The 57,671-nt window shown below is 43.6% G+C and carries 39 protein-coding genes and 1 riboswitch (1 of these 40 running past the window's edge); of the genes, 33 read left to right on the top strand and 6 right to left on the bottom strand.

The window, feature by feature from the left end:
* The 4 genes from CA600_RS17945 to CA600_RS17930 form a co-directional block, all read right to left on the bottom strand.
* Window positions 1-66: the 5' portion of an ABC transporter ATP-binding protein gene (locus CA600_RS17945; RefSeq protein ID WP_094871844.1), read on the bottom strand. The gene continues 1,692 nt to the left of window position 1, outside the view; only the first 66 of its 1,758 coding nucleotides appear in the window; its start codon is at window positions 64-66; its stop codon lies beyond the left edge, outside the window.
* A 111-nt stretch (window positions 67-177) separates the two neighbouring features.
* Entirely contained in the window at window positions 178-1,230 is a 1,053-nt protein-coding gene (locus tag CA600_RS17940) for a HAMP domain-containing sensor histidine kinase (RefSeq protein WP_218832786.1), read from the bottom strand.
* A complete protein-coding gene (locus tag CA600_RS17935; RefSeq protein WP_094871842.1) occupies window positions 1,227-1,898 on the bottom strand; it encodes a response regulator transcription factor in 672 nt (223 codons plus the stop codon). The genes CA600_RS17940 and CA600_RS17935 overlap by 4 nt, the downstream gene beginning before the upstream one ends.
* A gap of 59 nt (window positions 1,899-1,957) precedes the next feature.
* The gene (locus CA600_RS17930) at window positions 1,958-2,926 is read right to left on the bottom strand and encodes a LacI family DNA-binding transcriptional regulator (protein WP_094871841.1); all 969 of its coding nucleotides are present in this window, start codon (window positions 2,924-2,926) and stop codon (window positions 1,958-1,960) included.
* Between the two features lie 112 nt (window positions 2,927-3,038).
* Between CA600_RS17930 and CA600_RS17925 the strand changes: the two genes are divergently transcribed.
* The 8 genes from CA600_RS17925 to CA600_RS17890 all read left to right on the top strand — a co-directional run bounded on the left by CA600_RS17925 (window position 3,039) and on the right by CA600_RS17890 (window position 18,733).
* Complete coding sequence (locus CA600_RS17925) at window positions 3,039-4,451, top strand: glycoside hydrolase family 1 protein (RefSeq protein ID WP_094871839.1); 1,413 nt, start codon at window positions 3,039-3,041, stop codon at window positions 4,449-4,451.
* 274 nt (window positions 4,452-4,725) lie between these two features.
* Window positions 4,726-6,591, top strand: coding sequence for a beta-glucoside-specific PTS transporter subunit IIABC (locus CA600_RS17920; RefSeq protein ID WP_094871837.1), 1,866 nt, complete (start codon window positions 4,726-4,728; stop codon window positions 6,589-6,591).
* A 67-nt stretch (window positions 6,592-6,658) separates the two neighbouring features.
* Complete coding sequence (licT, locus tag CA600_RS17915; protein WP_094871836.1) at window positions 6,659-7,498, top strand: BglG family transcription antiterminator LicT; 840 nt, start codon at window positions 6,659-6,661, stop codon at window positions 7,496-7,498.
* Window positions 7,499-7,708: 210 nt separating this feature from the next.
* Window positions 7,709-8,731, top strand: coding sequence for an ABC transporter substrate-binding protein (locus CA600_RS17910; RefSeq protein ID WP_094871834.1), 1,023 nt, complete (start codon window positions 7,709-7,711; stop codon window positions 8,729-8,731).
* Between the two features lie 8 nt (window positions 8,732-8,739).
* A complete protein-coding gene (locus CA600_RS17905) occupies window positions 8,740-10,797 on the top strand; it encodes an iron ABC transporter permease (RefSeq protein ID WP_094871856.1) in 2,058 nt (685 codons plus the stop codon).
* Between the two features lie 544 nt (window positions 10,798-11,341).
* Window positions 11,342-13,414, top strand: coding sequence for a peptidoglycan D,D-transpeptidase FtsI family protein (locus CA600_RS17900; RefSeq protein WP_094871833.1), 2,073 nt, complete (start codon window positions 11,342-11,344; stop codon window positions 13,412-13,414).
* Between the two features lie 179 nt (window positions 13,415-13,593).
* A complete protein-coding gene (locus tag CA600_RS17895; protein ID WP_094871831.1) occupies window positions 13,594-16,257 on the top strand; it encodes a copper amine oxidase N-terminal domain-containing protein in 2,664 nt (887 codons plus the stop codon).
* Window positions 16,258-16,489: 232 nt separating this feature from the next.
* Complete coding sequence (locus tag CA600_RS17890; RefSeq protein ID WP_094871830.1) at window positions 16,490-18,733, top strand: helix-turn-helix domain-containing protein; 2,244 nt, start codon at window positions 16,490-16,492, stop codon at window positions 18,731-18,733.
* Between the two features lie 68 nt (window positions 18,734-18,801).
* On the opposite strand, the gene CA600_RS17885 is transcribed toward CA600_RS17890, so the two are convergent.
* Window positions 18,802-19,686 (bottom strand): carbohydrate ABC transporter permease, encoded by an 885-nt coding sequence (locus CA600_RS17885; RefSeq protein WP_094871828.1) that lies wholly within the window; start codon window positions 19,684-19,686, stop codon window positions 18,802-18,804.
* A gap of 305 nt (window positions 19,687-19,991) precedes the next feature.
* Here CA600_RS17885 and CA600_RS17880 point away from each other — a divergent pair, with 305 nt between their 5' ends.
* The 25 genes from CA600_RS17880 to CA600_RS17765 all read left to right on the top strand — a co-directional run bounded on the left by CA600_RS17880 (window position 19,992) and on the right by CA600_RS17765 (window position 56,943).
* Window positions 19,992-20,927 carry an ABC transporter permease gene (locus CA600_RS17880; RefSeq protein ID WP_373455834.1) on the top strand — a complete coding sequence of 312 codons (936 nt, stop codon included), beginning with the start codon at window positions 19,992-19,994 and terminating at the stop codon, window positions 20,925-20,927.
* Window positions 20,928-21,015: 88 nt separating this feature from the next.
* Window positions 21,016-22,563 (top strand): extracellular solute-binding protein, encoded by a 1,548-nt coding sequence (locus CA600_RS17875; protein ID WP_094871826.1) that lies wholly within the window; start codon window positions 21,016-21,018, stop codon window positions 22,561-22,563.
* A gap of 99 nt (window positions 22,564-22,662) precedes the next feature.
* Window positions 22,663-23,820, top strand: a complete 1,158-nt coding sequence (locus CA600_RS17870) for a glycoside hydrolase family 88/105 protein (protein ID WP_094871825.1) — start codon at window positions 22,663-22,665, stop codon at window positions 23,818-23,820.
* Window positions 23,821-23,825: 5 nt separating this feature from the next.
* Window positions 23,826-25,196 carry a glycoside hydrolase family 28 protein gene (locus CA600_RS17865; RefSeq protein ID WP_094871823.1) on the top strand — a complete coding sequence of 457 codons (1,371 nt, stop codon included), beginning with the start codon at window positions 23,826-23,828 and terminating at the stop codon, window positions 25,194-25,196.
* Complete coding sequence (locus CA600_RS17860; protein WP_094871822.1) at window positions 25,196-26,089, top strand: dienelactone hydrolase family protein; 894 nt, start codon at window positions 25,196-25,198, stop codon at window positions 26,087-26,089. Before CA600_RS17865 ends, CA600_RS17860 begins: the two co-directional genes overlap by 1 nt.
* 17 nt (window positions 26,090-26,106) lie before the next feature.
* The gene (locus tag CA600_RS17855; protein WP_094871820.1) at window positions 26,107-27,078 is read left to right on the top strand and encodes a pectinesterase family protein; all 972 of its coding nucleotides are present in this window, start codon (window positions 26,107-26,109) and stop codon (window positions 27,076-27,078) included.
* A complete protein-coding gene (locus tag CA600_RS17850; RefSeq protein ID WP_094871819.1) occupies window positions 27,075-28,661 on the top strand; it encodes a glycoside hydrolase family 43 protein in 1,587 nt (528 codons plus the stop codon). Before CA600_RS17855 ends, CA600_RS17850 begins: the two co-directional genes overlap by 4 nt.
* A gap of 81 nt (window positions 28,662-28,742) precedes the next feature.
* Window positions 28,743-36,116 carry a pectinesterase family protein gene (locus tag CA600_RS17845; protein WP_094871817.1) on the top strand — a complete coding sequence of 2,458 codons (7,374 nt, stop codon included), beginning with the start codon at window positions 28,743-28,745 and terminating at the stop codon, window positions 36,114-36,116.
* A 223-nt stretch (window positions 36,117-36,339) separates the two neighbouring features.
* A complete protein-coding gene (locus CA600_RS17840; protein ID WP_094871853.1) occupies window positions 36,340-37,254 on the top strand; it encodes an EamA family transporter in 915 nt (304 codons plus the stop codon).
* Between the two features lie 174 nt (window positions 37,255-37,428).
* Entirely contained in the window at window positions 37,429-38,208 is a 780-nt protein-coding gene (locus CA600_RS17835) for an isocitrate lyase/PEP mutase family protein (protein ID WP_094871816.1), read from the top strand.
* 18 nt (window positions 38,209-38,226) lie between these two features.
* Window positions 38,227-39,279: a bifunctional transcriptional activator/DNA repair enzyme AdaA gene (locus tag CA600_RS17830; protein WP_094871814.1), complete on the top strand. Its 1,053-nt coding sequence runs from the start codon at window positions 38,227-38,229 to the stop codon at window positions 39,277-39,279.
* Between the two features lie 206 nt (window positions 39,280-39,485).
* A complete protein-coding gene (locus CA600_RS17825; RefSeq protein ID WP_094871812.1) occupies window positions 39,486-41,018 on the top strand; it encodes a response regulator transcription factor in 1,533 nt (510 codons plus the stop codon).
* Between the two features lie 24 nt (window positions 41,019-41,042).
* Window positions 41,043-42,848: a sensor histidine kinase gene (locus CA600_RS17820; protein ID WP_094871811.1), complete on the top strand. Its 1,806-nt coding sequence runs from the start codon at window positions 41,043-41,045 to the stop codon at window positions 42,846-42,848.
* A gap of 15 nt (window positions 42,849-42,863) precedes the next feature.
* Window positions 42,864-44,402, top strand: coding sequence for a response regulator transcription factor (locus tag CA600_RS17815; RefSeq protein WP_094871809.1), 1,539 nt, complete (start codon window positions 42,864-42,866; stop codon window positions 44,400-44,402).
* A 114-nt stretch (window positions 44,403-44,516) separates the two neighbouring features.
* Window positions 44,517-46,223, top strand: coding sequence for a sugar ABC transporter substrate-binding protein (locus CA600_RS17810; protein WP_094871808.1), 1,707 nt, complete (start codon window positions 44,517-44,519; stop codon window positions 46,221-46,223).
* A gap of 90 nt (window positions 46,224-46,313) precedes the next feature.
* A complete protein-coding gene (locus CA600_RS17805; RefSeq protein WP_094871806.1) occupies window positions 46,314-47,282 on the top strand; it encodes an ABC transporter permease in 969 nt (322 codons plus the stop codon).
* A gap of 59 nt (window positions 47,283-47,341) precedes the next feature.
* Window positions 47,342-48,241, top strand: a complete 900-nt coding sequence (locus CA600_RS17800; protein ID WP_094871852.1) for a carbohydrate ABC transporter permease — start codon at window positions 47,342-47,344, stop codon at window positions 48,239-48,241.
* Between the two features lie 53 nt (window positions 48,242-48,294).
* Window positions 48,295-49,827, top strand: a complete 1,533-nt coding sequence (locus CA600_RS17795; RefSeq protein WP_094871805.1) for a glycoside hydrolase family 43 protein — start codon at window positions 48,295-48,297, stop codon at window positions 49,825-49,827.
* A gap of 45 nt (window positions 49,828-49,872) precedes the next feature.
* Window positions 49,873-50,892 carry an endo-1,4-beta-xylanase gene (locus CA600_RS17790; RefSeq protein WP_094871803.1) on the top strand — a complete coding sequence of 340 codons (1,020 nt, stop codon included), beginning with the start codon at window positions 49,873-49,875 and terminating at the stop codon, window positions 50,890-50,892.
* 111 nt (window positions 50,893-51,003) lie between these two features.
* Complete coding sequence (locus tag CA600_RS17785) at window positions 51,004-51,798, top strand: Nif3-like dinuclear metal center hexameric protein (RefSeq protein ID WP_179281655.1); 795 nt, start codon at window positions 51,004-51,006, stop codon at window positions 51,796-51,798.
* 84 nt (window positions 51,799-51,882) lie between these two features.
* On the top strand, window positions 51,883-52,056 hold the full coding sequence (locus tag CA600_RS31290) for a hypothetical protein (RefSeq protein WP_179281654.1): 174 nt from the start codon (window positions 51,883-51,885) through the stop codon (window positions 52,054-52,056).
* Between the two features lie 221 nt (window positions 52,057-52,277).
* Window positions 52,278-52,463, top strand: a riboswitch (cyclic di-AMP (ydaO/yuaA leader).
* 105 nt (window positions 52,464-52,568) lie between these two features.
* Window positions 52,569-53,378 (top strand): alpha/beta fold hydrolase, encoded by an 810-nt coding sequence (locus CA600_RS17780; RefSeq protein WP_179281653.1) that lies wholly within the window; start codon window positions 52,569-52,571, stop codon window positions 53,376-53,378.
* Between the two features lie 247 nt (window positions 53,379-53,625).
* Window positions 53,626-54,684 carry a selenide, water dikinase SelD gene (gene selD / locus CA600_RS17775; protein WP_094871799.1) on the top strand — a complete coding sequence of 353 codons (1,059 nt, stop codon included), beginning with the start codon at window positions 53,626-53,628 and terminating at the stop codon, window positions 54,682-54,684.
* A gap of 57 nt (window positions 54,685-54,741) precedes the next feature.
* Window positions 54,742-55,779 (top strand): tRNA 2-selenouridine(34) synthase MnmH, encoded by a 1,038-nt coding sequence (gene mnmH / locus CA600_RS17770; RefSeq protein ID WP_094871797.1) that lies wholly within the window; start codon window positions 54,742-54,744, stop codon window positions 55,777-55,779.
* A gap of 51 nt (window positions 55,780-55,830) precedes the next feature.
* Entirely contained in the window at window positions 55,831-56,943 is a 1,113-nt protein-coding gene (locus tag CA600_RS17765) for a cysteine desulfurase family protein (protein WP_094871795.1), read from the top strand.
* Between the two features lie 144 nt (window positions 56,944-57,087).
* Here the strand turns inward: CA600_RS17765 and CA600_RS17760 are convergent.
* A partial coding sequence (locus CA600_RS17760) for an exosporium glycoprotein BclB-related protein (protein WP_306440405.1) occupies window positions 57,088-57,671 on the bottom strand: 584 nt, incomplete at its 5' end.

Here is a 57,671-nt window from a genome sequence, read left to right as displayed (position 1 = left end):
GAACATAAGGCTGATTCCGAATAAGAACCATTCTTTGGGTTCCAGATTCTTGAGTAATTTCAACATAAGAATGACTCCTTTGTATTAATGATGCTCTGATTGTAAAGGAGAATAATAAACTGAAAGTTAACTTTTGCTGAAAAAAATGAAAAGCCCTGAAAGAACCCAACGGTTCTATCAAGGCTTAGATGAGGCAGGGAGTAGCATCGTAAAGGTTGTTCCCTGCAGCGGAACACTGTCGCAGGTGACGGTTCCGCCGTGCAGTTCAATGATTTTTCGGACTATCGTAAGCCCCAGGCCATTGCCGGCAGAAGAGTGAGAGGTATCTTGCTGATAGAACTTGTCAAAGACTTTTGGAAGTGCACTTGGACTGATGCCTACTCCATTATCACGGAATGTAATTTCGACCTGATCTTTCAACCGCCTCATGGTCACTTCGATTTCGCCGTGCTCTGGAGTAAATTTAATCGCATTGTCCAATAAATTCAGCCAGACCTGGTTCAGCATCTCTTTATTTCCGGGTACCATATAGTCCTGCACGTTGGCTTTAAAGGATATATGTTTTTTCGTAAGGTTAGTATGCTGCAGCAGGACGCATTGGCGAATTTGTTCTCCAACATTGAAGGGCTGCCGGTCGCTTAATATCGCCTGTGCCTCTACTTTGGAGAGGTTCAGGACATTGGAGGCCAGAGCGGCCAAACGGGTAGATTCCTCGATAACAATATCTAGGTATTCATTTCGTTCATCCTTGCTCAGCTCATCATCCTTCAGGATTTCAGCGAACCCTTTAATCGACACAATCGGAGTACGGAATTCATGGGAGAAATTGTTTACAAAGTCTGTACGCAGAATTTCAATACCACCTAGTTCCTCAGCCATCCGGTTAATATTCTCGGAGAGAATTTTGAATTCTGGAGGGTGCTTGAGCTGCAGCCGCATAGAGAAGTCCCCTCCGGCCAACTGGTCGATCGCATCAATAAATGTGCGGATTGATTTCAGCATCCTGCGACTGGTAATTACCGATGTGACGGTACCGATAATGGTGCAGGCAATCAATATAATCAAGGTTAGGATTTTTTTGTCCTGGAGAATCCGTTCATCCAGCAGGCCGAAGACTAAGGACAGATAGGTTAGGATTCCGGTGATTAGCACTGTAATAAGGAAAATAATAAATACAGCAAGCGAGAAGTAGATCGGCAGGCTGATTTTGTTGCTTAGCTTTTTAATCATGTTCTCACCGCCTTGTATCCGAGACCGCGGACGGACACAAGTTCGAACTCCGGATAGTTCTCAAACCGTTTCCGCAAGCGGTTGATATGCACATTTACCGTAGTGTCTGTAGTTTCGCTGTCCATCCCCCAGATTTCGTCCATCAATTGGATTCGAGTGAAAATGCGCTCTGGATAGGATAGAAGCTTATAGAGGAGATGGAACTCCTTCTGAGGAAGTGTCTGTTTTTCATTGTCTCGAATTACTGTTAACGCATCGAAATCAAGAATGACTTTACCAACAATAAGCTTCCGGGCGCTTACAATCTGCGAGCGGCGCAGAAGGGCTTGTATTCTCAACAGCATTTCCTCTATATCTACAGGCTTGGTCATATAATCATCAGTTCCGTGACGGAATCCTTTTTTCTTATCTTCTGGAAGCTGTTTGGCCGTTGCCATGAGGATCGGGATCATGTTGTTGGCATTCCTTAGCTCTTCGGCGAATTCGTAACCATCCATTCCAGGCATCATGATATCGAGGATAATCAGATCAATGTGCTGGACTTCAAGAACTTCCAATGCCTGAATGCCATTCTCGGCTGTTAACACTTCATAACCTTCCCGTTTCAGGACAGCGTTCATCAGCTTTCTGACATGCTTATCGTCTTCCACAACAAGGATCTTAATCATGGTTTCACTCCAATTCTTAGCTTAAGATTTCATTGCATTCTGAGATTGGGCAGACTTAGTTAGGTTGTCTCCCGTTCAATCAGTTGAAACGACAGTGGCTGCAGCTCCATGTCCAGTCCAAGCAATGCAGGAGCCAGCAAAAGAAAAGCATTCTCTGCCTGTCCCGCAATCGGATTCTGAATAGTGGTTATTCCGAGCGTCTTCGACAGCTTTGAATTGTCAAAACCAACGATGGCGAGGTCCCTTGGCACATCTAGCTTCTGCCTGCGAGCTTCGCTGAGAACACCTACCGCCACCAAATCATTGGCGCATAGAATGGCATCCGGCGGTTCTGGTTGTCCCATGAATGTCTTCACTAATTGCTCTCCGTCTTGAATTCCATAAATAGTGGTGTAATACCATTTCTCGAGGACGGGAAGATTATATTTGGACATGATTTGTTCGTAGGCTAATCTTCGGCTCTGAGTATTAATGCTGCTAGGACGGCCAAAAGCATTGGCGATACGTTTATACCCTCGTTCTATCAAATGCTCCAGAGCAAGTGCATATCCATCATATTGGTTCATGGCAACGGAAGGGATTTCAGGATGGTCCATGCGCTGCCATGACACGATCGGTCCGTATTTGCAGTAGGAAGTTATGACATGTTTATCGTTAACAGCGGTCAAAATAAGCAGGGCGTCGACTCTTTTTTGTTTAAGATCTTCGAACGCTTGAAGCTCTTTTTGCTTATCTCCGCCAGTGGTATAAATAATCGTCTGATACCCGTAATGGCCGGAAATTTCGACGAAGCTGTTCATAAAGCACAGAATAAGCTCATTTAGGTCTAAGGTAATCATGCCGATTTGCTGAGTTTGGCCTTTCGATAAAGAAATAGCATTCCGATTGGGAACATAGTCCGTCTCCTTCATGATGGCGAGAATTTTCTCTCTTGTCTCCTTGCTGACATGTGGGGAATCGTTCAGAACTCGGGATACCGTAGCTTTAGAAAAGCCTGATAGCTTAGCAATTTCGTCAAGAGTAGACATCGACTTCTCTCCTTTGCATGATTAATGCTTGACATGTAACGCGTTCCAAGAGTTAGGATTCGGATTAGAGCAGTAATCCTATACTATCACAATAGCAAAGGCGGGAAGAAACATGAACTTACAATTTCCAGAAGGATTCTTATGGGGCGGTGCTGTAGCTGCTAACCAGCTTGAAGGGGCATACCAGGAAGATGGAAAAGGCTGGTCTACCCAAGATGTTATGCCACACGGAATTAAATCTGCTCCTACAGAGGTTCCTACCGACGATAACATGAAGCTCATAGGTATCGACTTCTATCACCGCTATAAAGAAGATATTAAGCTGTTCGCAGAAATGGGCTTTAAAGTATTTCGGACATCTATTGCCTGGTCCCGAATTTTCCCGAAAGGGGACGAGCTGGAGCCGAATGAAAAAGGCCTGCAGTTCTATGATGATCTATTCGACGAGTGTCATAAATACGGTATCGAGCCGTTAGTAACGATTTCCCATTATGAGACTCCGCTGCATCTGGCACGAGAATACGATGGATGGGTTAACCGCAAAATGGTAGATTTTTACGAGCGTTATGTGCGAACGATCTTTAATCGTTACAAGGACAAGGTTAAATATTGGCTGACCTTTAACGAGATCAATTCCATTCTAGAGTTCCCATTTATGAGCGGTGGGATCAACACGCCATTGGAACAATTGAGCAAGCAGGATTTGTATCAGGCGATTCATCATGAGTTCGTAGCAAGCGCTTTGGCTGTGAAGATCGGCCATGAGATCAATCCTGATTTTAAAATAGGATGTATGGTGCTAAGTATGCCGATTTATCCACTCACTCCTCATCCGGATGATTTGAACCGAGCGATGCAAAGTGATCATAAAAATATGTTCTTTGCAGATGTTCATGCTAGAGGATATTACCCGGGATACATGAAGCGTTACTTCAAAGAAAACGGAATTCACATTCATTTTGAGCCAGGGGACGAAGAAATTCTCAAGCATACCGTGGATTTCATATCGTTCAGTTACTATATGAGCACTTGTGAAACGGCTGATCCAGAGAAACAGATCAGAGGGGAAGGGAACCTGTTAGGCGGGGTGCCAAATCCGTATCTGGAAGCGAGTGATTGGGGATGGCAAATCGATCCGCAGGGCTTACGTTATGTGATGAATATGTTCTATGACCGATACCAGAAGCCACTCTTTGTTGTGGAAAATGGTCTGGGTGCCGTGGATCAGCTCGTTGTAGATGGAAGCGGTGAAAAGGTGATAAACGACGACTACCGGATCAATTATTTACGAGATCATCTGGTACAGGTGGCGGAAGCGATTGCCGACGGCGTGGAAGTTATGGGGTATACAAGCTGGGGCTGCATCGACTTGGTCAGTGCAACAAGCGCCGAGCTGAAGAAACGTTATGGCTTCATTTATGTGGACCGTCATGATGATGGTTCAGGTACGCTGGAAAGATTCCGCAAGAAGTCCTTCCATTGGTACAAAGAAGTGATTGAATCTAACGGGCAGAGCCTGTTGTAATAGCGAAAGTCCTGATCGTCAAGATCCTCTTGATGATCAGGACTTTTTATTATGCAAATTATGGTTATCGTTGACATGGCTAATGGGACATGTTAATTTGTAAGTAATAAATTAATCGGATATCAGGATTGCTACTGCATAGCAGGCAAAACCTAAGTTTCATTTATGTTTACGGGAGATTTCTCTCTCGTGCATGGATGTGATTTAGGTTTTTTTTCGTTCACTGTGTTCCGTGATTAATTGATCTGATCTGTTACCGAAGGGGTGTACGAAAATGAGTTATGAGCAGCTAGGTAAAGACATTATTCAATCTGTCGGTGGGGAGAAAAATATTAATAACGTGATCCACTGTGCCACTCGACTAAGATTCACACTTAACGACGAACAAAAAGTGGATAAAGAAAATCTGGAGAAAATGAAAGGGATTATTGGAGTGGTCAGCAAAGGGGGACAATTCCAGGTTATAGTGGGTACCCATGTAGCTGATGTTTATAAAGAGATTGCTAAATCCATATCCCCTAGTAGTGACTCTGGTGAGAAAAAGGTAAAGAAACCGCTAGGGACTCTGATTTTTGATGTGATTTCTAGAAGTTTTTCACCACTGATTGGTGCCTTAGCAGGTGCGGGTATGTTGAAAGCGCTGTTAACCGTATTGACTTCGTTAAATGTTTTAGCGGCAGACGGTGAGACTTATAAAGTATTGGCTGGTGCTAGTAATGCTGTGTTCTATTTTCTGCCAATTTTCTTAGGTATTACATTATCGATGAGACTGGGTGTAAATGCTTATGTGGGTGGTAGTATCGGTGCAGCCTTGCTTGAACCTAACATTACGGGATTAGCGAGTGTTGAATCTCCACATTTTTTAGGAATTCCTTTAGTCATGTCAGACTATTCCTCAAGCGTATTTCCGATTTTTATCGCCATCTGTATATACGCTTTACTGGATAAGCAACTAAGAAAGTTTATACACAAGGATTTGCAGATGTTCTTGGTTCCTATGATATGTTTTATTGTGATTGTGCCTTTAACCCTGTTGGCTTTCGGACCCTTTGGCGTGAATGTAGGGAACTTAATTGGAGATGCTATTTTGTTCCTCAGTACAAAGAGCGGTATCGTTACGGGGGCAATAGTAGGGATCTCTTGGACGTATTTGACCGTGCTCGGATTGCACTGGGGGCTTGTACCGATTATTCTTGAGAACATTGCTAAGGGTGGAGATCCGATCTATGCAATGGCAGGCATGGCTATCTTTGCACAACTTGGTGTAGCCTTGGGGATCTTCCTGAAAACAAGAGATAAGCAGTTGAAAACATTGGCTGCTAGTACATTTTTACCAGGAGCGCTCTCAGGTGTAACTGAACCTATTATTTACGGATTGTTGACCCGTTACAAACGGACCTTTATATATGTAACCATTGCTGGCGGTATAGGTGGCGCACTTAGTGGTCTTTTCAAAGTGAAGATGGAAGTCTTCGCTTTTGTGAGTGTATTAAGTCTTCCGGCATTTTCTCCGTTAGCAGTTCAAGCGATCATCGCTGGTGTGACGATTATTTTGGCAATGGTGATTACAATGATGTTTGGTTATGAAGATAAAAAGAAAGTGAATGCTGTAGAAGAAAAAGTGAATGATGTCGCAGAAAAGACGAATACTGACAAGAGCGAGGTTATTCTCCCTCACGCTGTGCAGAGTTCAACCGTTGTCAGCCCTCTAGCTGGTAACGTAATTCCTTTAGCCTCCGTTGATGATGCAGCTTTTGCCTCTGAAGCAATGGGTAAGGGTATGGCCATCGAACCTACCGAAGGTAAGCTCTACTCACCGGTTAGTGGGGTGGTTTCTACCATTTTTAGAACAGGTCATTGTATTGCCGTAGTATCGGATGATGGTGTTGAAGTCCTGATCCATATCGGTATAGAAACTGTGAAATTAAAAGGTAAATATTTTGATGTGAAAGTTGAAGAGGGAGCAACCGTCAAACAGGGTGAACTCTTGATTGAATTTGATCTTGAACAAATAAAAAATGAAGGTTATCAATGTACAACACCAATCATTATTACCAATACTGCTAATTATAGTGATGTGATTGGTACCAAGAAAACGGCTATCACACCGGGTGTGGATTTGATGACTGTTGTAGTTTGATCTTTTGTCGAACATTATAACAACAGACTAGCTACGCAAAATGGAAAGGATTGCAAGGAGCTGTAATATGCGGATTGAGAAAGTGTTGAACAACAATGTTGTTACTGTCATAGATGATCACAATGTTGAATTGGTAATCATGGGGAGAGGACTTGCCTTTAAGAAAAAGCGAGGAGACTTCTTAGCGGAAGAGAAAATTGAAAAGATATTTACTTTAAACAATCAAAAGCTTTCAGATAAGCTAAAAACGCTGCTTTCCGAGATTCCAATTGAGCATATGGAGTTATCAGAAGAGATCATCAACTTTGCCAAGCTACAACTCGGTAAAATGCTGGACGATAGTATTTATGTCAGTCTGACCGATCATATCAGTTTTGCCTTGGAGCGCTTCTCAAAAGGGCTGAAGATTAAAAACGCTATGCTTTGGGAAATTAAAAGGTTCTACAAGGAAGAATACGAGGTTGGGAAGGCTGCGCTGCAAATTATTCATTCCAAGTTCGGTGTTAGGCTACCTGAGGATGAGGCAGGACATATTGCTCTCCATCTGGTAAATGCTGAATTAAACGAAGAAATGCCCAATATGGTAAATATTATGAAGATTATGAACGACATCTTAAATATCGTGAAGCATCATTTCAGGCTAGAATATGATGAAGAATCCCTTGCCTATTACCGCTTTATTACTCATTTGAAATTTTTCGCGCAACGCCTCATTAATGGTACTCCACCGCCTGATAATGAGAATGGCTTATTTAATTTGGTGAAGGAGCAATATAAGGAAGCTTTTGCAAGTGTTGAGAAAATTAAAATCTATATCTACAAAACCTACAACCGTGAATTAACAAATGATGAAATGCTGTATCTCACCATTCACGTTGAAAGAATCACCAATCAGATCATGGAGTAGGGAGAGTCCTAACAAATCAAGGAGGCCTTGATTTGTTAGGACTTCTTTTTTTTAGGGGCAAGGCGCTGTATATTAAATTTTAACTTTGACTTTCGCTAAAAACACGTATAAGATAACTAGTATGATTTTCTATGATAATCATTATCAATAGATTGATAACAATTATCATAGAATCAACTTCGATCGTTAAAATACAGGGGGATAAAGAAAATGCACAAAAGGTTAATCAGTTTATTTATGATTATAGCTGTCATATTAGTGGTAGCAGGCTGTGGAAATAATTCAAAGAACAATGCGGTATCCAATACAGGAGCAGCTGACAATACGGTCTCTGATAAAACGAGCACTGAATCTACAGGCGGACCTATTGTACTAAAAGATTCTAAAGGTGAGATTACGCTGGACAAACCTGCGCAAAAGGTTGTGGTATTAGAATGGACCTTTACGGAGGATATTATTGCGCTAGGAATGCAGCCAGTAGGTAATGCCGATAACGAGAACTATAAGCTGTATGTGACTTCTGAAGCACCACTTGATGCAAATGTGACTGATGTTGGTTCCCGTGATGAGCCAGATCTGGAGACGATTGCTTCATTAAAGCCTGATCTGATTATTGCCAATACGGGTGGGCACGAAGGAATTTATGATCAACTAAAAGGTATTGCGCCAACACTGATTTTCGGTCTGTATCCGAATGAAGGAGAAGGCGATCAGTACACTTTGATGGAAGAAACCTTCAAAACGATTGCAGCGGCAGTAGGCAAAACTGCAGAAGCCGATAAGGTTCTTGCTGATTTGGATACACACTATGCGGATGCAAAGGCAAAGCTGGCTGAAGTAGGGAAAGAAGGCTTGAACTATGTACTGACCCAAGCTTACAGCTATCAAAATGCAGCAACGTTGCGTCTGTTTACAGATAACTCACTTGCGGTACAAACATTGGATCGGATTGGTCTGAAGAACGACTGGAAACCGGAGAAATTCGAAGCTTACGGATTCAGTACCTCAACTGTTGAAGCGTTGCCAGCTGTTCAGGATACTAACCTGATGTATATCGTTCAGAAGGATGATAATATTTTCACGAAAGAACTGAAGGATAATTCCGTTTGGAACGGACTTAACTTTGTAAAAGAGAATCGTACTTTCGGATTGAGCAGTACTACTTGGGTGTTCGGCGGCCCGATCTCCTCTAAAGTTATCGTGGATGAAGTTGTAAATACATTAACGAAATGAGTGCATTTATGAACGGGAAGAGTAGCAAAGAGGCCTCAAGTGGAATGACCTGGCGAATCATTGGAATATTTGGGGGCGGCCTTGCCGCCCTCTTTGTTCTATCCATTCTTAGTCTAGGCTTTGGAGAAGCCAAAATCCCGGCAGCTACGGTGTTGGAGGGATTGCTGAACCGCCAGGATGTGATGGAACATAATCTGCTCTGGGATATTCGGATGCCGCGTACGGTGATTGGCCTTCTGGCTGGTGCCGCTCTGGCAGCGGCTGGAGCCTTACTGCAGACGATAACGAAGAATCCGCTCGCTTCCTCAGATACATTGGGGATTAATGCCGGTGCTTATTTTATGGTTGTTCTTGGTATGGTTACTTTCCCGGCTTTGCAGCATCAATTCCCATTCTTGCTGGCAGTTGCAGGGGGATTGTTTGCAGCTTTAGCTGCTTATTTGCTGAGTGGAGGTAAAGCGGCTACACCTGTCAGATTGGCTTTGTCAGGTATGATCGTGTCTATGGTTCTCGGAGCATTTACATCCGCCCTACATATTTTTAACAAGAACGAAACGCAAAATTTATTCTTATGGGGTTCAGGATCACTGATTCAACTAGATTGGGACGGTGTGAAGTATGCCTGGCCTTTTGTAATTACACTGCTTATAGCCGCTGTGCTCGGAGGCAGACAATTTGATGCTTTAGAGCTCGATGAGTCCACAGCCCGTTCACTTGGGCAACGTGTTGGGTTGGCACGGGGATTAGGTCTAGGCTTATCGGTATTGTTGGCTGCGGTCGTGGTCAGCGTGGTTGGTCCGATCGGATTTGTTGGTCTGGTGGCTCCACATCTGGTTCGGCTTAGCGGTATTCGAAAGCATCACCTGCTCATTCCTGCAAGTGCGCTGTGGGGAGCCCTGCTCATTACGGCAGCGGATACGCTCGCGCGGGTAGTGCGCAGCAGTGTGGGTGAAATGCCGGTTGGTGCAGTAATGGCGATTATTGGCGCGCCGTGGCTTATTTGGCTGGTGCTGACCAAGATGAAAAATATATCGGGTTCAGGTGCTGGTCAGTCATCTATGAATATAGGAGGGACAGCGCTTCGGATGCGCTTTGTTCCGGCGGTGATATTCATGAGCATACTGCTCATTGTTGTTATCCTTGTGAGTTTGTCACTTGGAGGAACCAAAATACCAATTAGCGATCTGCTAAGCAGTCTTGTCCATAGCGGTGATGGATCTTATTCCGTCCTGCTGAATTTACGACTTCCACGTACACTCGTTGCGGCTGGAGGCGGTATTGCGCTTGCCATTAGTGGTGTCTTGATTCAAAGCGCTGTCCGAAATCCGCTGGCCGACGCGTCCATTATTGGTGTGACTTCGGGTGCTGGACTAGGAGCGCTAACCGTGATGATCGCTTTTCCGGCATTGACGGTATTAGCGGTCCCTATTGCAGCAATTGCAGGTGGTGCACTGGCAGCGGCTTTTGTGTTTTTTATGGCCTGGCGTAGAGACTTGAATCCTTCTGTCCTGATTCTGCTTGGGATCGCGGTATCAGCGATCGCCTCTGCGGGAATACAGGTTATGATCGTCAAGGGCAGTTTATGGAGCAGCAGCTCTTTAATTTGGTTAACGGGTTCGACTTACGGACGAAGCTGGAATCAATTTAATAGCTTGTTTATTTTCCTGATTGTACTCATTCCATTGGCATATTATTTGGGGCGTAAATTCGATTTGCTAGCATTTGGCGATGAGAGTTCAACAGGTTTAGGACTACCCGTTCGAGGAACTCGGCTGTGGGCGATGATTATCGGTGTGATGCTTGCAGCGGGAGCCGTTGCAAGTGTAGGAACCATAGGATTCCTCGGGCTCATGGCGCCGCATGCAGTACGGATGATGATTGGACATCACACGAGACGATCCATTGTTCTGTCAGGATTACTTGGCGGAATAATGCTCGTGATTGCGGATACGCTGGGAAGAACCATTATGGCACCAAAAGAAATCCCATCGGGTCTTATTATAATGTTGATCGGAGCCCCGTATTTCTTGTTCTTGATGTATCGGTCTCAGGTTAGAAAAGTATAGATTTTACTATAAGATAAAATAGGGGGTGTTCCAAAAGCCGTAACAATGGTCATTGGGGCATCCCCTAATTCATTAGGGCTTCCTCGATCTAGATCGCCTTAAACTTCGTTTCATTCGATGAGGAGCTTACACATACGCAGTTGCGCTATCGGACACAGCCACCCCTAAATCAGCTTTATTCCGTATCTGAAGTGGGAAATGACTGCATAGCCGCTATTGGCATAAAAATTATTCAGTTTGCCCCTCTTACTAAGGAATAACGTCGCTGGAGGTCGAATTCAAGCTCCAAAGGCTAAAAACTTGCAAATAACGTCATTTGAGTCCTTAAACCTCAGCAAATGATGACAATTCATAGGTGCAGGCTACCCAACGTCTACAAAAAAAACAGCGATTCTCGCATATTGAGGATTGCTGTTTTTTTTAATTGGATATTATCGATTGTGAACAATTATTTAACTATTATTCTTAATTTTGTATATTTCAGTTTGCTAGTTTATACTTAGAACCTATATTGTAGAATTTTGGAAATAGGGAGTGGGATTATGTGAGACTCTTCGACAGAAAAGGTATAAAAGACGACAGTAAAGCTACAAATAACTCTAGTGAATTAAGAATCAATATTTTTTTCTTTAGCACTTTTATTATTTTTTGTGTGATTATCCTTCGTCTTGCAGTCTTGCAATTTGTCGAAGGATCTAAGTTTACTGAAGCCGAGGCTAATAGGGATATGAAAATAGTTCCATTATCAGCAATGAGAGGGAATATCCTCGCAGCTGAAGGTGAGAAATTGGCCTATTCTACACCCGTTCAATCTTTATATCTCACTTTGCAAAAAGAATATACTGCCACAAAAACAGATAAAACGACCCAAAAAACTACATTAACTGCCGAGGCAAATCATAAATCAAACACACTGGCTAGCAAGTTAGCAGCTGCCTTCGAAACCTATGGTGATCCTAATGAGAAAAAAATTACAGCAAAAGAGATCCTTGAGGTTATGGATTTATATTCTAAAAAATCATCTGGATATATGGCACGAAGAATTAAATCAGGTTTATCCAAGAAAGAAATTGCTTATTTTTTGGAGCACAAAAACGAATATCCCAATCTTGAGGTGTTAGAGGAAAGCTCTAGGCATTATGATACCGATACGGTGGCTGTACAAGCGGTTGGTTATGTGAAATTTTTTAAATCCTCTACTAGTTTAGATCTTTATAAGGATGTACTTCAGGCGATGAAAACTAATCAGGACCCTGGTCTTAACTATAAAGAGGATGAGCTAGTAGGCTTTGATGGCTTGGAGCTGCAATACCAGAAGGAGCTTCGAGGACAGAATGGTTATAAGGAAGTTTCGGTAGATCCGCAGAATATGGCGGAAAAAATCGTCAGTGTTGAACCTCCGGTTAAAGGGAGTAATATCTGGACTACGATAAATAAAAAAATTCAGCTGAAGACCGAAGAGGCCATTAAAGAGCAGATTCAGTGGTTGCACTCGCACACCGTACAGGGGGAAACACATCCTGATGCTTTAACAGGTTACGCTGTAGCCATGGAAGTCGATACAGGTAATATTATTACGATGGCGAGTATGCCTGACTATGATACGAATGATTGGGCTACGGGTTCGATCTTACCGGAGAAGTATGAACAAATCGAAAAACATTATCAAAACGGAACGATCACTCCCTTTTCATCAGGAAGATCGGGGCATAATTTCGAATCCACGGTGCTGCTCGGCTCGACCATAAAACCATTGAGTGTACTGATTGGATTAAAAGAGGGCTTTATCAATACATCTTCTACTTACCAAGATAAAGGAATCACCTCATTTGGTAGAGAGGGACATGAGACCTTTGTAAGGAATTCATCGAATCATGTATACCACTCTTTGTATCCTTACAAGGCAATTGAAAAATCCTCAAACGTATATATGGTTGATATGATTGGGAAAAAATTGTATGACAAGTACAAGTCTAAAGGTATCGATGTATGGGACACCTATATGAAGGAATTTGGTCTTGGTGTTTCAACAGGTATAGGTTTACCTAGGGAATACTTGGGCGATCTGAATTATAAGGCTGAAGCGAAAGCTGGATCTGTTCAATCTGCGCTTGTGTATGCTTCTTTTGGACAGCAGGGGCGTTATACAGTTCTTCAGTTAGCCCAATATGCGGCTACTTTAGCCAATGAAGGGCAACGAATTAAACCGCAGCTGGTAAGCAAAATCACTGATTCAGATGGGAAGGTTATCAAAGCGTTCAAACGGGAAGTGCTTGATGAAGTGACCCATTTCGATCCATCCTATTGGCGGGAAATCAAGAAAGGGATGAACAGTGACGTTAAAAGTGCCTTCGGCGATTTCCCATATGATTTTGCCCGCAAAACAGGGACTTCACAACAAACGGATAGTAAAAAAATTAACCGGGATAACGGAGTGTTTATAGCCTTTGCACCACGTGACAATCCAAAACTTGCTGTGGCTGTAGTCATTCCTGAGGGTGGGTTCGGATCAAATAGCGCCGCACCTGTCGCTAGGAAAATCTTTGATGCGTATGATTGGGAGTATGGATTGGACGGAATTCCGAAGAAGAATATTGTGAAAAATACGAACGAATAATCGAAGGGAGGGCGCATTCCGCGCTCTCCTTTTTCTTTTTCCAAGAGGGTTTGTGATCGATTAATGGAGCTGAGTCTAGATTAAAATATTGTAACCAGTAAATCATGAAACTTTTATCTAGGTAGCAGCGTCAAAGGAGTAGGTAAAAATTGTATTCGTCATTCCAGGAGGGTGGATCTGTGAAGAAGTTATGGATTTCAGTATTAGTAGTTTTAGTAGTCTTACCGATGATGTTTCAATCCTCTGTGAAGGCTGCTACCCCGATCAGTATTATTATTGACGGGGTTCGATTGTCAACAGATCAAGCACCGGTTATGGTGAATGGGCGGACGATGGTGCCACTGCGGGCTATCTTTGAAGCTTTTAATGCCACCATCAAGTGGGATCAAAAAGCACAAACTGTAACCGCAACGAAAGATAATACAACGATTATGTTAAAGATTGGCTCAAAGACAGCCACCATTAACAATAAGGCTGTAACGCTAGACGTGCCTGGTTTGAATCTGAAGGGGAGAACGATGGTTCCAACAAGGTTTGTTAGTGAAGCACTAGGCCATGAAGTGGGATGGAACCCCAAGACACAAGTTGTAACCATAACAACTTCAACCTCGAACGTTGGAAATGCAGGGCCAGTATCCAATGTAGTAGCGCAGGATGTGAGTGATTTTGGTGATGGTCGTGATCTTCAGGTTAGCTTCACTCGAGCGGCGAATGAGTCACTAGTGGATCATTACCGTGTACTGATTGTGAAATCAGGCAATATTCTCAATCTGTCGTCCGCACAAACGATAGCCTCTTACAATTATTCTACCGTATTACCAACAGGAACTAATCCTTCGATTAAATTGACTTCTGCTTCAAGGTCTGTTGATGGTGATTCAATTAAGAGTAATCAAGCGTATGTAGCTTATGTCTTGACGGTTGGCAAAGGAAGTAATGCCAGTACACTTTCTATTGGATCCTCCACTATGACACTAGTGAATAAGACTGTAGCGGCAATAAATAATGTACAAGTAAATGATACAAGTGATTATGGGGATGGAAGAGATTTATCCGTCAGCTTCAATAAACTGTCAGATGAGTCGAAGATAAGTTCTTATCGGATATTTGTTGTCAAAGCTACTAATTATTCGAATTTTAATTTAGCTGCAGCAAATAATGTGTCCAGTGCGAATTACACGCTTGTCAGCAAGACAGGTAATAATATCACGCAAATCTTATCTTCAGGAGCCAGAGATGTGGACGGAGCTCTTATCAAAACTGGTGTCAGCTACAGAGTGTTTGTCATGGCGATGGATAGCAGTAATGCAGCTAATCATGTGTTGTCATCTGTTTCCTCAGCAATTACACTGTCCAACATAGGGGTTTCTAACTTAAATGTTAGCGACGTTAACAACTATAATGATGGCCGAGATTTGAGGGTATCATTTACTCATGCGACGGACGAAACCTATATTAGCCAGTATCGTATTCTGGTAGTTCCAACGTCATATTACAGTAGCTTTAGTTTAGCTGAAGCTAATAATATATCCAGTGCCTACTATACAGCAGTGAGTACAACAGGTACTACAACCAATCAAGTATTGACTTCATCAACCAGAGATGTACGTGGAGCTTTGATAAAGAATGGAGTCAACTATAAAGTATATATTTTATCTATTGGAAGCAGTAATACTGGCAATGTGCTTTCGTCACCTTCATCGGTCATTACGTTGTTGAATGATTCTAGTGTGAGTATCGTCTCAAACTTGAGTGTTAGTGACGTTAACGACTATGGTGATGGACGAGATCTGAGAGTGTCCTTCACCCATCCGACGGACGAAACCTATATTAGCCAGTATCGGATTATGGTAGTACCCACATCCTATTATAGTAGCTTTAGTTTAGCTGAAGCGAATAATGTATCAAGTAGCAACTATACATCGGTGAGTACATCTGGGTCATCTACCAGTCAAGTATTGAATTCGTCAACTAGAGATGTTCTTGGAGCTTCGATTAAGAATGGAACTAGCTATAGAGTGTATGTGTTATCCATTGGAAGCGGGATTTATTGGGATTCGAATGCGCTCTCTTCCGCTTCATCGGTCATTACTTTGTTGAATGATTCTAGCGTAAAAGCCGTTACAAATTTGAGTGTCAGCGATGTAAATGACTATGGCGATGGCAGAGATTTGAAGGTGTCGTTTAGCCATGCCACAGATGAAACGTACATTAATCAATACCGAATTATGGTGGTGCCTACGTCATATTACAGCAGCTTTAGCCTATCCGAAGCTAATAATGTATCCAGTTCTAACTACACTTCGGTAAGTACATCAGGCAACAGCACCAGTCAAATATTAGATTCCTCCGCCAGAGATGTTCGTGGTGACGTGATAAAGGCTGGAGTGAGTTATAAAGTGTATGTGTTAACTGTGGGTAGTAATAATTATTCAGGTTCCAATGCATTGTCCTTGGAGTCTTCGACGATTACTTTGTTGGCAAACAAGACTCCAGTGGTCTCTGTAACCAATGTGACGTATAAAGAAGAAATAGGTAGCGGTAGAATCCTGATCAGTTTCGACAAATCCACCAATGAGAGCAATATTTCGGAATACCGAGTATTGGTGGTTCCGTCTAAACAAGGGTTTGGTACGGCGGATGCTCTTGCGGTGAATTCCTCTTATTATTCGTCGGTAATCCCTAACGGGACGAATCGTTCAACATTCACTGCGACAAGGGATGTTAATGGAGATTCAATTGTTAAAGGTGTCAAATATAAGGTGTATGTTCTTGCTGTAGCCAATAATAGTGGTGTACAAAATGGTGGTCTTTCAAATTCAACAGAAGAGTTTGAAATATAACATCACTGCGTGAAATACTGATTTTTAGCCTGGCCATTCATGGTCAGGCTTTTCTTTTATGTACATAATTTTCTTGAGTTTCAAGAGGACTTGATGAAGCGATTTTTACCGTTTTCATTGTTACATTATCCTCTGAAATATATAGGGTACTAATAATCGCATCAAAAACATTTGGTTTGGTCTAATGAAAGCGCTATAATTGAAAATAATTACATTCTTAAGGAGTCTACCGATGAAAAGAGGCAGAATATTCTATAAGATTTTTGTACCTATTCTGGTGCTGGGTATTGGCCTAGTCATTAGCTTCGGCAGCTATATTTATCTAACGACTATAAATTCAGTGATTGAAAGAGTGGCAGACGGCAAGCAAAGTTTAATTACACAAATTAAAAACACCTTAGAACAGAAAATTCAAACAATCGAATACGCTTTTAATACTTACAGTACGACTAGTTCTTTTAGGGAAGTCGTTCAGAATCCAATTACGGAGCAGGATTTTGAGGCGTACCGGGATATTAACTCTCAGCTTAATTATATTGCTACGATGGGAATGGATTTCGTAGACTATTCTTTAATTAGTCTGGAGCAGAATTGGCAAATCTCCAATGGTAAGCTCTCGCATTTATCGAAAGAAGAACGTAATACTCTGTATGAGAGCTATATCGATAATCGAAGCCGGGGATTATTCTGGATTAAGACGGATAAAGGCATCCGGTTTGTAAATACCTTGCCAGTATTTTCACAAACCAAACAGGCGATTGCCTTATCTGATATCTCACTTCAAACCTTACATAACACGCTTCAAACGGAAGGAAACACCCCGGTATATATTCTTAACCGGGAGGGAGAGCTTTTATATGAGTCCGAAACGGGGAAATCCTTACTATCAAGTAGGCAATTAGGACATATCACGTATGTTGCTGGCAGCGGAGGTACTAATGGAGCGATTGCTCTGGAGAGGGCCGACCACCAATTGATGAAGGCGATTTACGCTAAATCTCCCTACAATAATTGGGTTTATGTAACCTTGTTGGATCAACGTGAAATCTCCGATGCCTTAAAGACAACAAGATACGGGATTGTAATGATGGTACTACTAATCACACTGTTGATCGTGATCATCGCTTACGTGATCTCATTGTATTTCACCAAGCCCTTCCGGCAGATTCAACGTATTTTGCCAGTCAACTCTCAGCTGGAGCCTAAAAATGAGGTGGATTGGATTATCAGCTCTATCGATACGATTTTATCGGAGAAGGAAAGTCTTGAGGGTCTCATTGAATCTGAAATGCCTCAGCTGGAAACCCAGTTTATTCTCAATTTATTCCGTAACCGGATATCGCCTGAGGAGCTCAAGCAGGGTATGCAACGCTTCGGTCATAAGCTGTCAGAGGATTCTGTGTACGCCACCTTATTGATTCAACTGGATAACTATGGTGAACGTCAGGCGATTGATAAAGATCTTTTACTTGTTGCGGTTAACAAGCTGGTAGAAGAAAGGATTCCGCAGGAGGATCGGATGATCCCTATTCTGTTAAACGACCGCACGCAAGCGACCATTTTGATCTTTGAGGGAACGAATGAACAGGAGAACAGGAGGCAAGTATTAGAATATGCTAAGACGATAATTCGAACAGCTAGAGAGGTCTTAAAACTATCTGTCAGCGTCGGAATTAGCAATTTCTACGATGATTTATTATTAAGCAAGGAAGCTTGTGAGATGAGTAAGCAGGCGCTACATCATCGGTTAAATCTGGGGAAAGAGTCAATTATTTTCTACGAGGATATATCGAGAGTGATCTCAGGCCCTGTTCTCCTTTATTATCCGTCTGAGTTAGAGTCACAGCTATTTGATGCGATTCGGATTGGGGATGAAGAACAAGTCTCACGTTCTCTGTACCCACTGCTGGGAGAAATGATGAAGCATAGCAAGAATCCTCTGAATTTCGAAGTCACATTAATTCGTTTCGTAAACAATCTGATACAGCTAGAGCAGCTGCTAGGTGTTGAGGTTCTGTTGACGGAGGATAATTATACGTTGTACCACCGATTATTAGACATCCGTAACCCGGAAGAAATTGAACGTATCCTGGTGAAGGAAGTTATCCATCCGATGGTCTCAAGCGTAAAGGAGAAGACCGACCGTCAGTTCCGCCTCTTGTCTGATAAAATTGCAGTGATTGTCCGTTCTGAGTTCGATCAGGATCTGTCCCTGGAATTAATCGGAGATCGCCTTCATTATAGTCCTAACTATTTAAGCAGTATTTTCAAAAAGGAATACGGCATGACGTTTAGCGAGTACGTGATGAACTATCGATTAGAAATGGCTAAAAAGTGGCTGGTGGAGACCGATATGACCATTAAAGAGATCGCCGAACGATTGCAATACCATAATTCTCAGAACTTTATTCGATCCTTCCGTAAAAAAGAACATGTAACCCCTGGCGCTTACCGCAACCTGAAACAGGACAAGTAATTGATTAAATCACAAAAACAGCCAGCCTCCAGATTATGGGAGCTGGCTGTTTCGCATCTTATGGAAGCTTAGCCTTTAACAGAACCGAGCAAAGCTCCTTTTGTGAAATGCTTCTGTACAAAAGGATAAGCAATCAACATTGGAACGGTAGCGACTACGATTACCGCCATTTTGATAGTTTGTGCAGGCGGGAGAATATCGACCGAAGCATTATCACCCTGCATACCACTAGAGACGATTACGATCTGACGCAGAAGCACTTGAATTGGCCATTTCGTAGAATCTGTCATATATAAAACTGCACTCATATAAGTGTTCCAGTAAGCTACACCGTAGAATAGGGAGAGCGTCGCGATAGAGGGCAGCGCTAGTGGAAGCATGATTTTGAACAGAACACCAAAATCATTGGATCCGTCAATCTTGGCGGATTCCTCGAGTCCTTCCGGCAGAGCCTGAAAGAAGTTGCGCATAATGATCAGGTTAAAGGCATTGATCGCAACCGGCATAATCATGGACCAGTAGGAGTCGATGAGCCCGAAATATTTGACCACGAGAAAAGTGGGAATCATCCCCCCGCTGAACAGCATGGAGAACACGACTACAAAATTGATAAAATCTCTTCCATATAGATACTTTCTAGATAACCCATAGGCCATTAAAGCAGTAAGAATCATACTTACAACAGTCCCTGCTAAGGTTACACCGATGGATACACCTAACCCTTTAAAAATCGTGGGCGTTGACAGTATATAACGGTAAGCATCCAGAGAGAAGGTTGTTGGGAACAGGATAAACCTCTTCTCTACCACTTCCTGCGTTGAAGCAAAAGAGCTGGCAAACACATTGACAAAGGGTAAAAGACAGATGAGGGCAATGAGCGAAAGTAGTGTGGTATTTACAATTGTAAACAGCCGGCTGCCCAAAGTTAATTTTTTAAAAGATGGTTGCGTCATGCAGTTATCCTCCTTGTAATCGTTTCAATGAAACTTTATCAGGGGTCTGTTATTCCGTATATAATCATTAGCTTGGGCTTTGTTCTGGGCATGAAAAGCGTGCGGAATTGCAGATGATCCTTATGTATTGTAGTAATCACTATAAGAGGTGGAGGAACGAAAAAGCCTATAACCACGCGGATTTCGTAGTATCAGTATCTGAAGATTATATACGTAATAGACGAATGATCGTAATCTGAGAATCGTAAGGAAACGCGATCAAGGAGGCCGATCAGGTGAAAGAGGCAAACGTCACCATGCTGAACATGAAAGTCAAACCAGTGAGGAAAAAGCGAACAGGGCATAGCTGGCTGAGTTTAAAAAGAAACAAATTATTGTATCTGATGATACTGCCGGGGTTTCTATATTTTGTTATTTTTAAGTACCTGCCTATGGGCGGTCTTATTATTGCCTTTCAGGATTATCAGCCGTTTCTGGGCATAGCAGATAGCCCCTGGGTTGGGCTTAAGCATTTCGTCCGATTGTTTACCGAACCAACCTTCTTTATGCTATTGAGTAATACGTTAATCTTATTTGCCTTAAACATTGTTATCTTTTTTCCGCTCCCGATTATACTGGCGTTGATGCTCAATGAGGTTCAGCACAAGCTGTTCAAAAACACCATTCAAACGATTATTTATATCCCCCATTTCATGTCATGGGTGATCATCGTCTCCATTTCCTATGTATTTATGAACGTGGATGGAGGGGTGCTGAATGAAATGATGGCCGCGCTCGGGATGCAAAAAATCAGCTTCCTGACTTCTCCAGAGTGGCTGCGTACTGTGTACATTGGACAGATCATCTGGAAAGAGATTGGCTGGTCGACGATTATTTATCTGGCAGCCATTACTGTAGTAGATACCCAGTTATATGAAGCAGCTGAAATGGATGGAGCAAGCAGATTGCGCAAAACATGGCATATCACCTTGCCAGCGATTCGACCCATTATTATCACCTTACTTATTTTGAAGATTGGTCATACGCTGGATCTAGGCTTTGAACATATGTACTTACTGATTAATTCATTGAACCGCGAGGTTGGAGAGATTTTTGATACCTACATTTATACCGCGGGCCTAAAGAACGGCCAGTTGAGTTTCAGTACCACCGTAGGTTTATTTAAAGGTGTGGTTGGCTTGGTCCTCGTGATTCTATCGAACAAGTTGGCTAAGAAAATCGGAGAAGATGGTGTTTACTAACTTGTACAGGACTCTAATTCATGCTTCTGTCTTTTAGGCAGAGGTGGAAGATAAAACAACAAATACATTTAAAAAAGGGGTAATGTTGATGAATCGCAATTACAAGAAACTTGCAGCCTTAATGCTGTGTAGCGGGCTGTTACTCACTGCATGCGGAGGAGGCAATAACGCGAAGGAGTCAAATTCTTCAAATGGGGGAACGAATTCAGCGGCTAAGACGACAGCGACACCAGCTGATGTTTTAGAGTCTAAAGCAAAGATTAGCTGGCTGAACATCCTGCAGACTCCGACTCCACCTACAAATACTGTTCTGGACAAAATAGAAGAAGCTACGAATACAGAGATTGAATTCTCATGGATACCCGATGCTTCCAAAGAAGAACGGATTAATACATCGCTAGCCTCCAATTCCTTGGCGGATATCGTTACCCTGACTATCCTTGATAATTCCTCGGTACGTAACGCTTTAAAGGCGGGGATGTTCTGGGAAGTAAGTCCTTATCTGGATGAGTTCCCGAATCTGGCAAAGATTTCACAAGACACTCGTACCTCGGCCTCCATTGGCGGTAAATTGTATGGAGTTCCCTTCCAAAAGCCGTTGGCGAGAAATGGTGTGGTCATTCGTAAGGATTGGCTGGATAAGCTGGGATTGCAGGTGCCAAAAACAACCGATGAATTGATGGGAATTGCGAAAGCGTTTACCGAGAAGGATCCTGACGGAAATGGCAAGAAGGATACTACAGGGTTTATGGATCGTAGCGATCTTATTTATGGAGCCTTCAAGACCTTGGGTTCCTACTTTGGAACACCAAATATATGGAGTGTAGACGACACAGGGAAAATGACACCTGAATTTGACACAGATTCCTATATTAAAACCATGGATTATATGAAAGCACTCTATGATGGCGGCTATATTAATCAGGATTTCGCTGTGACAGCTAAAACAGATCAGCAGCAGAATTTTGCACAGGGGAAGGCCGGAATTTATGTTGGAGCTCTGTTTGATAGCAAGAACCTGTTGAATTTGGCTAAAGGCATTCAGGATAATATGGATTTGGTCATGGTTAACAATATCACCTCCACAGGCAATGAAGCAGATCGTGCAATTTGGTCCGCTAACAACGGAATCGGTGGACTGCTGTCTTTCCCAAAATCCGAGGTCAAGGATGAAAATGAGCTTAGAAGGATATTGAAATTTATTAATGATCTCATGAATGAAGAGGTCTACGCTTTGATGACCTATGGAATTCAGGATGTTCATTACACCATCGATGCGGATCAGGCCGTTACCATTAAAGATACAAATCTGTGGAAACAGGAGGTTCAGCCATTTGCAGGCTCCCGTCCTTTAGAGTTGGGATTCACTATTCATGATGCTGATCCGCTCAAAGTAGAAGCCGAGAAGCTGATCAAGGAGAATGCCGATTATGCTGTACTGAATCCTGCTTACTCGCTGGAGTCGGAGACGTTCTCAACCCAAGGTTCTGAACTGCAGAAGATTGTGACAGATGCTACTTATAAATATATTCTTGGCAAAATCAATGTGGAGGAGTATAAGGCTGAGATTGAGAAGTGGAAGAAATCCGGAGGCAGTAAGGTGATTTCTGAATATGAGGCTGCTTATAAAGGGTAAACCCTTAATTAATACAGACGACAGGATAAGAAAATAGTGAATGGGTCCTAAACGAAAGTGAAACGTTTAGGACCATATTTATTCAAACAGGAGGAAGAAATGGCCGACAACATTGCAGTTAGAAGTACCAGCTGGGGTATCCGTATGGCTGATTCAATCATGGAACGAACACCAAGACTATATAACGATAAAGGATATCATGGAAAGTGGTCATATGATTATGGCGTCATTTTGAAGGGCTTTGAGCTACTATGGAGACAGACGGGAGAGCCTAAATATTATCAATATATCAAAGATAATATGGATTATTTTATAGAAGAGGATGGCTCAGTGAAGGGTTACCACTTGGGTGAACACAACATTGATCATCTAAATAACGGAAAGCTACTGTTTCTTCTCCATAAAGAAACGGGGCAGGAGAAATATAAAAAGGCTGCAGATTTGTTAAGGAAGCAGATAACAACGCATCCTCGAACCTCGGAAGGTGCGTTTTGGCATAAGAATATATATCCGTATCAGATTTGGCTAGACGGCTTGTACATGGGCGCGCCCTTCTATCTGGAGTATTTACTAGAATATGAAAGCGGAAAGGGTCTGGATGATGTGACCCGGCAATTTATTCTGTGTGAGCGTCATACCAAGGATGCAGAGACAGGTCTTATGTTCCACGCCTGGGATGAAAAGCGGGTACAGCCATGGTGCGATCCCGAAACGGGATTGTCTCCCAATTTCTGGGGGCGCTCGTTAGGCTGGTATGTCATGGCGCTGGTGGATGCACTTGCTTTACTCCCTGCGGAACATGCGGATTACGATGAGTTAGTGCGTATTCTTACCGATACGTTGACATCCCTTCGTAAGGTTCAGGATGCTGATTCCGGAGTTTGGTACCAGGTAGTAAACATGGGCGATCGTAAGGGCAATTATCTGGAGGCTTCAGCTTCTAGCATGATTACCTATGCTTTGGCTAAGGGCATACGGCTCGGTGTACTGAATGCCAGCTGGTTCGAAATGCTTGACCATGCCTATCAGGGTCTTCTGACGGAATTTGTAATGGAAACGAGGCATGGCTGGGTCAACTTGAACAAGAATTGCCAAGTCGCAGGACTTGGAGGAGATGATCGAAGAGATGGTACGTATGCCTACTACATCAGTGAACCTATCATTACCAATGATCAAAAAGGGCTTGGCGCATTTCTTCTGGCTTGTGGTGAGTACGAATATTTGCAGCGTCCTGCCGTGATGAAAGGGAGCGAGTGAAGCTTATGACTTACTACAATATAGTACATTATGGAGCACACTCTAATAGTACGGAGTCTTCGACGGAAGCTATTGCTAGCGCGATTCAGGCAGCAAGCGAAGCTGGAGGAGGAAGAGTTTATGTTCCTTCTGGCACTTATCATACCGGTGCCATCTTTATGAAGAGCAACATTGAGCTACAGCTTAGCCATGGAGCCGTACTTCAGTTCAGCTCTGATCCGAACGATTATCCCGTGATGGAGTCTCGCTGGGAGGGAGTAAAGCAGAAAGTTCATGCTTCTTGTATTTTTGGGATCAATCTAGAAAACGTATCGGTTACGGGTGCGGGCAAGCTGGATGGAGGGGGGGCATCTTGGTGGGATAAGATACGTAATTCCCCCGAGTCGCTGATCTTTCCTCGCCCGAAGCTTATCAGCTTCGATAACTGCCGTAGAGTCACACTTAGAGATCTGACACTTGTGAACTCCCCTAGCTGGACTGTGAATCCTATCTGTTGCCAAGATGTTACGATAGATAATCTGTCGATTTTTAACCCGGCGGATTCGCCCAATACGGATGGCATTGACCCAGAATCCTGCGTGAATGTCCGGATCAGCAACTGCAATATTGATGTAGGTGATGACTGCATTGCCATTAAAGCGGGAACAGAGGAAACGAAAGAGCGAATCGCCTGCGAAAATATTACGATTACGAACTGCACGATGATCCATGGACATGGCGGGGTTGTATTGGGAAGTGAAATGAGCGGGGATATCCGTAATATCGTTATTAGCAACTGTGTATTCAAACAGACGGATCGCGGTATTCGGCTGAAATCTAGACGTGGACGCGGAGGTGTTGTCGAAGATATCCGTGTTAGTAATATCGTGATGGATGACGTGATTTGTCCGTTTATCCTTAATCTTTATTATTATTGTGGTTCTCGTGGGAAGGACAAATATGTGTGGGACAAAAATCCTTATCCGATTACCGAGGAAACACCTTGCTTCAGACGTATTCACTTTGCCAACATTACTGCGCGGAACGTTCATGCTGCTGCTGGTTTTCTATACGGTCTAGCAGAGCAGTATATTTCGGAGATTACCTTCTCAGATATTGATATATCGATGGCAGAAGACGCGATTCCTGGTCGTCCGGCAATGATGTCTGGGATTCAGGATATGAGTAATCGCGGGTTCTATCTTGGCAACGTAAAAGACATCCGCTTCCGCCAAGTAACGATTGAAAATCATGAGGGACCTGCTTTTTATATTGAAAATGGAGAGGCGATTGACATTAGCGGCTGCCAGTCTAAAAACACTCGTAAAGTGGAGGAGTTAGTCCAACAGGTGACCGTCGCTCCTTCACAGGAAGATTTGAGCGGGCGGGAAGACTGATGCTAGAACAGGATAAACTTACAGCTCTGCTTGGCGATCTTCCAGAGAACAGGCCGATTTCTGTGCAGCTGTTATGTGTAGAGGAAAGGGACGGCTATCGGCTAGAGACGCTTTTGCTGGATTTGAATGGTATAGAGAAGGTTCCGGCATATGTTGCACTTCCGCTTGAACAGCAGGGTCCTTTTCCACTCGTTATCTTCAACCATTCCCATGGAGGGAATTATGAGAATGGACGGAATGAATTCATTTGCAGCAGCCCTTATCTGCAGCAGCCTTCTTTTGCAAAGACGCTTACGGGTATGGGATATGCTGCTTGCTGCATCGATGTGTGGTGCTTTGGTGAACGGCGGGGCAAAACTGAAAGTGAGCTAGTGAAGGAAATGCTCTGGCAGGGTCAGGTCTTATGGGGAATGATGCTGCATGACTGCCGACGTCTGCTTGACTATATGTCTGAACGGCCTGATATAAACGCCTCACGGGTGGCGACGATTGGAATGTCTATGGGTGGGCTGATGTCTTGGTGGCTGGCTGCGCTGGACGAACGAATTAAGGTAACCGTTGATATATGCGGACAGGTAGATGCTCATACCCTAATCGCCAAAAGAGGACTGGACCATCATGGGTTCTATTCTTATGTTCCAGGACTGCTGAAGCATTATACCACACTTGATATTCAGTCGAGAATTGCCCCTCGTCCTCGTATGAGTCTGACGGGTCGCAATGACCGGATGTGTCCGCTCGAAGGGGTAGAGCTTTTAGCCTCAGGCCTGCATGAGAAGTACCGAATGGCAGGGAGTCCAGAGAACTGGAAACCAATGATATCCGGTAGCGGACATATGGAAACCCTGGAAATGCGGGTAGCTTGGAAATCGTTTATGACCAAGCATTTATAGGATGAGAGGGATGCTCTTTGCTGGTGGGGAAAGAAGATTTTTGCGATTATCATACCCTTCAAGAGGCTGTTGATGCTCTTGAAGAGCAGTTTCCAATGCAGCCTGAAACCTTATATATCTTGTCAGGCCTCTATGAAGAAGAGGTGCGAATTTACCGTTCGGACCTAACCCTTATTGGAATAGGGGCGGTTGAGATTCGGATGAACCGTTATGCCAAGGAGAGGGATGAATACGGAGAGGAAATTGGCACGTTCGCAACCCCGACCTTATTTCTGGGCGGGCGTAGGCTGACACTGGAGAATCTGATCATTTCGAATACGGCTGGACAGGGAGATACAGTCGGGCAGGCTATTGCCCTATATGCTCACTGTGATGAAGCGGTTTTTCGTTACTGCACCTTTAAAGGGCATCAGGACACACTGTTTACGGGGCCGTTACCGTCTGCTTCGAAGAAGGGTGGAGGTTTTGGCGGCGTTCCCTTGAGAGAACATCATGTCCATTACCGTCAGATGTACCAGCACTGCCGAATAGAAGGGACCGTGGATTATATTTTTGGTGGTGCGACGGCGTGGTTTGAGCATTGTGAGTTGCATAGTCTGAGCCGTTCAAACGGTGAGCCGGGCTATATTACCGCAGCTTCCACACCTAAAGAATCCGAGTACGGGTATATTTTTAACGAATGTGTATTGACGGCAGCAGACGATGTAGTGAATGTCTATTTAGGGCGACCATGGCGGGAGCATGCCGCTGCCGAGTATGTGAACTGTCTGATGGGAATTCATATTCATCCTGAGAGATGGAACGACTGGGGAAATGAAGCGAATCGTAGAACGGCCCGCTATCGAGAATACGGGATCCGGAATGCCAACAGCTTGAAGCGTCAGCGAGTGGAATGGGTGCAATATTATGAAGCGGAAGACGAGATGCCAAGTGCGAATGTAGTTTTCAAAGGAAATAATTTTTGGAATTCGGAAGGAGCACAACAATGATTACAGACAATATACAAACCGCAGTTATCCGCAATCCGGTATTAAGAGGGTTTAATCCAGATCCATGTATCGTAAGAGCAGGGGAAACTTATTATATCGTCGTCTCCTCGTTTGGCTGGTTGCCTGGTGTGCGTGTGTATCAATCAACTGATTTGGTGGAATGGGAGCATTGTACAGATGTTCTAACCCATCAGGTAAATCTGCGTGGCAATCCAAACAACTGTAGTATTTGGGCACCACAGCTTAGTTATAATGACGGCTTGTTCTATTTGATCTATACCGACGTAAAAAGTACCAAAAGGCCCTTTAAAGATTGCCACAACTTTCTGATGACTGCGAAGTCGATCGAGGGTCCATGGTCTGAGCCGGTTTATCTGAACAGCAGCGGGTTTGATCCTTCTCTGTATCATGATGAGGATGGGCGAAAATGGCTGCTGAATGAGCTGTGGGATTACCGCATCACAGAAGGCAATAAGTCTTGCGGTATTGTGATTCAGGAATACGATCCTGAGCAGCGTCAATTAAGGGGAGAGTCCATTAAGATCTTTGATTGTACATCGCTCAAGAAGACGGAAGCACCACATATTTACAAGCGGGAAGGCTATTACTATTTAATTACGGCGGAAGGGGGCACCGGATCAGGGCACGCGGTAACCGTGGCGCGATCTAAAGCGCTACTCGGACCGTATGAGGTCGATCCGCTCAATCCGATGTTAACCTCTCGGAATAATCCTGGACTTCCGCTTCAATGTGCAGGCCATGGAAGTCTAGTTGAGACACCTGATGGGGAGTGGTACATGGCTCATTTGTGCACCCGTCCACTGGAAGGTCAGTTCGCCATTCTGGGGAGAGAGACAGCTATTCAGCAGGTGTATTGGAATGTGGACGGCTGGCTAAGACTAACCTCTGGCGGAAATACACCGCTACTAGAGGTGCCTGCACCTAAAGGGACGCAAGCACGCAAACAAGCGCAGATGCTTGCGTTTGAAGATGACTTTAACGGTCCAGAGCTGAAGAAAAACTGGAATACATTACGAATTCCTGGGAATGAAAGCTGGTGTTCTCTAGCTGAAAGACCGGGATGGCTAAGGATCAGGGCTGGGGAATCGGTACAAAGTCTATTTGAGCATCATATTCTGGCTATTCGTCAGACCGATAAGAGTTTCCGTGCAGAAACGGCGCTTGAATATGAACCGTCTAGCTATCTTCAGATGGCGGGGCTGCTCCTATACTTAAATGAAGATAACTATCTGTATGCGTACATCAGTCATGAAGAAGGGCTTGGAAAGGTCTTGCGGTTAATGCGTTGTGAGAGGGATGAGTTCACTGCGGAACCTGTAAGGATTGGACTGAAAGCGGGAGAAGCACTTCGAATCGCAGTTGAGGTGAAGGAAGTAACGGGTCAATTTATGTATCAAACCAGTGAGGATACGGAGTGGAAGCTGCTTGGCGATCCACACAATATCAGCTTCTTATCGGGTGGTTTCACTGGAAATTTTGTTGGGATTGCAGCGCATGATATGCAGCAGTCTGGTGGCAGCAGTGCTGATTTTGCTCATTTCCGTTATCAGGGCAAGGAATAAACACGGCTTCACTAAGGAAGGGGTTCTGCTTCAAATGGATCAGGCCCTTTTCCTATTCCAATAGATAGTAGGAGGTCTTGTATGAAGAGGAAATGGTTATCTGGGGCGCTGGTCGCAGGTCTTCTCGCAACAAGTATACCGTTTGGGGGTGTTGAGGCTGCATATTTGGAAGCGCTTCCTGCCTTTCCCGGCGCGGAAGGTGGCGGGAAATATGTAACCGGTGGAAGAGCTCAATCTGTGTATGAAGTGACGACGCTGGCTGATTACGGTCTCAAGGAAACACCCATTCCAGGTTCTTTCCGCGATGCGGTAAGCCAAAGCAATCGGACTATTGTCTTCCGTGTGGGAGGGACCATCCATCTGAAGGAATCCCTCAAGGTTACCGGCTCCAATCTGACGATTGCCGGGCAAACGGCTCCAGGTGACGGGATCACAGTTACCGACTACACAACATCTGTTGAGGCGGACAATATTATTATGCGGTATATGCGTTTCCGGCTAGGAGACCGGGTAGCTAGTGAAGATGATGCCTTTGGATCACGATACCATAAGGATATTATTATTGACCATAGCTCATTCAGCTGGTCCGTGGATGAAGTGGTCAGTCTGTACGATAACGAGAATACTACTGTGCAATGGTCGATATCTGCTGAAAGTATGCTGATGACTAGCCATCAAAAAGGTCGCCATGGTTACGGGGGGATTTGGGGTGGTAAAAATGCCAGCTATCTCCATAATTTAATCGCTCATAGTACGAGTCGTAACCCTCGATTACCTACGATCACCAAGCTGATTGATCTGACGGAGATGACCAATAACGTTATTTATAACTGGGGATTCGCCTCGACTTATGGTGGCGGAGCAGAGGATTATCGATATAACATTACTAATAATTACTATAAAAATGGACCAAACACCTACAGCAGTGTGAATAAACAATTGTTCGGGGAAGTGGCTCCAGAAACCAGATTGTTTATTGATGGGAACATAATGGAGGGGAGTCCGGAAGTTACTGCGGACAATTGGAAGGGTGTGCAGAAGTTCTCCAATATCTCTAAGCTTGCAGAGCCTGCAACGATGCCTAATCCGTATAAAGCGGTGTCAGCGGAGGAGGCTTACGTAAATGTACTGGCTGATGCGGGAGCCACTCTGCCTAGACGAGATGCCTATGATGCACGAGTCATTAATGATGTGAAGAACCGTACCGGGCAGCATATTAATTCTCCTATTGAAATTGGCGGGTATCCCGATTATCCAGAGACAGCATCAAGCGTGGTGGATAGTGATCATGATGGAATGGATGACGCATGGGAGCTGGCGAAAGGTCTGTCACCTTCCGATCCTGAAGATCGCAATGGAACGACGCTTTCTATGGAAGGTTACACCAATCTGGAAGTATATTTGAATGATCTAATTATTCAAGGTGAAGCAGAGGGGGAGCACATAGATAATCCTGTAACCGCTATCAATTATCCTGCGAATAATCAAATTTTTGAGTCAGGTAGTAAGGTGAACGTAACTGCTTCTGCGAGTGATAGCGATGGAATTGCTAAAGTGGAGTTTATTGTAAATGGTGTGAAGCTAGGGGAAGATCTCACTGCACCTTACAGTTTCGATTGGAACAATGTTCAAGACGGGACCCATTACCTCGTTGTTCAGGCCATAGACCATAAGGGTCTTAAGACACAATCGGATAACGTGGCTATTCATGTTAATACAATAGGCCCTACGCTCCCGTGGACGTCAGTGGATATTGGCCATCCAGGGATTGCCGGACAGACCACACTTCATCCGGAGAGTGGCAAAATCACGCTCAAGTCGGCTGGACTTATCGGAGCTACTTCGGAAAGCGAAAGCGCGGTTGATAACTTTCACTTTGCTTATCAAACCCTGAAAGGCAACGGAGAAATTATCGCTAAAATTGATTCCGTGACACCGACTGATGATTATGCTAAAGCAGGAGTCATGATTCGTGATGGCCTCAAGGATAATGCCAAGATGGCTTTGCTGGCGATCCCTTATGTTAAATATGGCAAGAAAGGCGTTCTAATTACACGTTCTACTGAAGGGGCCAAGGTAATAAAAACCGAGCCAGAAAGCTTCATCAATACGCCTTATTGGGTTAAATTGGTTCGTCTTGGTAATGAAGTGACGGGCCTAATATCACCAGATAAGTTGACTTGGAGTAAGGTCGGTACAGTAAGTCTTGGTCTTAGTGACACGGTTTATTTTGGTCTTGGAGCCGATGCAGCAAAAGTAGACAACAAGGTTAACAGATATAATACTTCTGTCTTCAGTGGTGTGGAGCTAAATTCGCTTGGGGATAAGTTTCCGAGTGCTCCTCGTGGACTTACGGCAACAGCAGGCCAGGAGAAGGTGAAGCTGGACTGGGAGACGGTAGAAACTGCTCAATCGTATAGTGTTAAACGTAGTGAGGTTTCAGGTGGTCCCTACAAGACGATCAGCACAGATGTCCTAGATAGCCAGTATAAGGATTCTGGATTGAGCCCAGGGAAAACCTATTATTACGTAGTTAGTGCGGTGAATGAGCTTGGAGAAAGCTTCGATTCCATGGAGGCTAGCGCTGAGCCTAACGGCGAGGCTGGGAATATTTATTACGTAGATGAGGACTATGAGCAGGTCGACGTGGGTGTGACTCCTGAATATTATGAGGTCACTCCGAAACCACAGACTGAAGCGCAAAAGGTTATCGTATCTGCCACACCATCCGGCAGTAAGGGGAATACTTCAGCCAAAGTACTGGATGTGTATGATGCAGCAAACGGTAATGTGCAGTTTATCCGTAAATTCGTGCCCATTACGGGTGCGTTAGTCATTGATACTGACTTTATGTTTGCGTCAGAATCGGGAACCTCAGTATTCCTTCAAGCCCAGAGTACAGACGGTACCAAAACGGCGTTCTCTATCGAGAGCAGAAAGCCAACGCTTCCTGAGGCCTCGAACAAGTTTACATTAACTATGAGCAGAGGGAGCAGCCAGTATCATCAACTGATGAATTCCTATTCATTGAATCAGTGGTATAACCTTAAGCTAAAGGTCGATGTGAAAAATGATAAAGTAGAGGTATACATCGATGATCAGCTTGCTGGCGCTTTTCCGTTTACAACTACGAATTTTGCCAGCTATGGTATTGGTCGTATTTTGTCCAAGACGCCGGGTGGAGGATCAGGCCATTATTATTTAGATAATCTTAAAGTGTATGTTGAACCGATCGAAACGCCACTTGGTTTGACAGGTCTCCCGGGGAACGAAGCAGCTCAGCTGAAATGGCCTATTCTTGAAGGTGCGACTTCTTACAATATTAAGAGAAGCCTTACGAGTGGGGGGCCTTACGATACCATAGCTAGTGCTATTACAGAGACATCATATATTGATACAGAGGTAACCAATGAAACTACTTATTATTATGTGATCTCCGCGATGGCGCCTACGGGTGAATCAGGGAATTCTAATGAAATTAGGGTTATCCCATCCGCACTTGCGGTGAAATTGCCAGCGCCAGAGTCACTTGCTGCTGTAAGTCGGAATACTCAGCTAGATCTGAGCTGGGATGTGGTGGAGAATGCAGCAGGCTATTCTATCAAGAAGTGGAATGAAGCCATAAGCAGCTATGAACCTGTGGCAAAAGACATCGTCGGAACAACTTATCGTATTGGAGGACTAACCAACGGGCATGCCTATCGGTATGTTGTATCGGCGACAAATGTTGCCGGAGAAGGCAAAGCGTCGGAGCCTGTTCTTGCCACTCCGGCAGCTCCTTTGGAAACGCCGGTGGTTTCCATTCAAGCTGGTGATGGTGCGATGACATTGAGTTGGGCAGTGATCGAGGATGCGAGCCAGTATATAGTTAAACGTGCTTTATCTTCGAACGGACCTTATGAAGTGCTTGGTGCTGATATAAGCGGCACAAGCTTTATTGACCGCAAGACAGTAAACGGCACGCCGTATTATTACAAGGTCCAGGCTACAGACGGTACCCGTAGTAGTCTGGACTCAGCTGTTACCCCAGCGGTTTCATACCAGAACTTCGGTCAGCCGCAGGCTCCACAAGAAGTTATGGCAGAGCCGGGCAACAATGAAGTTCGTCTAATCTGGAGCGCAGCTGATGGAGCGAGCAGCTATCAAATTGTACGCTCGGAGAGCGGGGGAACCTATGTGGTCGTAGCTGAAGGGATTGAAGCAGCAGGCTATACCGATAAAGAATTAACCAACGGTAATGCCTATCAATATGCGGTAATAGCCATCGGAGATAAGGGGGCCAGTGTTCCATCCGAGATGGTTCATGTCGTTCCAGCTCCTGTGATTATCGTGGATCAGAATGGGGCAGGAGATTATAAGACAATTAATGAAGCCATCCAGGCAGCGCCTGATAATAATGCCATAACCACGATTATTAAGGTAAAGAACGGCATCTATAATGAGAAGGTTCTAGTTCCTTCTAATAAGAAGAAGATCAACCTGATCGGGGAGAGCCGAGAGGGTACCGTTCTTGTTAATGGAGATTCAGCCAAAACCATCGGCTCAGATGGCAAAGAAGTGGGCACCAGTGGCAGCTATACACTGAAAGCTGCGGCAACAGATTTTACACTGGAGAATATGACGGTTCAGAATAGTGCAGGATTGAATGCTGGTCAGGCAGTTGCTTTGTATGCTGAAGGGGACCGGGGTGTATACCGGAATGTGAAGCTTCTTGGATATCAGGATACCCTGTTCGCGGATAAGGGGAGAGCCTATTTCGTCGACAGTCATATTCAAGGTACGGTAGACTTCATTTTCGGTAATTCTCCTGCGGTATTTGAGAATAATGTGATACAAAGTGCAGGTGCCGGTTATGTTACTGCACCTTCCACTGAATCAGGTAAGCCAGGCTATGTGTTCATCAACAATCAGCTAACAGCGAATGATGGTGTAGCTGCTGGAACAGTGGATCTGGGGAGACCCTGGAGAGATTATGGCAGCTCAATCTTCATCAACACGGAGATGGATGCACATATTCGTGCGACTGGATGGCATGAATGGTATGAAGGTCGATCCAAGACAGCACGTTTCTCCGAGTATTTGAGCTATGGTGAGGGAGGTAACGCATCTTTACGTTATAGCTGGTCTAAGCAATTAACGGCAGAAGAGGCAGCAGCCTATACGATTCAGGCCGTTCTTGGTGGGAATGATGGATGGAATCCGCAGAAATCAACAATCTTGGTCAATCAAGCACAGCTTCCTGCGATACATGTGTCTTCAATTACAGTAAAGAGTAAAGATGGAGCCAGCAGCATTGATTCAGAGGGTGGGGTTTTGCAGCTGGCAGCTTCTGTTCTTCCAGAGAATGCGACGAATCCTAATGTTAGCTGGGCTGTGACTGATTCTGATGGTATAACCTCTACGGATAAGGCGGTTATTGATGAGAATGGTTTGCTTACAGCCAGAAAAAACGGGACGATTCAAGTGACTGCACGAGTGGCGGATGGCAGTGGAGTGACAGGAAGTCTAGAGATCAACATCAGTGGTCAAGGTGAACCTATAGCAGAATTACCTGTTGCAACGCTGAAAGGACCTGTTACCGTATCGTCAGGTCAAGCGTTTGCTTATCGTGTCGGGCTCACGAATGTAACTACTTCCGTCTACAAAGAAGTATATGCTGTAGACTTTAAGCTGGAATTCGATGCAACGGGTGTAGAATTTGTATCCGTCCAGACTATATCTGATGAATTGAGAATTACTCATATTGAACAAGAAACTCCAGGTCTAATAAGAGTTAGTATAACCGGGACCAAGGCAGAGAATGTCCTGACTGACGATGCAGAATTCGTGGAAATGATCTTTAAGGCCAAGAAGATGACCAGTGAAATGGCTGTACCGCTTGGATTTATCTCATTCCGCGGCTCGAACGCAGATGGCGAATTCGACATTCTGCACGAGGCACAGTCCATTGTTCGTATCATTCCGATATCAGTCTTGGAAATTAAAGTGGTAACCAAAGACAATGTGAGCCGAATTAAAAAAGGGGAGACCCTGCAGCTGCTGGCTACGGTCCTACCAGAACATGCATCAGATCCCTCGGTCATATGGTCGGTGGTCAATGAGGATGGATCTGCGGCTGAGCGCGCATCCATTACGGATGCTGGTCTGCTCAGCGCTATAGCAGCGGGTAAAGTAACTGTGAAGGCGACGGCCAAAGATGGCTCAGGTGTTGCAGGTATAATGTCTATTGAGATTATTGCGGATACTCAGATTTCAGAATCAGGGGATACGTCTTCATCATCAACAGTGGAGCCGAAGAAATTACCGGAAGCAGCAGTGAACGCAGGGAGAGTCATTCTTTCTGTGACAGCAGATACGAAGGGCAAGGCTGTTGCGACGATCACGGCGACTATTCTACAGCAAGCCATAAACTCGATGCAGAGCGGAGGGTTAAGCATCGAAGTGAAGCCATCCGCGGACAGCTCGGTGGTTGAACTGACCCTACCAGCTCATGAACTGGCACAAGCTGCAACAAATGGTATGCAGTCATTGGAAATAGATATGGGTCTGTCCACCTTCAGAATAAATGCTGATCTGCTTCGTGCAATGGCTGGATCTGACGCTTCGAATATTAAGCTTGTAGTAGGCAGAGTGGATGCAAAGACACTGGTACTTCAGACCGATGTCGGGGATATTTATGAATTTACATTCTTTGTTGATGGTAAGCGATTTGATAGTTTTGGACGTGGACTGAAGGTAGGATTGGATTTCAAACCAAAGACGACTTCGGAAGTAGAGCAAATAGTAATTTACCAAATTCGTGCAGATGGGACAATGGAAGTCGTTAGAAACTCCCAATACAACGCAGGAATAGGGCAGATGATGTTTAGACCAGAGGATTCCAGCAGATTTACAGTAGGGTATGCAGAGAATTCTTTTAATGATATCGCTGGACTAGGTTGGGCACAAAATAGTATTCATGCTCTTGCAGCCAGAGAAATTCTGCAGGGAGTAGGAGATCATAACTTCGGACCACAGCTGGATGTAACTCGGGCACAGTTCCTGAAGATGCTGATGCTGGCTCTTGAACTGGATGATGCCAGCGCAGTAAGTACATTCCAGGATGTGGCGCTGAATGACTGGTACTATAGCTCTGTTGCTGCCGCCGGGAAGCTTGGTATTGTTCAGGGCAGACCTGATGGTACTTTCGGTGCCAATGAATTCATTAGCCGTGAGGAAATGGCATTGATGGCCTATCGTGCAGCACAACTCTCCAAGCTTCCGGTAACAGAATTGGGAGAGCCAGCTCTTTTCACAGATGCATCTGGTATTTCGGGCTATGCGCTAGAGGCTGTTCAATCTATGAGTGGTGCAAACATCATTCAAGGAGTTGGCAAGGACAGCTTTGCACCTAAAGCACATGCTACTCGGGCTCAGGCAGCAGTGATTGTGTATCGGTTGTTTCAGTTATTGTAAACATTTCAAGTTGACACCCTGTGTGATTTATCATATTATAATTCGTATTGTTATAAGTAAATAAACCAAACTCTATCCAGTGGATGGAGTGGCGGAATTTTGTCAAAGATGTATTCTTTGGTTTCAGTCGCCCCTTGTCATTTCGATGACAAGGGGCTTTATTATGTGATTTGGACGGCTCAATAGGACGGTTCAACAGAAAGGAAAGAAGATTACGATGAATATGAAGTTACTCAAATATGCTTTCCTAGTATTTATAGGAGCATGTAGTTATGGATCGCTGTCTACGATCGTTAAGCTTGGAATGAACGATGGATTTAGAATGCAGCAACTGGTCGGGTCGCAATACTTTTTTGGATGGTGCATGCTGCTCTTGTTAGTTGTTTTATTTTCCCGAAAAAAACTCGGATTAAAGGTAGGTGCTTCGTTATTAGGCGCGGGGATTACCATTAGTATGACGGGTATTTTCTATGGGTTTGCCGTTGAACAATTACCTGCTTCGATTGCGATTGTTCTCTTATTCCAATTTACTTGGATTGGTGTGATTCTGGAGGCTGTTGTAGATAGAAAATGGCCTAGTCGAGAGAAAATAATTTCAATGGTTATCCTTTTGATAGGAACCATATTAGCTGGGGGGATTCTAGAACCTAGTGTAGGCGAAATGACTACGAGTGGTATTGTTTTCGGTTTGATGTCTGCGGTGTCGTTTGCCTTTTATATTTTTGTCAGTGGGAGAGTGGCTACGCAGGTACCTGCTGTGAATAAAAGCTTGTATATGACTACAAGTGCAATGATTATTATTATGGTTGTTTTTTCCCCTTCCTTTATTTATGACGGAGCACTTACAGATGGACTTTGGAAGTATGGTCTTCCTTTAGGGTTGCTTGGTATAGTTATTCCTGTACTTTTCTTTTCTATCGGTGTTCCGAAGCTGGGATCAGGTCTGGGAACGATTCTTGGTGCGGCGGAGTTACCGGCAGCTGTAGTAGCCTCCGTGTTAGTCCTGCAAGAAGAGGTATCTCTACTTCGCTGGGTTGGAATTTTCGTTGTTCTGATCGGCATTGCTGCACCACAAATCATACCGATGCGAACAGGGAAAAAGTCACCCAAACGATCCTCCAAAACCGTCACTCCGTAAGGCAGAACTTTAAACTGTAAACTAGCATCGATGATATGATCAGGTCCTTATAGGATGAGATTATCAATCGGTGTTTTTTTTTTTGCAGAAAAAGATTGGTGTTAATTTTTCTGGTATGGCGGATCAACGGCTATTATATAGTGGTGCTATTCTATTTAATGGAGATGACCACTGATGAACCGAAACGACTATGACTATTTTAAGTCTTTACACGATCAAGAAAATCCGCTAATCCTGTATAACTGCTGGGATGTAGCCTCAGCTAAAGCGATAGAACAAGCGGGTTCACAGGCTATAGCCACAAGTAGCTTCGCTATGGCAGACGCATGGGGATATTCAGATGGTGAACAGTTTTCATTAGAGCAGCTACTGTGGTATGTTTCAAGAATAGCAGAACATGTATCGGTGCCATTGACGGTAGATATTGAGGGTGGATATGCTGTAGATGTAGAGTCCTTAGCCAATAACATGGAACAATTATTCCAGCTAGACATCTGTGGGATCAATTTCGAGGATCAAAAGGTGAATCATCCGGACGATGAATTATGGGCAATCGAGGAACAAAGTCATCGTATTCGAACTATAAAGCAAGTGGCAGTCAAACTTCAAAAGAGTGTATTTATGAATGCCAGAACCGATCTCTTTTTCAAAAATAGGAAGCATTCTTTGGATTTAGTGAATGAAGCAATAGAGCGTACCTGTTCTTACGCTGCTGCTGGAGCGGATGGGATTTTTATTCCGGGGCTTACCGATCGAATTCTGATAGAACATTTTGTGCAGCAGTCACCACTGCCTGTAAATGTCATGGTGATGGACGGAATGATTTCAAATGCTGAATTACAGGAGCTGGGTGTAAAAAGAATTAGCTATGGACCGTATAGTTACTTTCAGGCACAGCATAATCTTCAAGAAGATGCTCGAACCATTCTGCAGCCATCCGCGCACATTATTTAGAAATGAGCTAACGACACTATGATCACTAATAAACAGCAAATCGATAAATATTATGAGATGTTAGTCGAAAAAAACTCCAATTATGAAGGCGTATTTTTCGTAGGCGTGAGGACAACACGGATCATGTGCAGGCCAACTTGTCCCGCTAAAAAGCCATATAAAGAAAATTGCGAGTTTTTTGCAACAGCCAAAGAAGCTTTGTTAGCGTCGTATAGACCTTGTAAAAGATGCCAGCCTATGTCCAATCCCACGAAAATGTCTACAGAGGTTAAGCTTCTTGTTGAAGCTATTGAGCTTAATCCGGAAAGAAAATGGACAGATAAAGATTTTGATGAGCTGTCCATGAGTGCAAATACAGCACGCCGACAATTTAAGAAGCAATTCGGAATGACATTTATTGAATATGCACGTTCTAGACGTTTAGGGCTGGCGTTCAAACATATCAGGAATGGGGATTCAATCATTAACGCACAACTGGACAGCGGGTACGATTCGAGTAATGGGTTTAGGGATGCTTTTTCACGAACGATGGGGACTGTCCCCAATCATTCCAAGCAGATTAAAGTATTGTATTGTACCTGGATAGAAACGATCTTAGGGTCTATGCTTGCGATCTCAGATGAAGAGTGTCTTTTACTGCTGGAATTTGTGGATCGAAAAGGGCTTGAGAACGAAATTAAGAAACTACGCACCCGCTTAAATGCAACTATTTTGCCTGAAAAAGTACCCGTACTAGCGCAGATTGAGGAGGAATTAAATCTTTATTTCGAAGGAAAACTCACAGAATTCAGAACGCCGATTCGTTATATAGGCTCTGATTTTCAGCAAAGGGTATGGAATGAACTTCGGAGAATTCCTGTAGGACAAACGGTCTCTTACAAGGAGCTTGCAGAGAAAATTAACAATCCTGCTGCTTGCCGCGCTGTAGCAAGGGCTAATGGAGCGAATCAATTATCAATCCTAGTTCCATGTCACCGGGTGATAAACAGCAACGGTGAATCAGGGGGATATGGCGGCGGGATCGCAAGAAAAGAATGGTTAATCCATCATGAGAACAACCTTAGTTCGTAGGTAGCTTATCAACTAAAAAATACTACATTCGATGTGTCTGAAGTTTGGGTACGTCGTTTTTTTTATGTTTTTTTCAGGCTCCAAAGTACTGTTTTAATCAAAAGAAGGAAAATTTATGAATTCACAACAATATCCAATTATGATAGCATAATATATATTTTCATAAGAAAACGCAGCCTTATTTTAAGAAGATTGGAGCGAAAATCATGCTGAAGGTTCTGATCGTGGATGATGAACCCTGGGTACTTGAAGGGCTGAGAACGATGATTGACTGGGGGAAATATGGCTTTGAAGTGTGTGCTGAAGCTCAAAATGGCTCAGAAGCGATGAGACTTATTCAGGAATATAAACCGGAATTGGTCTTAACAGACATTAATATGCCGGTTATAAACGGACTAGAGCTTATCGCACAGTTAAATGAAGTGATGCCAAATCCTCCGAAATTTGTGGTGTTGACCGGGTATGACGACTTTAATTATGCACGTACGGCATTGCAACAACGAGTGAATGACTATTTATTAAAGCCTATTGATGATGAAGAAATCGATTCTTTATTAAGCAGGATTACGCCTATGATCCAAAATGAAATCGCTTCCAATGAGGCGTTTGATAAGAAGCAATTTTTTATCGTAAACAATATCGCCAACCGTCTAATTCAAGGTGAGTATAACGAAAATTTAGAGCATCTAACCCGGAGCACATTGAACATTCAAGTGAATGCAGAGTTAATGTGTATTCTTATCGAACCAGCCACGTCTATGAATCCATTCCAGCCACGGATCATTGACTATTTTCCCAAGGAATGTACTAGTTTCTTTCAAGATCGATCGGGAAGAACAGGGATCATTCTTCAGTCAGCTACTATAGGAAATGAGAATCTGGACGCGATCGTCAACCAGATTTGTTCGGATATCGCTGAACAATTTCATGAACCGGTTCTCCTAGCGATTAGCACTAGATTGATAGGGGTATGTTCGATTCGAGAAATCTATACGCAGGCACTTGATGTATGGAAACGAAAGAAACATCAGCAAAAGAATGGAATCTTTTATTATTGTGAGCTTGGAATCCTAAAGAAGAAAGAACATCATGAGGATCACTTCAAGCGGCTGCTGGATAAAGTCTTGGCGAATGATATAGAACAGATCCAGCCATGTGTAAAAGAAGCGTTTGCCTCTTTTGTAGAGTATCAGTTGACGATTGAGGTCGTGCAAGCCCAAGTGGCTAATTTGGAGCTTACGATCTGTACACATATTGCCCAAATGAATGGTGTACCGGATACGATGATGACAAAGCTTCAGCTAGAGTATGGGAATCTAGGTGAATTAAATGATTATTTGGTATTAAGCCGCTATGTTCAAAGTCTGTGTACGCTGGCGACAGTCTATCTATCTGAATTAGAGCAGCAGAATGAACGAAATACGATTTACAAGGTGATTCAGTATGTGGATCGTGAATTTCGGAATAAATTGAAGCTTCAGGACTTAGCACGGCAATTTCATATCAATTCTACCTATTTGGGACAGCTATTCAGGAAACAAACGGGTCAGGGCTTTAGTGAATATTTAAATGCCAAAAGGATTGAGGAAGCCAAAAGTCTGCTTAAGAGAACGCAACTGAAAATATCGGATATAGCGGTGCAGGTGGGATTCTCAAACACAGACTATTTTATTGATAAGTTCAAGCTGCTTGTAGGGGTAGTACCATCCGTCTATAAAAATGAAAATAAAAACCATTAGCTCTAGGGGAAGCAAGGTGTTCATATGGAAAGAAAGAAATTTAGATTTAGAAAAGTAGTGAATGACATTCCACTGAACTATAAATTTTCCCTCATTTACATTATAGGTGTCCTCCTCCCTATTATTATTATCAACCTTGTTTTTTTGGACCGGATTTCCGATTTGATCAAATCTAGAGAACAGCAGAACTTAGAAATATCTTTAGAGAGAGCCAGAAAGGATATTCAAGATTTCATTGAGGGTGGAGTAGCAGTCAGCTACACGCTTTCCTCAGATAAGAATCTGTATGAATTGTTAGAGCGGAGGTATGGGAACTCTATTGAATTTTATGACACCTTCGACGAACAGCTTCGAGGCCGGATGAACAGTTATATGCCAGTTAACAATCAGCTTGAACGGATTACTGTATTTACGAATAATGAATCCATTGTTTCCGGCAGCAACTATCAGGTCATCACTGACAAGGTAAAGGAGAGCGAATGGTACAAGCAGTTCAGAGTTGCGAATAAACATGTGTTTCTTGCTGCTTATCATATGAGCGAGGCCCCCAATGTGGCTTCTACTGCCCCCTATTTGAGCGTAATTGAACGAATGGACGTATACAGCTCATTGAATACATTTGAGAAGCTGCTTAGAATCGACTTGGATCTCAGTAAAATATATGACGTCATTATTAGAGAAAAGGATTATTTGAGTCTTTATCTGGTGAATGAGCAGGATGAAATCATTATGTCTGCACTGAGCGGATATCAGAGAGGGACGAAAGATCCTTATCCGGTGTTCAAGCTACTTGATGATGAACGCAAGGAAGATGTACATATTGTGTCGGTTGGCGGGGCCAGTTATATAAAAGGCTGGCGAATTATAGGGGTTACACAAGGGGAGCGTATTGCTCAAGCAATACTGGAAATTCGAATTTATGCAGGTGTTCTGGCCTCCATAGTAACCTTGCTTACTACCGCCTTTTTATATGTGATGTTGAGATCCTACAATTATCGGGTAAAACGGTTGTCGAGGCATATGCAGAAGGTAACAAATGAGAAATTCGATTTGATTCGAATCGATGAAGGTCAGGATGAGATTGGCGGATTGATACGTAATTTTAACATGATGACCACTAGAATTAATTCTCTGATCAATGATGTATACAAGCTGGAGATTCAGAAGAATAGTCTGGAAATGGAAAGGGTAAGGGCTGAACTGAATTTTCTGCAAAGTCAGATGAATCCTCATTTTCTATTTAATACGTTAAACGCTATCCTAGTGGTATGTACCAAAAATAATTACTCGGATGTAACGGATATCATTAAGAGCTTATCGAAATTGCTTAGAAGACTGCTTAGCTGGAAGGAAGATCTCGTCACATTGGAAGAGGAAATGACCTTTATTGAGATGTATTTAAAAATTGAGAAGTTCCGGTTCAGGGATAAATTTGAATATCAATTTGAGATCGATGAGCAGTCGCTACAATATAAAATTCCGAAGCTAAGCATGCAGCCGTTAGTAGAAAATTCCTGTAAACATGGCCTGCAGACCATAGAAGGAATCGGCATCATTAAAGTTAAGACGGAAATTGTGGATGGCCGTTTGCAAGTTACGATTTCTGATAATGGCAAAGGGATCGAACCGGGCCAGCTTAAACAAATATTATTTAATGTTCAAAATGAAGAAGCCTCCTCAGGAACGAATATCGGAATTCGCAACGTGTATCGCAGACTGGAGTTATATTATGATGATCAGGTTCGCTTTGAAATCAACAGCGTCCCAAATGAAGGAACTGTTGTCACGTTTGGTATTCCGCTAAAGCTCCTGGAACGAAAAAATAGCTAGAAGGTGAGGGAGCTTATGAAATATAAAGTGTTATTGATCGATGATGAGCCTAGCGCTCTTGAGGGGATGCAATTATGGATAGACTGGCAGGCGCTTGGCTTTGAGGTGTGTGGAACCTCCAGTAATGGCAAAGAGGGCTTACAGTTAATGAAGCAGCTTCTGCCGGATCTTGTAATTACAGATGTAAATATGCCGCTGATGAATGGCCTGGAGATGGTTGCAGCCTGGCAGCAAGAAGAGACTAAGAAGATTAAGTTTGCCATACTAAGCGGTTATAGTGAGTTTGAATATGCTAAGACGGCTATACGCTACGGCATTAATCATTATCTGATGAAGCCGCTTTTCGAAGAAGAGGCGGCAGAAGAACTGAAGGAGATATATCAGGAGTTAGAACAGGAAAAAGAGAAGCGAAGCTTAAATCAAATGGCAACCTCTGAGGAAGTTGTCTCTCTTCTTAAGCGTATTCTGAATGAGAAAGCGGAAGATAAATCGGATTATACAGTACTTACCGGTTTATCGGAAGGCAAAAGCCTTTGGAATATTTGTTTACTACAGACAGACCCGACGATGTATACGGAAATAAGAGAGAAGGCGGTAGCTCTCCTAACGAATACGGAATCGATGTTTCTGATTGATCTGGAGACCTATTGCTTTGGCATCGTATACGGGTATCCCTCGGAGTCTGATGAGGGTGCTGCTATATACCCTACAATATCTCCCTTGTTGAATGAACACCCTATGCAAGCCATGTATATTGCAGTAGGGGCTAGTGAGAGTTCCTTGCTTCAAATTGCGAATAGTTATCGAACGGCGAAAGAAGCGTTAATGTATTATTTTTATAATTCTGATCATTCGGGGTTCTTGACCTATCAGGGAACCAAGGATAGTCAGTTCAGCTATCACTATGATCAAATTAAACTGATGGATGACTTAATGAGAGCTATTAATACATTGGATACAAAAGGCTTTAAACAAGCTGTGGGCTTAGCCTCCCGCAGTTTTCGTGAGATGCGCATCGCTCCAGAGGTTGTGAAGAAGATCGTTATTCATATTATGTATAAGATTGTTGAGTTTACTTCGGAAGCTAGTGAAGTTCAGGTGTCATCCTTGTTAACTCAAATAACAATCCCTGAAGTGCGGGATTCGATGATGAAGTTGAACGATTTAATGCGAAATTTACTAGCATGTGGTGAGGCAAGTATTGATATTCTTCTAAGAGAACAAAGCCAAAGATCGCAGGGGATTGTGCAGGAAATTAACAACTATATTGAACAGCATTTTCGTGAAAATCTTACGATTAAAAAGCTGTCCGAGGTATTCTTCCTGCATCCAGTGTATCTGGGACAATTATTGATCAAGAAAAATGGCATTAATTTTAATGAGCAGCTGCATGACCTCCGGATTAAGGAGTCCACACGTTTACTTCAACATGGCAAGCTGAAAAACAGTGAAATCGCAGAGAAAGTAGGCTACTCCAATTATAGCCAGTTCCTCAAACAATTTGAAAAAAAGATGCATATGAGCCCTAATGAATTTAAACATCAGAACACCTAAACTTTTTGGGGGTATACCTTTAGTTCTGGCGTATTCTCAGTACATTATCACCTCTATAATTTAACTTGTAAGGGCTTACAATATCGCTACACCAACAAAATATGGAGGTGCTTTATGGGGGGCAAGTCAATATCAAAGTTCAAACTTAGTCTGATTGCAGTGTTATCTCTGAGTTTTACCTTGGCAGGATGCGGTGGAAACAATAACAATAATACCACTGCTAAGGGGGAGAATAAACCGGCAGAAACAACCGCTGCAACTACTGCTGCTGGAACAGATGACAAGAAGATTGAACCATTTGAAGTTAGTATTTTCATAGGCGAGGCGGGCCAACAGCCAACTCCGGATAACAAAATCTACAAGAAAATCAAAGAAGAAACAGGTGCCTCTTTTAATTTTGAGTTTTTGGCAGGGGATATCAACCAGAAGCTTGGAGTTATGATTGCAGGTCAGGACTATCCTGATTTGATGACAGGTAATACCAAGTTAACAGGAGCAGGTGCATTTATTCCGCTGGAAGATTTGATAGAAGAGTACGCACCAAATTTGAAAGCGCATTATGCAGATTACTGGAACATGATGAAGGACCCAAATGACGGTCATATCTATGTTCTGCCTAACTATGGCGTCTATAACGGTAAAGTAAACAGCTCTTGGTATTCAGGACCAGCATTCTGGATTCAAAAGGCGATTCTTAAGGAGTTTGGTTATCCAAAGGTCCAAACACTGGATGAGTATTTCGACCTCATTGCCAAATATAAAGAAAAGTACCCAACGATTGATGGAAGTCCAACTATCGGATTTGAAATCCTTAATAACGACTGGAGAAACTGGGGTCTCTTTAACGCTCCTCAGCACCTGATTGGTCATCCGAATGATGGTGGAGTTGTGGTTAAGGATGGTGTAGCAGAGCTATTTGCGGATAAAGATTATGCTAAGCAATATTATAAAAAACTTAACGAAGTGAATGCACAGGGTCTGATCGATAAAGAAGCTTTCGTACAGAACTATGACCAATACATGGCGAAATTGTCCAGTGGTACTGTTCTCGGAATGTTTGATCAACACTGGAACTTCAATGCCGCAGAAGATTCCCTTACCACGCAAGGGAAGATCGAAAGAACTTATGTAGGACTGCCGCTTGTATATGATACAGCGACAAAAGATTATTATCGTGATCTTGCCGTTCTTAACTTGAATAACGGTTTCGGGATCAGTGTGAATGCTAAAGATCCAGTGAAAATTATCAAGCTTCTGGATACGCTGATACAAGAAGATTGGCAGAAGGTCCTCTCTTGGGGAATTGAAGGAGAAGATTACATCGTTGAGAATGGCAGATTTATGAGAACGCAAGAGCAACGCGATCAAGCTGCTGATGCTACATGGCAGTTGGCTAATAAAGCCAAAAAATTCATGGACTTTGCACCTAAGATAGAAGGTAGCTATAGTGACGGCAATGCGACAGATGCTGCTGCACAGCCTGAAGAATATAAGGCGGGTCTGAAGCCGTTCGACAAAGAAGTTCTTGATGCTTACGGATTTAATAGTTATGTAGATTTCTTCAGTGAACCTCCTGCCAATCCTGTAGCTTACCCAGCCTGGTCTATTGATTTAGTAGAAGGCTCTGACGCTAAAGTGGCTAACACCAAGATCAATGATACGTCCACCAAGTATCTGCCAAAAGTAATTTTGGCTAAACCATCCGAATTTGATTCTGCTTGGAGCGAGTATGTATCAGAAATCGGCAAAGCTAATGTCAAAGCCTATGAAGATAAAATCAACGAGCAAATTAAATGGAGAATTGAAAAGTGGAGTAAATAAGCAGAAATTCTATGAATAAGATCAGCAGGTGGAAGGCTATTAAGCCTTCCGCCTACTGAAATATAGGATTGCGTGGGGAGATTACTATATATGGATGAGATCTTAGCAGGGAAAAAAGTTGACCGGCATCCTAAAAGAAAAAAGAAACAGCCTGTTACTTGGTCTTTGATCAAGAATCAGAAGCAATTGATTTGGATGTCTTTGCCTTTGACACTTTATATCGTTCTTTTTGCTTACGTCCCAGTCTGGGGATGGACTATGGCTTTTCAGGATTATAAACCGGCCCGCGCTTTTAGCGAACAAACATGGGTTGGATTTAAGCATTTCAAGTTTCTTTTTACAGACGATAACTTTTTGAGGGTACTACGCAATACGCTTGCGATGGGTATCATTAATCTGATTTTAGGTTTTACAACTGCGATAATACTTGCTTTGCTGCTGAATGAAATCAAAAATGTGATCTGGAAGAGAGCCGTGCAGACCATATCTTACTTGCCCCACTTTCTGTCTTGGATTATTGTAACAGGAATTGTAGCTACCTCCCTCTCGGTTAATGACGGGATTATCAACATCGTACTGATGAAATTACATCTTATTGATTCACCGATCCTTTGGTTGAGTGAAGGGAAGTATTTCTGGGGTATTGTGGGGGCTTCACACGTCTGGAAAGAGGTTGGATGGAGTACAATCATCTACTTGGCTGCTATTGCTTCTATTGATCCAGCTTTATATGAGGCTGCTGAGATTGATGGGGCTAACCGGTACAGAAAAATGTTCAATGTAACCTTGCCGGGAATTAAATCAACCATTGTAATCCTGTTGATAATGTCCGTAGGTCATGTACTGGAAGCCGGATTTGAAGTTCAGTACTTGTTAGGAAACGGGCTTGTTGTAGACTGGTCGGAGACGATTGATATATTTGTATTGAAATACGGGATTGCACAAGGGAATTATTCCTTAGCCACTGCGGGTGGTATTTTCAAAACAGTCGTAAGTATAACGTTGCTACTATTAGCAAACTGGACTTCGAAACGGCTTGGGGAAGAGAGGCTGTTATAATTATGGAAAAAACTCAATTGATTCCTCAAAAATCTCCAAAAAGTAATGTTGGAACTCGCATGAGAAATAGGGGGATCGAACCAGTATTGTTCGGCACCTTCAATACAGTATTTATGATTTGTCTAGTTATTGTTACCTTGTATCCGTTTCTGAATACGATAGCAGTCTCGTTAAACGCGGGGAACGATACCATCCGTGGTGGCATTTACCTGTGGCCTAGACAGTGGACTTTACAGAACTATAAAGCAGTGTTCGCTTCAGGTACCATTTATGATGCCTTTTGGATTTCTGTTGCACGGACAGTAATATCGACGATCCTGAATCTCTTTTTAACCACAATGCTTGCTTATACGTTAAGCCGGAAAGAATATGTTTTCCGTAAGCTGATCACCGTGGTATTTGTTCTTACTATGTATTTTAATGCGGGACTTATTCCGAACTATTTCCTGATTAAAGATCTTCATTTGCTCAATACGTTTTGGGTATACGTCGTACCTACTATGATAAGTGCGTTTAATATGATCGTTATCCGCACATATATTGGTACCTTGCCAGAAAGTCTCTTGGAATCGGCGAGAATTGATGGTGCTGGGGAATTTAAAATCTTCATGAGAGTCGTCTTCCCGTTATGTAAACCGGTACTGGCTACGATCGCCCTTTTTGTTGCAGTAGGTGCATGGAACGCATGGTTTGATGCTTTTATCTACACCTCTTCCCGCCAGAACTTGAGCACATTGCAGTATGAATTAATGAAGCTGATATCATCTAGTATGAATGCGAATAGTAACCCTAGTGTAGCCAACGGGGCAGGGATGAATGCGGAGTCGGCGCAGTTAGTTACTCCAATGTCCATACGGGCAGCTGTTACTATCGTTGCTTCGGTTCCAATTTTGATAGTCTATCCATTCTTGCAAAAGTATTTTGTAGTCGGATTGAACGTAGGTAGCGTGAAGGAATAAGTAGCTTACTATCACTATTGAGTAATGGGAATGGAAAGGTTGTTTGTTAAAATATGACCCCATCTTCAATCACATATTCAAATCCAATACTTCCGGGCTTCTATCCCGATCCAAGCATCACTCGGGCAGGGGATGACTACTATTTAGTTTGCAGCTCTTTCGAGTATTTTCCTGGCGTACCTATTTTTCATAGTCAGGATTTGATTCACTGGACACAAATAGGTCATGTGCTGGATCGTATAAGTCAGCTAGATACACGTAAAAGCAAGAGCTCTGGAGGAATATTTGCACCAACCATTCGTTATCATGATGGAACCTTCTATATGATAACGACCGAGGTACACGGGAAGGGGAACTTCTATGTTACGGCTACGGACCCGGCGGGTCCGTGGTCCGATCCAATTCTTATTCCTTATGGGGGCATTGACCCTTCCCTAATGTTTGATGAGGATGGAAAGGTATATGTAACCACCCAGCAGGGAGCAGATTATGACTCTCATGCCATCCAATATGAGATAGATATTGCTACGGGAGCAGCATTAACAGAACCTGTTGTCATCTGGACTGGGGATGGTGGACCTTGGACGGAAGGGCCACATTTGTACCGAATAAATGGAATGTATTATATCATGACGGCTTCAGGAGGAACGGCGAAGGAGCATCGGGAGATCGTTGGCCGCAGCTCCTCTCCATATGGACCGTTCGAACGATTACCACATCCAATATTAACGCATAGTCAAACCGAGAGTCCCATTCAATATTTAGGGCATGCCGATCTGATTGAAGATCAGAACGGGGATTGGTGGGCCGTGTTTCTTGGCGTAAGACTAATGGAATACAAGTATACCGTACTAGGAAGAGAAACTTTTCTTGCCCCTGTAACGTGGAATGAAGACGGATGGCCGATGATTGATAATAATGAAGATATTGTAGGATTGGAAATGAAGGTGCCGCGGGTTCCTGGTTCCTCTCCTAAACCTGCTTCAAGCGGAAGATATGACTTTGATGACGAAGTCTTACCCTTGTCATTAGCCTTTCTCCGTAATCCTGCTGAGGCAAGCTGGTCTTTAGAGGAACGTCCGGGATGGCTGTCTCTTCGGGGTCAACCTGAAGGTCTTAGTGATATCGGACAGGTGGCTTTTATAGGTAGAAGACAGCAGCATACTTCAGCAGAATGGAGCACACTACTGGAGTTTAACCCAAGTAGGGACGGTGACGAGGCTGGGCTTTGCGCCAGATTGGATGAGAATGCACATTATGAGATTGCTCTATCGCAAAGAAATGGACAAAGAGTAATCGTAGCTTGTTTAACCGTTGATGGAATAACACAGGTGGCGGCAGAGGTTCCAACGACAGCTGGACATCTTTATTTGAAAATTCGAGCGGAGCTAACCGAATATACCTTATTGTACGCTTTGGATGGGCAGGAGTGGATTGAGCTATCTAAGGCTCTAGCCTACCCATTATCTCCTCAAGCTGTAAAAGGAAACGGATTTACGGGTGTTCTTATCGGCTTATACGCGTCAGGTCATGGTCAAGTGGCTGAGCTACCTGCCTGCTTTGATTGGTTTGATTATCGGTCTTAATAAGTCGAACACGGAATATAATTGCGTTTGTTAGGAGGGAACTTGTTGAGACAAGCTAGTGATTTTACTGAGCCTGCATTAAAGACAGTGTTCGCTAAGGATTTCAAAATTGGCGCAGCCGTCAACCCATTGACGATCCAATCACAGGAGCATTTACTTGCCTATCATTTTAATAGTATCACCGCTGAAAATGAGATGAAGTTTGAAAGTCTGCATCCGCTTGAGGACATTTATAATTTTAAGACGGCAGACCAGCTGGTTGCCTTCGCCCGGAAATATGATATGGCGATGCGTGGACATACCTTGATCTGGCACAACCAGACTACAGATTGGCTGTTTGAGGATAAAAATGGTGGATCTGTAAGTAAAGAAACTTTGCTCTCACGAGTTAAATCACATATTCAGACCGTAGTAGGGCGTTATAAGGAAGATATTTATGCTTGGGATGTTGTCAATGAAGTTATAGCCGATGAAGGAGAAGAGCTTCTTCGCCATTCCAAGTGGCTCGACATTGTGGGCCCGGATTTTATCGCCAAAGCGTTTGAATTCGCCCATGAAGCTGATCCTAAGGCAATATTATTCTACAATGACTATAATGAATCCCATCCACTAAAACGTGACAAAATTTATGAACTGGTGAAGTCACTGCTGGAGCAGGATGTGCCGATCCATGGCGTCGGATTGCAGGCACACTGGAATTTATACGATCCTAGTCTAGATGATATCCGTGCAGCTATTGAGAAATATGCATCCTTAGGACTTCAGCTCCAACTGACAGAGCTGGATGTATCCATGTTCCGTTTCGATGACAAACGTAAGGATCTAAGGGCTGCACCAACTGATATGCTTGAACTGCAGGCAGAACGATATGAAGCGATGTTTGCCCTGCTGAAAGAATACCGTGACGTGATTAGCTCGGTCACGTTCTGGGGAGCAGCAGATGACTATACTTGGCTGGATGATTTCCCTGTTCGTGGACGGAAGAACTGGCCGTTCCTATTCGATGAAGGGCATAAGCCGAAGCCAGCTTTCCATCGAATGATCGCCTCTGAAATGAAATCATAGAGTGGGCAAGCTGCTCAAATAATGAACTGTGAACCCGTCCTTATATCGATTAAGGGCGGGTTATTTATACGTTGATAGATTAGTAGAATAGATCTCAAAGGGCGGATGAAAGTGAGTGTGACAATTAGAACGATTCTGGAAGATTTAATGGGAACTGTGGAACAAATAGATGGAACTGTAGATACTCTAAAGCCGGGGAATCCGGAAACGGTGATTACAGGGATGGTTACGGCATTTTGCGCTACGCAATATGTTGTGGAACGAGCGATTGCTATGAACGCCAATTTGTTGATCACGCATGAAGGGTTGTTTTACAGTCATCATGATCCGAGCGAGTGGTTAGAGAATGACCCTGTTTATCATTCAAAACTGAGTTTAATTGAGCGTTCTGAACTGGCTATTTTTCGTTATCATGATTATTGGCATCGGCATCAACCGGATGGGATCATGGTGGGCTTGCTACGAGAGCTTGAATGGTCAGCCTATGTGGTTGAGCAGCAACCCACTGCTACAATCCTATCGATTCCAGCTATGACGGTAAGTGAAGCGGCTCAGTATATAAAAAGAAAGCTAGGCATCCCCTACGTACGCGTTGCCGGCGATCTATCACAGACATGCAGACATGTGGGGATATTAGTAGGTTACCGAGGAGGTGGGACGATGGCTATTCCTCTTTTTAATCAGCACAATCTTGATTTAATCATTGCTGGCGAGGGCCCGGAATGGGAAACTCCAGAATATGTGAGGGATGCAGTCCATCAAGGCAGATCAAAAGCGCTGATTATGTTAGGTCATGCGGAAAGTGAAGCTCCAGGAATGAAATATTTAGCTGAAGTTCTGGCACAGAAATATCGAATAATTCCTACTTATTTTATTGCTGAACAACCGATCTATCAGCTAGTGTAGTCCATCGAAATGGAAATGAAGAATAAATTTGCATATTATGGAGAAAATGATGGGAAACCAGGTCACTGAGAAAGGAGTGTTTCAATGGAAATTCCTTTGGAGGCTGATGAAGTGTTAACTCGTATCAAAAAGCTTCAAACCGATGGAAGCTCGATCAGCAAAAAGCAAGTGAAGCAAAGCGACCCTGATCTAATGAGAAGTGCGCTGTTCTTTTTTCCGAGCTGGGAGCATGCATTGAAAAACGCCGATCTGTTGTAGCCATATGATTGTATAAAGAAGCCGAGTGGTTCAGGGATTGATCTCTGATGTCCGCTCGGCTTTTTCTAGATATATTGAGTAAACAAGAGCAAAAGAAAGAGAAAACGAAGTGTATGCTCAATATGAAATGAAAAGCATGGCTTTCAACATTATTTTGCCCACAGCTCAACTTTACAAGAAACCTTACACGGAGTATGATTCATCACATAACTGACAATTACATATGAAGTCCGCTTAATTTCCGTTAAGGAAAGCGGGGGAACCAACAACTGGGAACCAGTGTAACAATCGGTACTAGTTATGGGGTGAATCCTGTTCCGGGTGCATAACATGCAACCTTGCAGGTAGGGCAACTCTCACTGCCCGAATCCGACAGCTAACCTCGTAAGCGTATGGAGAGAGGATGAATGGCGTGTTTAGTGATGAATAGCCACAGAGAATCCCTCTGTGGTTTTTTGCTGCGTTTATAAGCAGATACAGTCGTAGAATTTATTATGAAAGAGGTGTTACCTTTGCCTATCGCTAAACTGAACGGAACTTCGCTCTATTACGAAATCAATGGAACTGGCACTCCGGTTGTGTTTATCCATGGACATGGATTAACACACAGTATGTTCAAACCACAACTGGAGTACTTTTCCGATAAATATAAAGTGATTTTGTGTGATTTACGGGGGAATGGCAAGTCAGGTGAACTCCTGGAGGCCCCTAATGAGATTATTGAAACGCAATGTCTGGATCTGATTATGCTGTTAAATGACCTGGGGGTTCGTGAAGCAGTTTTTGTTGGGATCGCCTATGGCGGTTTAGTCGTGCAACATATTGCCAAACAATATCCTGAGCGTGTAAAAGCAATCGTGGTCGCGGATAGCTTCTGTAGGAGCCACGGATCAACCCTTGTAGGGAAAATACAGCTTATGGCAGCGTATTGCAGCTTGCTAATGTATTACCTCCCAAGCGAGCTGGTGCTGCCTTCGATTCGGATGATGTACCGAGAGCGCTGGAGTCTCGCCTACAATGAGATTAGAAGAGGGCTGCTGGACAAACGTCCACGGGAGTTATATCGGCAAAGGCTGGCCACGAGCCATGTGGATTACACCAGATGCTTAAAAGCTTTTAACCGTCCCGCTTTATGTATTGTAGGGGACTTTAATGAATTTGGAGTGAATTGTATGAAGGAAATGGTGTCTCAATTGCCGCATGCGCAGTTGGCGATTATCCCGAATGCATTAGATCCGAGTAATCTGTGTCAGCCGGAGCAGTTTAATGCGATTCTTCAACGTTTTTTGGAGAAGCAGCAGGGCACTCAGCAGATTAGCTGATCCTATGAAATTGATAAAAGAAGGAGTGCTCCCGCAGCCATTGAAATTATGCGGGACACTCCTATTTCATTAGAGCTATAGGGCAGATTTCCCTAAAGAATTGGATTTCGAACCAAAGGCTGACTCAAGGGTAGTGAATGCTACGTGTGAGCCAGCTTTTTTAGTAGCTTCGTATTTTGTACAATGCTGTCTACTGATGTAAGATTAAAGATATTCGACATTAACTATTTAAAGGAGCTGAGTCATGATGTCTCAAGCCGAAACCATAAAATTGACCTCATTATCTTCAAAAGGGGGCTGCGGCTGCAAAATTGGTCCTGCTGATCTCATGCAGGTTATTCGCAGTCTGCCACCAACCGTTCCAAATCCGGATCTACTTGTAGGTCTGGATACCAGTGATGACGCTGGAGTATATCGATTAAGTGATGATCTAGCATTAGTGCAGACTGTTGATTTTTTCACGCCGATCGTGGACGACCCTTATTCCTTTGGGCAAATTGCAGCAGCCAATGCATTAAGTGATATTTATGCTATGGGCGGTAAGCCGCTTACGGTACTTAATATTGTGGCCTTCCCTATTTCTGTTCTGGACAAAAGCATTCTCGGTGACATTTTGCGCGGTGCAGCAGATAAAGTGCAGGAAGCAGGAGCAACACTTGTGGGCGGACATTCCATCGACGATAAAGAGCCTAAATTTGGATTGGCTGTTACGGGCCTTGTGCATCCGGACAAAGTAAGAACGAATGCAGGTGCGCAGGTAGGAGACAAGCTGATTTTGACCAAACCTATCGGTGTGGGCATCTTAACGACTTCTATTAAAAAGGATCAGCTATCCCCAGAAGAAACTACACGCCTTACGACAGTCATGTCTACACTAAATAAAAAAGCGGCTGAAGTCATGGAGCCCTATGATGTACATGCTTGTACAGATGTTACCGGATTTGGGCTGCTGGGACATGCCTCGGAAATGGCAAAAGGGAGCAATCACGGACTGATTATTCGTCAAGGGGATGTACCGATGCTGCCAAGAGTAAGAGAGCTCGCGGAGCAAGGCTTTGTTCCAGGTGGCACTAAGAATAACTTTGCCCATTTGGAGGGCAGTATTCTTTATCCGGAGGAGATGGACCAATTAAGCCGCTATATTCTGTGTGATGCTGTGACTTCTGGTGGATTGCTAATCTCTGTTGCTCCTGAACAAAGTGAGGATTTGCTAAAAGAGTTAGTAGATGCAGGTGTAGAAGCGGCATTGATAGGAGAGGTCACGAAAGAACATCCGGGTCAGATTGCAGTTATAGCTGCGCAATAACGATGGAGTTCAGCTTACAGGCGACCTAAGAAGTTAGCCACCAGAGGAGAGAGCGCATTGTTTCAGGATATTACACTGGAAGAACTAAGAGTGTTAAAGAATAAGAAGCAGATCACCGTTATCGACGTTCGATCTCCTTCTGAATATAAAGATGCGACATTGCCAGAGAGCTTGAACATTCCTTTTTTTGACGATGAGGAACGAGCTGAAGTAGGTACGCTGTATAAACAGACAAGTGTGCAGGCTGCGAAAGAACGCGGTTTGGAGATTGCTGCGGCGAAGCTACCTTCCTTTGTCAAAGAATTTGCTGAGATTCAAGGGGACAAGGCTGTATTCTGCTGGAGGGGAGGTATGCGCAGCCGTACAACTGCGACTGTACTTTCTTTAATGGATATTCACGCTTACCGATTGATTGGCGGCTATAAAGCTTACCGTAAATGGGTACTCGATGAACTGGAGTCCTTTGAATTCAAGACGAAGCCTTATGTAATTCATGGAAATACGGGGACAGGCAAAACAAACCTGCTGCACCGCCTGAAAGCGCAAGGCTACCCCGTTCTGGATTTGGAAGGAATGGCGGGTCACCGCGGTTCTATCTTTGGCGAGATCGGACTTCAGGCAAATAATCAGAAAACGTTCGATAGTCTTCTTTTGGAAGAATTAATTAAGCTTGAGGATGCTCCTTATGTACTGTTTGAAGCAGAGAGCAAGAAGATTGGGAAGGTCGTAATGCCTCCATTTATGACCGAGCAAAAAGAGACCGCAACGCAGATTTGGATTGAACTGCCTTTGCAAGCTAGAGTGCAGCAAATCCTTAAGGATTATCGTCCAGAAGAATATAAAGAACAGTGTATTTCAGCCTTTCGAAGTATCAAATCCCGAATTCATATCCCCATTGCGGCGGAAATCGAACGGTGCTTGCAAGCCGATTTGTTCGGGGAAGCTGTGGCGCTGCTGTTAGAATACTACTATGATCCTAAATATGATTACACGTCTACTCAGTATGAAGGCATTGAGAGAGTTACCTTTAAGGTGAACAATTTAGATGAAGCTGAGGTTGCGGTGCGTTCTTTTTTGAAAAATAATCAGGCTTAATAAGCTTTATGTATCGTGATGTATGAGGGGTTTAGAGGAGGCTCAGTACAAATGATCTATTTAGACTATAACGCTACAACACCTGTAGATAAGGAAGTAGCAGAGGTTATGATTCCTTATCTTTATGGTCATTTTGGCAATCCTTCAAGCAGTCATTCTTTGGGGCAAGAAGCTAAACTCGGAATCGAGCAAGCGAGAACACAGGTGGCTAATTTCCTGAATTGTGCGCCGGGAGAGGTGCTTTTCACCAGTGGGGGTAGTGAATCGAATAATACCGTCATCAAGGGAGTCGCCCAAACCTATCGACATAAAGGCAATCACATTATTGTGTCTGCTGTGGAGCATCCTGCGGTAATTAAACCGTGTCAGTATCTGGAGCAGTTGGGCTACACGATTACCTATGTACCTGTTGACGCGTATGGAATGGTGCAGGTAGACGATGTGAAAAAGCAGCTTACAGACCAAACTATACTAGTCTCCATTATGCACTCTAACAACGAAACGGGCACGATTCAGCCGATCAAAGAAATAGCCGAGGTCTGCCACGAACGAGGTGTTCTTGTACATACCGATGCTTCACAGTCCGCTGGAAAAGTAGTACTCGATGTGGCTGAGTTAGGGGTGGATTTTCTAACGCTGGCAGGTCATAAATTATATGCGCCAAAAGGGATTGGAGCACTGTACATCCGAGAGGGCATTCACATCGAACCATTAATTCATGGGGCAGGTCATGAGCAGGGAAGACGAGCAGGTACTGAAAACACACCTTACATTATTGGATTAGGAAAAGCCTGTGAGCTTGCTTCGGACTCTGCTTCCAGAGAACGTGTGAAAGAGATTGCGGATTATTTCTATGACCAATTGCAGGAGGTTTTTGGCGACAACATTCACCTGAACGGTCATAGGCATAAACGATTGCCCAACACACTTAACATTAGCTTTCTAGGAGCGGTGGGTCACGAAGTGATTGCTTCGCTAGAAGAGGTGGCTGCCTCAACAGGCTCAGCTTGTCATTCTGGAGAAACATTGATTTCGCCTGTTCTAAAGGCAATGAATGTCTCAGCAAGTATTGGGCAGGGAGCGGTTCGTTTTAGTGTGGGACGGTATACGACGAAAACGGAGATCGATGAGGTTATCGGTAAGCTGAAAGGATATTTGTTGTGAATAGATTGCCAGTGGTGGAGTAGCTAATGGCGCTTGTGTGATTCCGGAAAATCTAGAAGTTGAATCTGCATATCGTATATTTTTAAAAAAAGCATCTGTCACTCCTTCAAAAGGATAGGCAGATGCTTTTATTGATTTTAACGATTATACAATTGTAAAGCCAGCACTTGCATAACCAGTGACTGTATTTACAAGGGTGAGACCTGTGGCAGTAGCTGAGAATACCATAAGCAGACGTGTCTGCGGTGTTACAGCAAAATCGATACCATTTGTAACTCCGCTGACAAACGTACCTAGAGTAATAGCGCCTGTGATAGGTGGCAGTGGTACTATTGCTCCAGGAATAGGAGTGAATGTGTTATTTGGTGTGGCAGATTGGTACAATTGTGCTGTCACAGTTACAGTAGTACCAATAAGTGATAGAGCTATGGTATTACTGAAGTAAGCAGCAAGGGATGTTATCACTCCAGCACGCGGAGTCGAGAATGCAAAGTTGATAAGAGGTCCAAGAACTGTACCTGTCAAATCTATATTCCCGCCAACAAGAGAAATGCCTGTGGCTGAACTTCCGAAGCCAACAAGGCTTGTTGTTCCAACCAAACCACCTAAAATCGTAGTCATAATAATAGGTCCACCGGAAGCCAACGGAATGATTGCACCAGCCCCGGTTGCACCAGTAACGCCAGTAACTCCGGTAACACCCGTAGCTCCCGCAAGCCCAGCCGTAC

This window comes from Paenibacillus sp. VTT E-133280, from assembly GCF_002264385.1.
GTDB classification, from domain to species: Bacteria; Bacillota; Bacilli; order Paenibacillales; family Paenibacillaceae; genus Paenibacillus_AQ; species Paenibacillus_AQ nitricinens.
This window is presented reverse-complemented; position numbering and strand designations above follow the sequence as displayed.

Coding starts and splice junctions, on each gene's coding strand:
- CA600_RS17940 (WP_218832786.1), bottom strand. CDS start 1,230: ATGATTAAAAAGCTAAGCAACAAAATCAGCCTGCCGATCTACTTCTCG.
- CA600_RS17935 (WP_094871842.1), bottom strand. CDS start 1,898: ATGATTAAGATCCTTGTTGTGGAAGACGATAAGCATGTCAGAAAGCTG.
- CA600_RS17930 (WP_094871841.1), bottom strand. CDS start 2,926: ATGTCTACTCTTGACGAAATTGCTAAGCTATCAGGCTTTTCTAAAGCT.
- CA600_RS17925 (WP_094871839.1), top strand. CDS start 3,039: ATGAACTTACAATTTCCAGAAGGATTCTTATGGGGCGGTGCTGTAGCT.
- CA600_RS17920 (WP_094871837.1), top strand. CDS start 4,726: ATGAGTTATGAGCAGCTAGGTAAAGACATTATTCAATCTGTCGGTGGG.
- licT (WP_094871836.1), top strand. CDS start 6,659: ATGCGGATTGAGAAAGTGTTGAACAACAATGTTGTTACTGTCATAGAT.
- CA600_RS17910 (WP_094871834.1), top strand. CDS start 7,709: ATGCACAAAAGGTTAATCAGTTTATTTATGATTATAGCTGTCATATTA.
- CA600_RS17905 (WP_094871856.1), top strand. CDS start 8,740: ATGAACGGGAAGAGTAGCAAAGAGGCCTCAAGTGGAATGACCTGGCGA.
- CA600_RS17890 (WP_094871830.1), top strand. CDS start 16,490: ATGAAAAGAGGCAGAATATTCTATAAGATTTTTGTACCTATTCTGGTG.
- CA600_RS17885 (WP_094871828.1), bottom strand. CDS start 19,686: ATGACGCAACCATCTTTTAAAAAATTAACTTTGGGCAGCCGGCTGTTT.
- CA600_RS17880 (WP_373455834.1), top strand. CDS start 19,992: ATGAAAGTCAAACCAGTGAGGAAAAAGCGAACAGGGCATAGCTGGCTG.
- CA600_RS17875 (WP_094871826.1), top strand. CDS start 21,016: ATGAATCGCAATTACAAGAAACTTGCAGCCTTAATGCTGTGTAGCGGG.
- CA600_RS17870 (WP_094871825.1), top strand. CDS start 22,663: ATGGCCGACAACATTGCAGTTAGAAGTACCAGCTGGGGTATCCGTATG.
- CA600_RS17865 (WP_094871823.1), top strand. CDS start 23,826: ATGACTTACTACAATATAGTACATTATGGAGCACACTCTAATAGTACG.
- CA600_RS17860 (WP_094871822.1), top strand. CDS start 25,196: ATGCTAGAACAGGATAAACTTACAGCTCTGCTTGGCGATCTTCCAGAG.
- CA600_RS17850 (WP_094871819.1), top strand. CDS start 27,075: ATGATTACAGACAATATACAAACCGCAGTTATCCGCAATCCGGTATTA.
- CA600_RS17845 (WP_094871817.1), top strand. CDS start 28,743: ATGAAGAGGAAATGGTTATCTGGGGCGCTGGTCGCAGGTCTTCTCGCA.
- CA600_RS17840 (WP_094871853.1), top strand. CDS start 36,340: ATGAAGTTACTCAAATATGCTTTCCTAGTATTTATAGGAGCATGTAGT.
- CA600_RS17835 (WP_094871816.1), top strand. CDS start 37,429: ATGAACCGAAACGACTATGACTATTTTAAGTCTTTACACGATCAAGAA.
- CA600_RS17830 (WP_094871814.1), top strand. CDS start 38,227: ATGATCACTAATAAACAGCAAATCGATAAATATTATGAGATGTTAGTC.
- CA600_RS17825 (WP_094871812.1), top strand. CDS start 39,486: ATGCTGAAGGTTCTGATCGTGGATGATGAACCCTGGGTACTTGAAGGG.
- CA600_RS17820 (WP_094871811.1), top strand. CDS start 41,043: ATGGAAAGAAAGAAATTTAGATTTAGAAAAGTAGTGAATGACATTCCA.
- CA600_RS17815 (WP_094871809.1), top strand. CDS start 42,864: ATGAAATATAAAGTGTTATTGATCGATGATGAGCCTAGCGCTCTTGAG.
- CA600_RS17810 (WP_094871808.1), top strand. CDS start 44,517: ATGGGGGGCAAGTCAATATCAAAGTTCAAACTTAGTCTGATTGCAGTG.
- CA600_RS17805 (WP_094871806.1), top strand. CDS start 46,314: ATGGATGAGATCTTAGCAGGGAAAAAAGTTGACCGGCATCCTAAAAGA.
- CA600_RS17800 (WP_094871852.1), top strand. CDS start 47,342: ATGAGAAATAGGGGGATCGAACCAGTATTGTTCGGCACCTTCAATACA.
- CA600_RS17795 (WP_094871805.1), top strand. CDS start 48,295: ATGACCCCATCTTCAATCACATATTCAAATCCAATACTTCCGGGCTTC.
- CA600_RS31290 (WP_179281654.1), top strand. CDS start 51,883: ATGGAAATTCCTTTGGAGGCTGATGAAGTGTTAACTCGTATCAAAAAG.
- selD (WP_094871799.1), top strand. CDS start 53,626: ATGTCTCAAGCCGAAACCATAAAATTGACCTCATTATCTTCAAAAGGG.
- CA600_RS17765 (WP_094871795.1), top strand. CDS start 55,831: ATGATCTATTTAGACTATAACGCTACAACACCTGTAGATAAGGAAGTA.